This is a genomic window from Pseudomonas sp. BN417 (assembly GCF_029871205.1).
GTDB lineage: Bacteria > Pseudomonadota > Gammaproteobacteria > Pseudomonadales > Pseudomonadaceae > Metapseudomonas.
The window spans coordinates 102,342-156,007 of record NZ_SSOJ01000139.1; the positions used below are offsets into that span (position 1 = coordinate 102,342).

Annotated in this window: 56 protein-coding genes and 1 pseudogene (2 of these 57 cut by a window edge); 29 read left to right on the forward strand and 28 right to left on the reverse strand. The window is 66.1% G+C overall.

Translation table 11 applies throughout. From position 1 onward, the window contains the following. Both E8F11_RS18630 and E8F11_RS18635 read left to right on the forward strand, forming a co-directional pair. Positions 1 to 258: the end of an SDR family oxidoreductase gene (locus E8F11_RS18630; protein WP_280290323.1), read on the forward strand. 654 nt of this gene lie to the left of the window's left edge; the window shows 258 of its 912 coding nt (coding positions 655-912); its start codon lies off the left edge, out of view; it ends in the stop codon at positions 256 to 258. Between the two features lie 262 nt (positions 259 to 520). Then, positions 521 to 1,294 carry a crotonase/enoyl-CoA hydratase family protein gene (locus tag E8F11_RS18635; protein ID WP_280290324.1) on the forward strand — a complete coding sequence of 258 codons (774 nt, stop codon included), beginning with the start codon at positions 521 to 523 and terminating at the stop codon, positions 1,292 to 1,294. Positions 1,295 to 1,476: 182 nt separating this feature from the next. Here E8F11_RS18635 and E8F11_RS18640 read toward each other — a convergent pair whose 3' ends face one another. From E8F11_RS18640 to E8F11_RS18655, 4 genes are all read right to left on the reverse strand, one after another. Continuing rightward, positions 1,477 to 1,821 carry a cupin domain-containing protein gene (locus tag E8F11_RS18640; protein WP_280290325.1) on the reverse strand — a complete coding sequence of 115 codons (345 nt, stop codon included), beginning with the start codon at positions 1,819 to 1,821 and terminating at the stop codon, positions 1,477 to 1,479. A 102-nt stretch (positions 1,822 to 1,923) separates the two neighbouring features. After that, positions 1,924 to 3,330 carry an FAD-binding oxidoreductase gene (locus E8F11_RS18645; RefSeq protein ID WP_280290326.1) on the reverse strand — a complete coding sequence of 469 codons (1,407 nt, stop codon included), beginning with the start codon at positions 3,328 to 3,330 and terminating at the stop codon, positions 1,924 to 1,926. 187 nt (positions 3,331 to 3,517) lie between these two features. Next, positions 3,518 to 4,303 carry a nuclear transport factor 2 family protein gene (locus E8F11_RS18650; protein ID WP_280290327.1) on the reverse strand — a complete coding sequence of 262 codons (786 nt, stop codon included), beginning with the start codon at positions 4,301 to 4,303 and terminating at the stop codon, positions 3,518 to 3,520. 54 nt (positions 4,304 to 4,357) lie between these two features. Further along, positions 4,358 to 5,161 (reverse strand): transglutaminase family protein, encoded by an 804-nt coding sequence (locus tag E8F11_RS18655; RefSeq protein WP_280290328.1) that lies wholly within the window; start codon positions 5,159 to 5,161, stop codon positions 4,358 to 4,360. Between the two features lie 164 nt (positions 5,162 to 5,325). Between E8F11_RS18655 and E8F11_RS18660 the strand changes: the two genes are divergently transcribed. The 4 genes from E8F11_RS18660 to E8F11_RS18675 all read left to right on the forward strand — a co-directional run bounded on the left by E8F11_RS18660 (position 5,326) and on the right by E8F11_RS18675 (position 9,720). Next, positions 5,326 to 6,345 carry a Glu/Leu/Phe/Val dehydrogenase gene (locus tag E8F11_RS18660; RefSeq protein WP_280290329.1) on the forward strand — a complete coding sequence of 340 codons (1,020 nt, stop codon included), beginning with the start codon at positions 5,326 to 5,328 and terminating at the stop codon, positions 6,343 to 6,345. Between the two features lie 92 nt (positions 6,346 to 6,437). Beyond that, on the forward strand, positions 6,438 to 7,604 hold the full coding sequence (gene pdhA / locus E8F11_RS18665; RefSeq protein ID WP_280290330.1) for a pyruvate dehydrogenase (acetyl-transferring) E1 component subunit alpha: 1,167 nt from the start codon (positions 6,438 to 6,440) through the stop codon (positions 7,602 to 7,604). Continuing rightward, a complete protein-coding gene (locus E8F11_RS18670; protein WP_280290331.1) occupies positions 7,597 to 8,598 on the forward strand; it encodes an alpha-ketoacid dehydrogenase subunit beta in 1,002 nt (333 codons plus the stop codon). The genes pdhA and E8F11_RS18670 overlap by 8 nt, the downstream gene beginning before the upstream one ends. Positions 8,599 to 8,613: 15 nt before the next feature. After that, the gene (locus E8F11_RS18675) at positions 8,614 to 9,720 is read left to right on the forward strand and encodes a dihydrolipoamide acetyltransferase family protein (RefSeq protein ID WP_280290332.1); all 1,107 of its coding nucleotides are present in this window, start codon (positions 8,614 to 8,616) and stop codon (positions 9,718 to 9,720) included. Between the two features lie 42 nt (positions 9,721 to 9,762). Here E8F11_RS18675 and E8F11_RS18680 read toward each other — a convergent pair whose 3' ends face one another. Then, positions 9,763 to 10,446, reverse strand: a complete 684-nt coding sequence (locus tag E8F11_RS18680; RefSeq protein WP_280290333.1) for a DMT family transporter — start codon at positions 10,444 to 10,446, stop codon at positions 9,763 to 9,765. Between the two features lie 164 nt (positions 10,447 to 10,610). Here E8F11_RS18680 and E8F11_RS18685 point away from each other — a divergent pair, with 164 nt between their 5' ends. Next, positions 10,611 to 11,288, forward strand: coding sequence for a helix-turn-helix domain-containing protein (locus E8F11_RS18685; RefSeq protein WP_280290335.1), 678 nt, complete (start codon positions 10,611 to 10,613; stop codon positions 11,286 to 11,288). On the opposite strand, the gene E8F11_RS18690 is transcribed toward E8F11_RS18685, so the two are convergent. The 3 genes from E8F11_RS18690 to E8F11_RS18700 all read right to left on the reverse strand — a co-directional run bounded on the left by E8F11_RS18690 (position 11,271) and on the right by E8F11_RS18700 (position 12,794). Next, positions 11,271 to 12,167, reverse strand: a complete 897-nt coding sequence (locus E8F11_RS18690; RefSeq protein WP_280290336.1) for a sterol desaturase family protein — start codon at positions 12,165 to 12,167, stop codon at positions 11,271 to 11,273. The genes E8F11_RS18685 and E8F11_RS18690 overlap by 18 nt on opposite strands. A gap of 121 nt (positions 12,168 to 12,288) precedes the next feature. After that, on the reverse strand, positions 12,289 to 12,552 hold the full coding sequence (locus E8F11_RS18695) for a YebG family protein (protein WP_280290337.1): 264 nt from the start codon (positions 12,550 to 12,552) through the stop codon (positions 12,289 to 12,291). A gap of 110 nt (positions 12,553 to 12,662) precedes the next feature. Continuing rightward, a complete protein-coding gene (locus E8F11_RS18700; RefSeq protein WP_280290338.1) occupies positions 12,663 to 12,794 on the reverse strand; it encodes a hypothetical protein in 132 nt (43 codons plus the stop codon). A gap of 209 nt (positions 12,795 to 13,003) precedes the next feature. Between E8F11_RS18700 and E8F11_RS18705 the strand changes: the two genes are divergently transcribed. Further along, complete coding sequence (locus E8F11_RS18705; RefSeq protein ID WP_280290339.1) at positions 13,004 to 13,495, forward strand: phosphate-starvation-inducible PsiE family protein; 492 nt, start codon at positions 13,004 to 13,006, stop codon at positions 13,493 to 13,495. Positions 13,496 to 13,517: 22 nt separating this feature from the next. Here the strand turns inward: E8F11_RS18705 and E8F11_RS18710 are convergent, their stop codons facing one another. Then, positions 13,518 to 13,829, reverse strand: coding sequence for a DUF3509 domain-containing protein (locus E8F11_RS18710; protein WP_280290340.1), 312 nt, complete (start codon positions 13,827 to 13,829; stop codon positions 13,518 to 13,520). A gap of 284 nt (positions 13,830 to 14,113) precedes the next feature. On the opposite strand from E8F11_RS18710, the gene E8F11_RS18715 reads away from it, so the two are divergent. The 4 genes from E8F11_RS18715 to E8F11_RS18730 all read left to right on the forward strand — a co-directional run bounded on the left by E8F11_RS18715 (position 14,114) and on the right by E8F11_RS18730 (position 16,909). Continuing rightward, positions 14,114 to 14,410: a DUF3649 domain-containing protein gene (locus tag E8F11_RS18715; protein WP_280290341.1), complete on the forward strand. Its 297-nt coding sequence runs from the start codon at positions 14,114 to 14,116 to the stop codon at positions 14,408 to 14,410. Further along, positions 14,407 to 15,930 carry a PepSY-associated TM helix domain-containing protein gene (locus E8F11_RS18720; RefSeq protein WP_280290343.1) on the forward strand — a complete coding sequence of 508 codons (1,524 nt, stop codon included), beginning with the start codon at positions 14,407 to 14,409 and terminating at the stop codon, positions 15,928 to 15,930. Before E8F11_RS18715 ends, E8F11_RS18720 begins: the two co-directional genes overlap by 4 nt. After that, on the forward strand, positions 15,930 to 16,256 hold the full coding sequence (locus E8F11_RS18725; RefSeq protein WP_280290344.1) for a DUF3325 domain-containing protein: 327 nt from the start codon (positions 15,930 to 15,932) through the stop codon (positions 16,254 to 16,256). The genes E8F11_RS18720 and E8F11_RS18725 overlap by 1 nt, the downstream gene beginning before the upstream one ends. 143 nt (positions 16,257 to 16,399) lie before the next feature. Then, complete coding sequence (locus tag E8F11_RS18730) at positions 16,400 to 16,909, forward strand: DUF3016 domain-containing protein (protein WP_280290345.1); 510 nt, start codon at positions 16,400 to 16,402, stop codon at positions 16,907 to 16,909. 318 nt (positions 16,910 to 17,227) lie between these two features. On the opposite strand, the pseudogene E8F11_RS18735 reads toward E8F11_RS18730, so the two are convergent. After that, positions 17,228 to 17,596: pseudogene (locus E8F11_RS18735) on the reverse strand (sigma factor); the annotation flags it as partial. 167 nt (positions 17,597 to 17,763) lie between these two features. Here E8F11_RS18735 and E8F11_RS18740 point away from each other — a divergent pair. Together E8F11_RS18740 and E8F11_RS18745 are read left to right on the forward strand one after the other, a co-directional pair. Then, positions 17,764 to 18,171, forward strand: coding sequence for a PA2779 family protein (locus E8F11_RS18740; RefSeq protein ID WP_280290346.1), 408 nt, complete (start codon positions 17,764 to 17,766; stop codon positions 18,169 to 18,171). Beyond that, positions 18,171 to 19,121 carry a PA2778 family cysteine peptidase gene (locus E8F11_RS18745; protein WP_280290347.1) on the forward strand — a complete coding sequence of 317 codons (951 nt, stop codon included), beginning with the start codon at positions 18,171 to 18,173 and terminating at the stop codon, positions 19,119 to 19,121. Before E8F11_RS18740 ends, E8F11_RS18745 begins: the two co-directional genes overlap by 1 nt. Positions 19,122 to 19,346: 225 nt before the next feature. On the opposite strand, the gene E8F11_RS18750 is transcribed toward E8F11_RS18745, so the two are convergent. After that, on the reverse strand, positions 19,347 to 20,105 hold the full coding sequence (locus E8F11_RS18750) for an SDR family oxidoreductase (protein WP_280290348.1): 759 nt from the start codon (positions 20,103 to 20,105) through the stop codon (positions 19,347 to 19,349). A 104-nt stretch (positions 20,106 to 20,209) separates the two neighbouring features. On the opposite strand from E8F11_RS18750, the gene E8F11_RS18755 reads away from it, so the two are divergent. The 7 genes from E8F11_RS18755 (at position 20,210) to E8F11_RS18785 (ending at position 26,364) form a co-directional block, all read left to right on the forward strand. Further along, the gene (locus E8F11_RS18755) at positions 20,210 to 20,941 is read left to right on the forward strand and encodes a HugZ family protein (protein ID WP_280290349.1); all 732 of its coding nucleotides are present in this window, start codon (positions 20,210 to 20,212) and stop codon (positions 20,939 to 20,941) included. A 65-nt stretch (positions 20,942 to 21,006) separates the two neighbouring features. Next, on the forward strand, positions 21,007 to 21,459 hold the full coding sequence (locus E8F11_RS18760) for an FxsA family protein (RefSeq protein WP_280290350.1): 453 nt from the start codon (positions 21,007 to 21,009) through the stop codon (positions 21,457 to 21,459). Between the two features lie 195 nt (positions 21,460 to 21,654). Then, positions 21,655 to 21,948 carry a co-chaperone GroES gene (locus E8F11_RS18765; protein ID WP_028628402.1) on the forward strand — a complete coding sequence of 98 codons (294 nt, stop codon included), beginning with the start codon at positions 21,655 to 21,657 and terminating at the stop codon, positions 21,946 to 21,948. A gap of 48 nt (positions 21,949 to 21,996) precedes the next feature. After that, positions 21,997 to 23,637 carry a chaperonin GroEL gene (gene groL, locus E8F11_RS18770; protein WP_280290351.1) on the forward strand — a complete coding sequence of 547 codons (1,641 nt, stop codon included), beginning with the start codon at positions 21,997 to 21,999 and terminating at the stop codon, positions 23,635 to 23,637. 194 nt (positions 23,638 to 23,831) lie between these two features. Further along, entirely contained in the window at positions 23,832 to 24,515 is a 684-nt protein-coding gene (locus E8F11_RS18775; protein WP_280290352.1) for a response regulator transcription factor, read from the forward strand. Then, positions 24,505 to 25,794, forward strand: a complete 1,290-nt coding sequence (locus E8F11_RS18780) for a HAMP domain-containing sensor histidine kinase (RefSeq protein WP_280290353.1) — start codon at positions 24,505 to 24,507, stop codon at positions 25,792 to 25,794. Before E8F11_RS18775 ends, E8F11_RS18780 begins: the two co-directional genes overlap by 11 nt. Positions 25,795 to 26,139: 345 nt before the next feature. Next, on the forward strand, positions 26,140 to 26,364 hold the full coding sequence (locus E8F11_RS18785; RefSeq protein ID WP_280290354.1) for a hypothetical protein: 225 nt from the start codon (positions 26,140 to 26,142) through the stop codon (positions 26,362 to 26,364). A 225-nt stretch (positions 26,365 to 26,589) separates the two neighbouring features. Here E8F11_RS18785 and E8F11_RS18790 read toward each other — a convergent pair whose 3' ends face one another. The 7 genes from E8F11_RS18790 to E8F11_RS18820 all read right to left on the reverse strand — a co-directional run bounded on the left by E8F11_RS18790 (position 26,590) and on the right by E8F11_RS18820 (position 36,728). Continuing rightward, on the reverse strand, positions 26,590 to 29,643 hold the full coding sequence (locus E8F11_RS18790; protein WP_280290355.1) for a multidrug efflux RND transporter permease subunit: 3,054 nt from the start codon (positions 29,641 to 29,643) through the stop codon (positions 26,590 to 26,592). Positions 29,644 to 29,666: 23 nt separating this feature from the next. After that, complete coding sequence (locus E8F11_RS18795; protein WP_280290356.1) at positions 29,667 to 30,821, reverse strand: efflux RND transporter periplasmic adaptor subunit; 1,155 nt, start codon at positions 30,819 to 30,821, stop codon at positions 29,667 to 29,669. A gap of 242 nt (positions 30,822 to 31,063) precedes the next feature. After that, positions 31,064 to 31,354, reverse strand: coding sequence for a hypothetical protein (locus E8F11_RS30195; RefSeq protein ID WP_348529785.1), 291 nt, complete (start codon positions 31,352 to 31,354; stop codon positions 31,064 to 31,066). Between the two features lie 120 nt (positions 31,355 to 31,474). Beyond that, complete coding sequence (locus tag E8F11_RS18805; RefSeq protein WP_280290357.1) at positions 31,475 to 32,572, reverse strand: DUF1513 domain-containing protein; 1,098 nt, start codon at positions 32,570 to 32,572, stop codon at positions 31,475 to 31,477. Between the two features lies 1 nt (position 32,573). Then, positions 32,574 to 33,638, reverse strand: coding sequence for an imelysin family protein (locus E8F11_RS18810; RefSeq protein ID WP_280290358.1), 1,065 nt, complete (start codon positions 33,636 to 33,638; stop codon positions 32,574 to 32,576). A 10-nt stretch (positions 33,639 to 33,648) separates the two neighbouring features. Beyond that, a complete protein-coding gene (locus E8F11_RS18815; protein ID WP_280290359.1) occupies positions 33,649 to 35,076 on the reverse strand; it encodes a di-heme oxidoredictase family protein in 1,428 nt (475 codons plus the stop codon). 311 nt (positions 35,077 to 35,387) lie between these two features. Continuing rightward, positions 35,388 to 36,728 (reverse strand): imelysin family protein, encoded by a 1,341-nt coding sequence (locus tag E8F11_RS18820; RefSeq protein ID WP_280290360.1) that lies wholly within the window; start codon positions 36,726 to 36,728, stop codon positions 35,388 to 35,390. Between the two features lie 199 nt (positions 36,729 to 36,927). Between E8F11_RS18820 and E8F11_RS18825 the strand changes: the two genes are divergently transcribed. After that, complete coding sequence (locus tag E8F11_RS18825; RefSeq protein WP_280290361.1) at positions 36,928 to 37,500, forward strand: LemA family protein; 573 nt, start codon at positions 36,928 to 36,930, stop codon at positions 37,498 to 37,500. 3 nt (positions 37,501 to 37,503) lie between these two features. Further along, complete coding sequence (locus E8F11_RS18830) at positions 37,504 to 38,409, forward strand: GIDE domain-containing protein (RefSeq protein WP_280290362.1); 906 nt, start codon at positions 37,504 to 37,506, stop codon at positions 38,407 to 38,409. A gap of 128 nt (positions 38,410 to 38,537) precedes the next feature. Here the strand turns inward: E8F11_RS18830 and E8F11_RS18835 are convergent, their stop codons facing one another. From E8F11_RS18835 to E8F11_RS18850, 4 genes are all read right to left on the reverse strand, one after another. Further along, positions 38,538 to 40,604 carry a GGDEF domain-containing phosphodiesterase gene (locus E8F11_RS18835; RefSeq protein WP_280290363.1) on the reverse strand — a complete coding sequence of 689 codons (2,067 nt, stop codon included), beginning with the start codon at positions 40,602 to 40,604 and terminating at the stop codon, positions 38,538 to 38,540. 288 nt (positions 40,605 to 40,892) lie between these two features. After that, positions 40,893 to 41,474, reverse strand: a complete 582-nt coding sequence (gene sodB, locus E8F11_RS18840) for a superoxide dismutase [Fe] (protein ID WP_280290364.1) — start codon at positions 41,472 to 41,474, stop codon at positions 40,893 to 40,895. 203 nt (positions 41,475 to 41,677) lie between these two features. Continuing rightward, positions 41,678 to 42,280 (reverse strand): LysE/ArgO family amino acid transporter, encoded by a 603-nt coding sequence (locus tag E8F11_RS18845; RefSeq protein ID WP_280290365.1) that lies wholly within the window; start codon positions 42,278 to 42,280, stop codon positions 41,678 to 41,680. A 5-nt stretch (positions 42,281 to 42,285) separates the two neighbouring features. After that, a complete protein-coding gene (locus tag E8F11_RS18850) occupies positions 42,286 to 42,693 on the reverse strand; it encodes an ACT domain-containing protein (RefSeq protein WP_280290367.1) in 408 nt (135 codons plus the stop codon). A 100-nt stretch (positions 42,694 to 42,793) separates the two neighbouring features. Here E8F11_RS18850 and E8F11_RS18855 point away from each other — a divergent pair, with 100 nt between their 5' ends. Continuing rightward, positions 42,794 to 43,690, forward strand: coding sequence for a LysR family transcriptional regulator ArgP (locus E8F11_RS18855; RefSeq protein ID WP_280290368.1), 897 nt, complete (start codon positions 42,794 to 42,796; stop codon positions 43,688 to 43,690). A gap of 32 nt (positions 43,691 to 43,722) precedes the next feature. Here E8F11_RS18855 and E8F11_RS18860 read toward each other — a convergent pair whose 3' ends face one another. Next, complete coding sequence (locus tag E8F11_RS18860; RefSeq protein WP_280290451.1) at positions 43,723 to 44,766, reverse strand: saccharopine dehydrogenase NADP-binding domain-containing protein; 1,044 nt, start codon at positions 44,764 to 44,766, stop codon at positions 43,723 to 43,725. A 194-nt stretch (positions 44,767 to 44,960) separates the two neighbouring features. On the opposite strand from E8F11_RS18860, the gene E8F11_RS18865 reads away from it, so the two are divergent. After that, on the forward strand, positions 44,961 to 45,950 hold the full coding sequence (locus tag E8F11_RS18865; RefSeq protein WP_280290369.1) for an NAD-dependent epimerase/dehydratase family protein: 990 nt from the start codon (positions 44,961 to 44,963) through the stop codon (positions 45,948 to 45,950). Here the strand turns inward: E8F11_RS18865 and E8F11_RS18870 are convergent. Further along, positions 45,947 to 46,210, reverse strand: coding sequence for a hypothetical protein (locus E8F11_RS18870; RefSeq protein ID WP_280290370.1), 264 nt, complete (start codon positions 46,208 to 46,210; stop codon positions 45,947 to 45,949). The two genes, E8F11_RS18865 and E8F11_RS18870, sit on opposite strands and share 4 nt — an antisense overlap. Positions 46,211 to 46,515: 305 nt before the next feature. Here E8F11_RS18870 and E8F11_RS18875 point away from each other — a divergent pair, with 305 nt between their 5' ends. The 4 genes from E8F11_RS18875 to E8F11_RS18890 all read left to right on the forward strand — a co-directional run bounded on the left by E8F11_RS18875 (position 46,516) and on the right by E8F11_RS18890 (position 50,354). Then, positions 46,516 to 47,370, forward strand: coding sequence for an ATPase (locus tag E8F11_RS18875; RefSeq protein WP_280290371.1), 855 nt, complete (start codon positions 46,516 to 46,518; stop codon positions 47,368 to 47,370). A gap of 181 nt (positions 47,371 to 47,551) precedes the next feature. Then, positions 47,552 to 48,508 (forward strand): ornithine cyclodeaminase family protein, encoded by a 957-nt coding sequence (locus E8F11_RS18880; RefSeq protein WP_280290372.1) that lies wholly within the window; start codon positions 47,552 to 47,554, stop codon positions 48,506 to 48,508. An 8-nt stretch (positions 48,509 to 48,516) separates the two neighbouring features. Further along, entirely contained in the window at positions 48,517 to 49,641 is a 1,125-nt protein-coding gene (locus tag E8F11_RS18885; RefSeq protein WP_280290373.1) for an FAD-binding oxidoreductase, read from the forward strand. 80 nt (positions 49,642 to 49,721) lie between these two features. After that, positions 49,722 to 50,354 (forward strand): transcriptional regulator, encoded by a 633-nt coding sequence (locus E8F11_RS18890; protein WP_280290374.1) that lies wholly within the window; start codon positions 49,722 to 49,724, stop codon positions 50,352 to 50,354. Between the two features lie 21 nt (positions 50,355 to 50,375). Here the strand turns inward: E8F11_RS18890 and E8F11_RS18895 are convergent, their stop codons facing one another. The 4 genes from E8F11_RS18895 to E8F11_RS18910 form a co-directional block, all read right to left on the reverse strand. Next, a complete protein-coding gene (locus tag E8F11_RS18895; RefSeq protein WP_280290375.1) occupies positions 50,376 to 50,708 on the reverse strand; it encodes an amidase in 333 nt (110 codons plus the stop codon). Beyond that, positions 50,705 to 51,817: a serine hydrolase gene (locus E8F11_RS18900; RefSeq protein ID WP_280290376.1), complete on the reverse strand. Its 1,113-nt coding sequence runs from the start codon at positions 51,815 to 51,817 to the stop codon at positions 50,705 to 50,707. Before E8F11_RS18900 ends, E8F11_RS18895 begins: the two co-directional genes overlap by 4 nt. Before the next feature lie 108 nt (positions 51,818 to 51,925). Then, complete coding sequence (locus E8F11_RS18905; RefSeq protein ID WP_280290377.1) at positions 51,926 to 52,711, reverse strand: MBL fold metallo-hydrolase; 786 nt, start codon at positions 52,709 to 52,711, stop codon at positions 51,926 to 51,928. Between the two features lie 94 nt (positions 52,712 to 52,805). Further along, positions 52,806 to 53,666: the 3' portion of an acyl-CoA dehydrogenase family protein gene (locus tag E8F11_RS18910; protein WP_280290378.1), read on the reverse strand. 27 nt of this gene lie beyond the right edge of the window; only the last 861 of its 888 coding nucleotides appear in the window; its start codon lies off the right edge, out of view — the gene reads right to left on this strand; its stop codon occupies positions 52,806 to 52,808.

Genomic DNA, 53,666 nt, shown 5'->3' on the forward strand with positions numbered 1-53,666 from the left:
AGCCCGCTGGTGGTGTTCCTCGGCAGCGAGCAGTGCCAGGACAGCTCCGGCCTGTTCGAAGTGGGCGGCGGCTGGATCGGCAAGGTGCGCTGGGAGCGCAGCCTGGGCGCCGGTTTCGACCCCAAGGCCGGCTTCGATGCCGAAGACGTGGCCGCCCAGTGGCAGCGCATCTGCGATTTCGACAATGCCGCCCACCCGGCGGACAACGTCGAGGCGCTCAAGGAAATGATGGCCAACCTGCAGAAGTACGCCCTCTGATCGCGCCGTTCAGCGGGGCGGTTCGGCCAGCGGGCTGAACATTCCCGCGAGGACGCACTATGGTGAAGGCCGGCATGTTTGCCGGCCTTTTTCATTGCATCGCATTGGCTGCGGGCCGAGCGATCTGTGGGGGCGAATTCATTCGCTAAGGGCTGCGCAGCTGCCCCATCAACCCCCAAGGGGCAGCCCTTCGGCCTGCATAGCGATTGAAATCGCCCCCACAAAAGAAGTCGCCCCACATTCTGCCAATCCAGGAGCCCCCATGAATATCCGAATCGAGAAGAACGGCCCGGTCACCACCCTGATCATCGACCGTCCCGAGGTGCGCAATGCCGTCGACCGGCCCACAGCCGATGCCCTGGCAGGCGCCCTGCGGGCCTTCGAAATGGACGAAGAGGCGCGGGTGGCCGTGCTCACCGGTGCCGGCGGCACTTTCTGCGCCGGTGCCGACCTCGGCGCCGTGGCCGAGGATGGCGCGCGGCGCAATCGCCTGGATGCCGAGGGCGATGGCCCCATGGGGCCGAGCCGTATGCAGCTGGCGAAGCCGCTGATCGCCGCCGTCGAAGGTCATGCGGTGGCTGGCGGCCTGGAGCTGGCGCTGCTGGCGGATATCCGGGTGATCGCCGAAGACGCGGTGTTCGGCGTGTTCTGCCGGCGCTTTGGCGTGCCGCTGATCGACGGCGGTACCGTACGCCTGCCGCGTATCGTCGGCCAGGGCCGGGCGCTGGACCTGATCCTCACCGGACGCCCGGTCAAGGCCCAGGAGGCCCTGGCCATGGGCCTGGCCAACCGGGTGGTGGCCACGGGCACGGCCCGCGCCGCGGCCGAAGAACTGGCCCACGCCATCGCCGCCTTCCCCCAGCGCTGCATGCTGGCCGACCGCGCCAGCGCCTACGCCCAGTGGGAACTGTCGTTCGAGGCGGCCATCGCCCACGAATTCAAGGGCGGAATGAAGGTTATCCACAGCGGCGAGACCCTGGCCGGCGCACGCTCCTTCAAGGCGGGGCAGGGGCGGCACGGCCGTTTCGACGATTGATGCCGTAGGTTGCGGAATGCGATCAAACGCGGACGGAGTGGACGTAGGTTGTGGTAGAGCGAAGCGAAACCCAACGTTCGGATCCGAAACGTTGGGTCTCGTTCCTCGAACCTGCGCGGCCCGCACCAACCTACGGCAGAACTTCGTTCTGCGTGGCGAATGAATTCGCCACTGCCGGGCAATCAGCGACTAATGATCACGTAGGTCTTGCGCAGGGTTTCCTTCACATCCCACACACCCAGGCTGTTGGCCGGCAGCAGCAGGGCGTCGCCAGCGTTGATCTCGATCGGCTCGCCGCCATCCGGGGTGAAGGTGCAGCGGCCGTGGGTGAAGTGGCAGAACTCCTGCTCGAGGATCTGCCGGCGGAAGCGGCCGGGGCTGCATTCCCAGACGCCGGTTTCCACGTCGTCGGTGCGCTCCACCGAATGCACGCGGGTATGCGGCACCGGCTCGCCGATGGGTACCGCCACCGGGACAGGCGCGGACAGGGGATGTTCGTGGGTGTTCTTCAGCAGGGTGGCTTTCATGACTATGGCTCCCGAAGTGACTGGATTGTAGGAGCGAGCTTGCTCGCGAATCGGTGTGCAAGGCTTCGCGAGCAAGCTCGCTCCTACGCTGTTGTGTGGGGATCAGCGCATCAGGCCTTCCATAAGGTCGGCCAGTTTCAGTGCCATGGCGCGGCGCCAGGGCGCGCTGTGGGGATTGGCCAGGACCCGGTCTTCATGGACGAAGCTGCGGATAATGGCGTTGTAGCCAAGCCAGCGGCAGGGTTCCGGCTCCCAGGTGCTGAGGCGGTTCAGCGGGCCATCGCCGAGGACCCAGGGCTGGCGGGTGAGCGGGCTTTCCTTGCCGAGGATCAGGTCGGCCAGGGTACGCCCGCCCAGGTTGCTCGCGCCCACGCCTTCGCCGCCGTAGCCGCCGGAGAGGGCGATGCCGCTCTTGCGGTCCACCAGCATGTGCGGGCGGAAGCGCCGCGCCATGCCCAGGTTGCCGCCCCAGCTGTGGCTGATACGCACGTTGCGCAGTTGCGGGAATAGCTCGCCGAGCAGGTAGCGGCGCAGGGCGATTTCCTCTTCGCTGAGCTGGAAGTCTTCCCGCAGCTTGCCACCGAAGCGGTAGCCGCCGCGTGCACCGAAGGCCAGGCGGTTGTCGGCGGTGCGCTGGCCATAGGTGACCTGGCGGCTGCTTTCGCTGAAGGCCTGGCCGTGCTCCAGGCCAATCTCCGCCCACTGCGCCTCGCTCAGCGGTTCGGTGGCGATCAGCAGGCTCTGCACCGGCAACTGGTAGCGTCCCAGCGGCGGCAGGCTGGCGGCATAACCCTCGATGGCCGGCACCACCCAGTGGGCCTTGAGCTGGCCCTGGGCGGTGGTGACCAGGCCCGGCTGCCAATGGGTGGCGGGACTCTGTTCGAACAGCTGCACGCCCATGCGCTCCACCGTCCGCGCCAGGCCACGCACCAGCTTCGCCGGCTGGATGGTGGCGCAGTGCGGCGTATGGATGCCGCCCAGGGCGTTGGCCACGCGCAGTTGGCCGTTCAGTTCGGCAGGGGTGAGCCAGCGGTAGTCGGCGTCGGTCAGGCCTTCGGCATGCAGGCCGTCCAGCTGCTCGCGCAGGCGCTTTTCCTGCTCCGGGTAGCGCGCGGCGCAATAGAGGATGCCGGCCTTGCGGTAATGGCAATCGATACCTTCGCGATGCAGCACCTCGGCGACCTCGTCGGGGATGCCGTGCAGCAGGTCGAAGGAGGTTTTGCGTTGTTCGGCCGGTAGCGGCGCCAAGGCGCGATCCTCGCCCAGTAGGTTGCCCATCAGCCAGCCGCCATTGCGGCCGCTGGCGCCGAAGCCGGCGAACTGCGCCTCGACCATGGCGATCTTCAGCTCAGGGGCCTGGCGCTTGAGGTAGTAGGCCGTCCACAACCCGGTGTAGCCGGCGCCGATGATCGCCACATCCACCTCCAGCGAGCCGGACAGCGCCGGTCGCGGCGCGAGGTCGTCATCGAGCTGGTCCATCCACAGGCTGATCGAGCGCCAGTACTGCATAGGCAGGTTCCCGTTAACAGGTTGTCGTGGCTGGTAAGGCTAGAGGCTGCCATTGCGCTTGTCGTGTGCGCGGGCACGCTGGGAATGCGCCTGAAGCACAGCGGCTTGTCGGTAGGGTGCGCTGTGCGCACCAGCATCCCTGCGTGGGAGTTGAACGCCGCCCCGGTGCGCACGGCGCACCCTACGGTCACTGCTTCGGCAGTTGCTTGAGGTACGCCTTGGGCGACATCCCGGTGTGCTGGCGGAAGCAACGGTAGAAGGCGGACAGGGAGTTGAAGCCGGCGTTGAAGGCCAGCTCGTCGATCCGCACCGGCGGCACTGCAGTCTCGAGCTGCTGGAGCAGGTGCTGCAGGCGCGCCTGGTTGACGTACTGGTAGAAGCTTTGGCCGAGCATCTGGTTCAGCAGGTAGGAAATCTGGTTGCGGGTATAGCCGGTGGCGCTGGCCACCTGGTGCAGGTCCAGGGCGGGGTCGAGGTAGGGCTGGGAGCGCTGGAAGTACTCTTCCAGGTCCCGCGCCAGCGTACCCAGCTGGCGCGTGGAAAGACCCAGGCGGCTGGCTGCCGGGCGCTGGGAAGAGTCCTTGGTCCGGTTCACGGGCTGGACCAGCAGGGCGTATTCGTTGATCCGCCAGATCAGCCCGTCGCGCACGGTGATCGCCTCGCTGGCGCGAAAGGTGCCGCCGCCGCTGACGCGGATGGCGTACTGGATGAAGGCGGTGTCGCCATCGATGCGGATGCGGTCGCTGTGCTCGAGGAAGTCATCCGGCCCGCAGGGCATGGTGGCGCGGATGTAGTCGCCCAGCTCATCGAAGCGCATGCAGCGGTTCTGGAAAAAGTCGTTGTACTCCACCTCAGGGTGGTAGAGCGCCAGTACCGCCTCGATGTCGCGGGCCTTCCAGCTCAGGTGGTAGCGCATCACCACGTCGCGGGTGACGGCGGTGTGCGGGTCGGAGGCGTGGTCTGGTGAACTCATGGGGCGGTCACGGCGGCGAGAGGGCGACAGCATGCCCGACCGGCCCCGGCGTATTCAATGCAGCGCCTGGTTGCGTCCGAGCCGACTCAGGCGCTGGGCCAGTTGCAGGTGCTGTGCCGCATCGTCGCAGAGCAGCAGGGCGCGTTCCAGGTCAAAGCGCTCGGCCTGGGGGCAGTCCAGGCGCTGGTAGATGTCGGCACGGGCCAGGTGGTCCTGCATGGTTGGCGGGCCGAGCAGCAGGACCCGCTCGGCGTCCTTCAGGGCGGCCAAGGGTTCGCCGGCTTCCATGTGCAGCAGGCGCAGGTTACGCGACAGGCGCTGGATCATTTCCTGGGCGCTGGCTGTCCGCAGGTGGCTGGCCTGGAGTTCGGCCTGCGGGCCGTATACCCGTACCAGCAGGTCGCGACAGTCGCGGGTATAGAGACGTCGACCGCTGCAAGGGTCGAGCAGATGGTCGGCACCCGGCACGCGCAGCAGGAAATGGCCGGGGAAGCTGACCCCGGCCAGGGGAGTGCCGAGGCGAGCGGCCAGTTCCAGGGCGATCAGCGCCAGGGACAGCGGCTGGCCGCGTCGCCGCGCCAGTACCTCGGGCAGCAGGGCGGCGCGTGGGCGCAGGGGCGTGTCGTCGTCCTCATGGAAGTCCAGCTCGTTCAGGCGCCGCAGCAGGGGCTGCGCCAGTTCGGCCGGCGGCAGCTGCGGCAGGCCCGCGGCCACCTGCTGGAGCAGCCCGCCGAATTCCCGCAACACCTGGTCGGGCCGCAGCCGCGGGTCATGCTCGGCGGCTATCCACAGGGCCGCCTCCAGCATCGCCGGTGGGTCGCGTTCGAGGCAGGCGAGACAGCGTTGGCGCGCGTCCATGGGACATCTCCGAAGGGCTGATTCCTTGTAGCCAACTGATCGATTTTCGTCCAGTGCTGGCCGATTGCCCGGTTATCTCGGCGAGTCGGCTTATGTCCGGATGCCAGGGGGCGTACCGCCAAGCTCGTCCTATACTGGCCCTAACGTCAGGAAGGGAGCCCGCCATGTTCGCCATGATGGAAACCGCCCGGCTGGAGGCGCTGCACCTCGCCAACGACCCCGTCACCGGACTCAAGGCCATCATCGCCATTCACAACACCCGCCTCGGTCCGGCCCTGGGAGGATGCCGCTACCTCGCCTACCCCGATGATGAAAGCGCCATCCGCGACGCCATCCGCCTCGCCCAGGGTATGAGCTACAAGGCTGCCCTGGCCGGCCTCGACCAGGGCGGCGGCAAGGCAGTGATCATCCGCTCGGCCCATGTGAATGACCGCGCCGCATTGTTCGAAGCCTTCGGGCGCATGATCGAATCCCTCAACGGCCGCTACATCACCGCGGTGGATAGCGGCACCTCCAGCGCCGACATGGACTGCATCGCCCAGCAGACCCGCCATGTCACCAGCACCACGGCCGCCGGCGATCCCTCGCCGCACACTGCACTCGGCGTCTTCGCCGGCATCCGCGCCACCGCCCATGCGCGACTCGGCAGCGACGACCTGGAAGGTCTGCGCGTCGCCGTGCAGGGCCTCGGTCATGTGGGCTACGCCCTGGCCGAACAGCTCCATGCAGTGGGCGCGGAACTGCTGGTCAGCGACCTGGACGCCGGCCGCGTGCAACTGGCCATCGAGCAACTGGGTGCCCAGCCGGTGGCCGCCGATGCCTTCCTCACCACGCCGTGCGACATCCTCGCGCCCTGCGGCCTGGGCGGCGTGCTCAACGCCCAGACGGTCGGCCAACTGCGTTGTGCGGCGGTGGCCGGCGCGGCCAACAACCAGCTCGCCAGCACCGAGATCGCCGACGAGATGGAGGCGCGGGGCATCCTCTACGCGCCGGACTACGTGATCAATTCCGGCGGGCTCATCTACGTCGCCCTCAAGCACAAGGGCGAAGGGCTGCCGGCGATCACCGCGCACCTGTCGCGGATCAGCCAGCGCCTTACCGAGATCTATGCGCACGCCCAGGCCGACAAGCGTTCCCCTGCGCGGGTCGCCGACGCCCTGGCCGAGCGCCTGCTGTTCGGCTGAGCGGCCGCCAACCAGCGGCCCGGCCCGCAAGCTCCCGGGGCCACAAGCCCCGGGCTGTGCACAGGCACCCACAAGGTGTAAGGAGAGATGCCATGTCCAACAGGATCGAAGTGCCCTATACGCGCGTCCTCGACCCCGAGGGACGCCTGGTCGGCGAACTGCCGGCCTGGGCCGACGATTTCAACCTGCTCACCGACCTCTACCGACGCATGGTGCTGACCCGCCTCTTCGACCAGAAGGCGGTGGCCCTGCAGCGCACCGGGCGCATCGGCACCTACGCCCCGACCCTGGGCCAGGAAGCCATAGGCGTCGCCATCGGCAGCCTGATGCAGGCCGACGACGTACTGGTGCCCTATTACCGCGACACCGCCGTGCAATTGATGCGCGGTGTGCGCATGGAGGAAATCCTCCTCTACTGGGGCGGCGACGAGCGCGGCAGCGACTTCCTCGACCCGCGTTCGCGGGAAGACTTCCCCATCTGCGTACCCATCGCCACCCAGGCCCTGCACGCCTGCGGGGTCGCCACGGCGATCAAGATCCGCGGCCAGCACCGAGCGGTGGTGACCACCTGTGGCGACGGCGCCACCAGCAAGGGCGACTTCCTCGAAGCCCTCAACGTGGCCGGTGCCTGGCAGTTGCCTGTGGTGTTCGTGGTGAACAACAACCAGTGGGCCATCTCGGTGCCCCGACGCATCCAGAGCGGCGCCCCGACCTTGGCGCAGAAGGCGATTGGCGCCGGCTTCCATGGCGAGCAGGTGGACGGCAACGACGTGCTCGCCGTCTATGACCGCGTGCAATGGGCACTGGAGCGGGCCCGCCACGGCAAGGGCCCGGTGCTGCTCGAGTGCGTCAGCTACCGCCTGGGCGACCACACCACCGCCGATGACGCCACCCGCTACCGTAGCGCCGAGGAGGTCAAGGCGGCCTGGCTGGAGGAACCCGTCAAGCGCCTGCAGGCCTTCCTCGCCGGGCACAAGGTCTGGGACGAGGGCCGCGAACAGGCACTGGTCGCCGACTGCCAGCGCCAGGTGCAGGCGGCGGTGGACAACTTCGAAGCCGCCGGCACCCAGCCGGCGGAGTCCGTCCTCGACCACGTCTACGCGCGTTGGCCAGCGGCATTGGGGGATCAGCGCGAAATGCTGATGGAACGTGTCTCCCGTCGGCAGAAGCCCTCTCCCGACGCTGCGCGCCACCCTCTCCCGCATGCGGTAGAGGGGAAGCACATGGGCTCTTCGAGCAGCGGAGGTCGCCATGAGTAACCTCAACGCCACCACGGAAAAGCGCGCACTGCTGGAGGCCGTCAACCTGGCCCTGCACCGCGCCATGCAGGAAGACGAGAACGTCGTGGTCCTGGGCGAGGACGTGGGCGTCAACGGCGGCGTGTTCCGGGCCACCCTCGGCCTGCGCGAGCGCTTCGGCTTCAAGCGAGTGATCGACACGCCGCTGGCGGAAACCATGATCGCCGGACTGGCCGTGGGGATGGCCGTCCAGGGCCTCAAGCCGGTGATGGAAATCCAGTTCCTCGGCTTCATCTACGCGGCCATGGAACACCTGGTATCCCACGCCAGCCGCATCCGCTGCCGTACCCGTGGCCGGCTGAGCTGCCCCATGGTGCTGCGCAGCCCCATGGGCGCCGGCATTCGCGCGCCGGAGCATCACAGCGAAAGCACCGAGGCATTGTTCGCGCATATCCCCGGCCTGCGCGTGGTCATCCCGTCCTCCCCGGCGCGGGCCTACGGCCTGCTGCTCGCCGCCATCGACGACCCGGACCCGGTGATCTTTCTCGAACCCACCCGGCTCTACCGGATGAACCCGCAGCCGATCATCGACGATGGCAAGCGCCTGCCGCTCGACAGCTGCTTCACCCTCCGCGAGGGCTCGGATATCACCCTGGTCAGTTGGGGCGCCAGCATCCATGAAACCCTGCAGGCCGCAGCAAGGCTGGAGGAGCAGGGCGTCTCCGCCGAAGTCATCGATGTCGCCAGCATCAAGCCGCTGGACCTGGACACCCTGGAAGCCTCGGTGCGCAAGACCGGCCGCTGCGTGATCGTCCACGAGGCGCCGCGCAGTTGTGGGGTGGGTGCCGAGATCGCCGCCAGCCTCTACGAGCGTGCGCTGCTGGATCTGCAGGCGCCGATCCAGCGGGTCACCGCGCCGGACATCCCGCCACCGTTGTACCGCCTCGAGCAGCTCTACATCCCCGGCCCGGAAGACATTCTCGCGGCCTGCGAGCTGGTGCTGAACTACGCCTGAGACGAGGAACGCACAATGAAATACTTCAAACTGCCCGACCTGGGCGAGGGCCTGCAGGAAGCGGAAATCGTCCAGTGGCACGTGAAGGTGGGGGACAGCGTCAGGGCCGACCAGTTGCTGGTCTCGGTGGAAACCGCCAAGGCCCTGGTGGACATCCCGGCGCCCCACGACGGCGTGGTGGCCAGGACCTTCGGCAAGGAAGGCGACATCCTCCATGTGGGCGAACCCCTGCTCGGCTACGAAGGCGAAGACACCGACGCTGGCACCGTGGTCGGCCGCCTGGAAGGTGGTGGCAACGCCCAGGCTGACAGCTTCTTCGTCGGTGCTGCACCTTCCACCCGCGAACACTTGGCGCCTCGCGCCACCCCGGCGGTGCGCCAGTTGGCCCGGCAGATGGGCGTGGAGCTGGCGGCCCTGGCCGGCAGCGGCCCGGATGGCCTGGTGACCCGCGCCGATGTAGAGCAGGCCGCGCAGAGCGCGCGCGACAGCTTCGGTGGCGAGCGGTTGCGTGGCGTGCGCCGCAGCATGGCGATCAACATGGCGCGCTCCCATGCCGAAGTGGTGCCGGTGACCATAGTCGGGGATGCCGACCTGCACCGCTGGCCGGAAGCTCGCGATCCGCTGATCCGCCTGGGCAAGGCCATCGCCGCCGCCTGTGAGGTGGAACCCATACTCAACAGCTGGTTCGACGGCCGCGCCTTGTCGATCCGCCAGCACCAGAAGCTCGACCTCGGCATAGCCGTGGACACCCAGGACGGCCTCTTCGTACCGGTGCTGCGGGACGTGGGCGGGCGCAGCGCCGACGACCTCAAGGAAGGCGTGGCGCGCCTGCGTGCCGACGTCAAGGCACGCTCCATCCCGCCCCAGGAAATGATGGGCGCCACCATCACCCTGTCCAACTTCGGCACCCTTTTCGGGCGCTACGCGAACCCGGTGGTGGTGCCGCCCCAGGTGGCGATCATTGGTGCCGGTGGCATTCGCGAAGAGCCGGTGGCCTGGCAGGGCAAGGTGGAAATCCACCCGGTGCTGCCCTTGTCCCTGACCTTCGACCACCGCGCCGTCACCGGCGGCGAAGCTGCGCGCTTCCTCAAGGCGCTGGTGCAAGCGTTGGAGCTGCCATGACTCTCCCAAGCCCTGCTCTTCCTAGTCATCGCATCCTGCTTGTCAGGCGCTCCGCCCACCCCCACTGAACACCAGCACCAACCCCGCCAGTAGCCCGCCCATCCCGGCCAGGCCCAGCGGCGCCAGGGTGTTGCCGAGGAAGAGGTAATCCATCCCCGCCGTTACCACCGGCACCAGGTAGAACAGGCTGGTGACATTCACCAGGTTGCCCGCCTGCATCAGCTTGTAGAGCAGCAACTGCGCCACCACCGAAATCACCAGCGCCAGCCACAGCAGGGGAATGGCGAAGTCCAGCGTGGTCTCGAAGTGGAAGGGCTTGTAGGGCACCAGCAGCAGGCAGGCCAGCAGGCTGGCGCCGTACTGCAGGGGCAGGAGCTGCATGGGCGACTGCTTGAGGCTTTTCTGCAGGATGGCTCCCAGGGTCATGCTGCCCAGGGAAGCAAAGCCATACACCAGCCCGAGGACGGAAACCCTTGCCTGGTCGATGCTCTGCCACACCAGCAGTACCAGGCCGCCCAGAGCCAGGCCCAGGCCCAGCAGGCGCGCCAGGGGATAGCGCCGTTCCAGCAGCACTAGGGTGAGGATGGGCTGCACCCCGAGCAGTGCGGCGAGCACACCGGGGGTGATGCCGTTGTCCAGCGCCAGCAGGTAGCAGATGGTGTAGCCGCCAATCAGCAGCAGGCCGATGCCTGCCACCTTCAGCCGGCTGCCGCGCTCCGGCGTCAATTACCGTTCGGGGGCACGGCGAGGCTGGAGCAGATGTAGGTTGGACCACGCTTTACCGGTCCACCTTTCGAGGCTCGGCCGGACTCCGAATGGTGGAAAAGAAAAGCGATTTCCACCCTACGGCGGAGTGAGATCGCCCCCCATCTTCGGTATCGTGCATGACCATGACTGACTCCTGCTGGCAAGGGGCACTCTGGCTGGCCCGCGACTTCTGCCTGATCGTCGGGGCCAGTGGAGCTACCCGCCCCCACGCCCACTATGCCCACCAGGCCCTGCTGGCCCTGGATGAGCCCCTGCGCCTGCTGGTGGATGGGCAGCCGGTGAGTGGGCGTGTGGTGCTGGTCGAGTCGATGCGTACGCATGCGCTGGAAGACGCCAGCCAGCCCATGGTGGCGGTCTACGCCGAGCCGTTGGCATTCAGCCTCGATAGCCTGCGTGCTGCGCTTGATCAGGCCGGACCGGATCTTCAGGGGCTGGCCGACTGTCTGCGAGCCGCCCCCAGGCAGGCGCTGGACCCGCGCATAGCCAGGGCGCTCCAGGCCGTGGACCAGTTGCTGGCGGAAAAGGTCAGCGCCGCTACCCTGGCGCGAACGGCCTGCCTTTCCCTCAGCCAGCTCGAGCGGTTGTTCGGCGAACAGGTCGGCCTTTCAGTGCGGCGGCTTGTGCTCTGGCGCCGGCTGCGCCTCGCCGTGGCGTTGGCCATGGCCGGGGAGCCGCTGACCCACGCGGCCCATGCGGCGGGGTTCGCCGACGCCGCCCACTTTTCGCGGACGGTGCGCAGCACGTTTGGCGTGCGCGCCGACCGCACCTTCGGCAATCTGCAGCTAAGGCTGTTGGAGTAGCGATTCCGGTGCCGTCGGGCATGGCATCACCGGGCCTTGTGGCCGGAAGGGGGCGGCCAACTGGGCCAGGTAGCCGCCGGGGTAGTCGGGTCGGCTGCCGATGCCGAGGTCGTCGCTGCCCATGCGGTAATGCGGGTGGTAAAAGGACGTCCCGAGCAGCCTGTCCCAGAAACTGAAGAACAGGGCGAAGTTCACGTCCCCCGCCCGGCCGTACTTCATGTGATGGAAGCGGTGCACGGGAGCCCAGGCGAAGAGGTGGCGCAATCCACCGATGCGCATATCGACATTGCTGTGCTGGAGCAGGAGTTGGATGGCGATGGCGAAGGCCAGCAGGGAGGCGACCTGTTCCGATATGCCGAGAATCAGCAGCGGGGCTGTGCCTGCCAGGGCTTCAAGGGTCTGGTGGAGCGGATGTTTCATCAGGCCGTTGAAACCGTACATCCGCCGCACACTGTGATGCACCGCATGCAGGCGCCAGAGCAGTGGCAGGCGGTGACTGAGCCGGTGCATGAGCGTCAGTCCCAGATCCGCTACCGAAACCGCCATCAGCAACTGCAGCCACAGGGGCCAGTCATCCGGCCACATCCCCGGGATCGGGAGCAGCGCCGCCGTGAATGGAATGACCAGCAGGCCGAGGCTGCTCAGCCCTTCATTGACGGCTGCGTGGAGGGCGTCCCGCCGGCGGTCGCGATGGTCCCGGTTCCATGCCGGGCAATAGGGCAACCAGGCTTCGGCCAGGAAGGAGAGGGCGATCGCAAACGCGAGCAGCGCCAGCAGCCATCCGGGCTGCTGCGGATACCCACTGCTCAGCCATAGCGCGAGCGCGATGAAGCCGAAGAAAAAGGTCGGGGCATAGAGTCGGGATATGAGAATACGCATGGGGCACTCCTGATAGAGGGTGCCCCAGCATCGGTTCGTTGCCGCGTGCGGGCTTGAAGAAACGGCGCAAAGAATAGCCCGTGTGGCCCTGAGCTGCGTCTGAACAGGGCTTCGGGCCGTATTACTCGTCGCCGCCCGGCAGCTCCAACTCGGCCAGCGCATCCGGCTGGTTCTTGAAGGCGCGGGCGAAGGTGTCGCGGTGCTTGGCCATGAAGATGCCGATGTCTTCCACCTGCTGTTCGCTCAGGGACGGCACCGCCTTGTGCAGGACCTCGGCCAGGGACTCGGCCAGTTCGAGCATCTTGTCGTAACGATCGGCTTCGGCCTTATCCATGAACAGGCGCTCCGGATCGCGGCTGCTGCGGTACACCACTTCGACGGCCATTCATCACCCCTCACCTTTGGTCAATTGGTTTGAAAATACTGGATGCGCATACAGTATCTGGAATGATGGCAAATGAAAATATCCCGTAGGAAGTTTCCAACTGCCTACCTTCAGCGATCGTTGCGGATCGGACCGTATTCCGCTGGCACCCAAGCATAGCCCTTGCCTTCGCTGCGCACGTGGCCGAGGCCGGGGAAGGGCAGATGGGCCCCGGCGTGGCGAGCGTGCAGCGGGCGGCCCATGTCGAAGCTCCTTTTCGGGACGACCGGTGTTTATGCGGGTTGCACATCGGCCTTGTCCAGTACGCAGCTTTTCCTGCCTGACGCACCCACGGGAAAGGGCTGCGACAACCTGCCTCGTGGCGCCGAGACCGTTGCGGCCCCCATCCTGCATCACCCCAATGTCACCTTGTCCCGTCAAGATCGGGATCGTCGTACCGAGGAGCTTTATCGTGAAGATCAACTGGGCTGAAGAGTTGCGCGAAAACGTGCATGGCCTGGCCGAATCGCTGGGAAACCTGCTGGTGGAAAGTTTCCACTACCTGGCGCTGTTCGCCATCGGCGGGATCACCGCCTGGGCTGCGGTGGTGGCTTTTCTGGGGATGGTGGAGAAGGGGCACATCACGGTCGATGACATCCTCCTGCTGTTCATCTATCTCGAACTGGGTGCCATGGTCGGCATCTACTTCAAGACCAACCACATGCCGGTGCGCTTCCTGATCTACGTGGCGATCACGGCGCTGACGCGCCTGCTGATCTCCGACGTGTCGCACCATCACCGGCCGGACATGGGCGTGGTCTTCGTCTCCGGCGCGATCCTGCTGCTGGCCCTGGCGATACTCGTGGTGCGCTTCGCGTCCTCGCGTTTCCCTTCGGTGCAGAGCGAATCCTCGCCGCGCCGGCAGCGCTTGCGGCGTCAGGTCGAGGTCGAAGAGGAGGCCTGACCCGACGCACCGGATGCGGGCATCAACTGCCCGCTATCTGTGCGGCGTTGACGCGTCCGGTGCGCACCGGGGCGACATGGCCGCCGGTCATGGAGGTGAGCATCTCGCCCACCTTGTGCCCGTTCTCGATGGCGATCCCCAGGCGAATGCTCTCGATCACCCGCTGCAACCGCACCGGGTCATTGCGCTGGGCTGGGCTGATCATGCGCCGCACGGCCACGCCGTGCTCGTTGGTCAGGGTCAGCATGATGTTGCCGTCCAGCCGTTCCAGGCTGAGGTTGACCCGGTATTCGGCCTGGAAGGCGTCGGTCAGAATCTGGAAGGGGTTGTACATGGCCTGTCACCTGGTTGATCGAGCGATGAGTCGATGGACTGCCAGGAAGGCTGCAAAGTTCGAACCGCAATGACCGGCGGCGCGGCCGGAAATCGACAAGGTGTCGCATATGGCTGGGAGCAGGCCGCGTCAGCGCTATTGATACAAATTACCTGTTGCAATAAAAACGCGTATGTAAATAATTCTCAAGTTTGTTTCCGAACTATCTGGTCACTCTGGCCGTGGCGGGATCCAGTCCGGTCGGCACGCCCGCGGCCAGGGTCGCCCTCGACGAAGGTAGCAACGTGAGTAAAGCCAAGACCTCCACGCGCGGGGAGGTGACCGCGCGGGTGTTGGCGGCGATCCTCGGCGGATACGCGACGGCCTATGCGGCCACCGCATTCCTGTCCGTCTATCTGCCGCTGGTGCGCAGTGAAAGGGTGGTATTCGCCAGCCTGGCCTGCTTCGCCGTCTACACGATCGCCATCGTTTATGCCTTCGCAGCGCGCTCGGCCCTGTGCGCCTGGCTGGTGCTGGTGGGAGTGACCGTTCTGATGGCCCTCGCGGCCTACCTGCCAACCGACTTCGGAGTACGCCCATGAGCCTGCGGCAATCCATGGCAGGGCTGCATACCTGGGGCGGGCTGCTGCCGTCCTGGCTGCTCTTCGTCATCTTCTTCGCCGGCAGCATCGCCTGCTTCGACAAGGAACTGGAACGCTGGATGCGCCCGGCGCTGCATGAACCCTCCAGCCACACCCAGACCCTGGACCAGGTTCGCGAGGCCATGCTGGCCAAGGCGCCGGACGCGCATGCCATCTGGATTCGCCCGCCGAGCGAACGCGAGCCGTTCTACTTGGCAGGCTATGAACCGGCCGACGAGAGCGAGTTCGTGCGCTTCGCCCTGGACCCGGCCACCGGCGAGCCCATGCCGGAAACCGTCGGCGGGCTGTTCTTCTTCACCCTGCACTACGACCTCAACGCCGGCATGATCGGTATGTACATAGTGGCGATCGCCGCCATGTTCATGCTGGTGGCGCTGGTCAGCGGCATCATCATCCACCGCCGCCTCTTCAAGGACTTCTTCACCCTGCGCCCGGACGCCAACGGCCAGCGCGCCTGGCTGGACGCCCACAACCTGTTCGGCGTGGTGGGGCTGCCCTTCCACCTGGTCATCGCCTACACGGGCCTGGCCATCTTCGTGACCTTCTACATGCCCGCCGGCATCCAGCTGGCCTACAAGGGCGATGCCGAAGCCTTCTTCAACGACACCATGGGCGCCTACCACCGCGAGGGGGTGAAGCGCCCGGCGCCGGCGACTGCCTCGCTCGACAGCCTGCTGGCCGACGCCCACCGTCGCTGGGGAGGTTCGGAGACGGGCTGGATCAGCGTGCACCATCCGGGTGACGCCGCGGCTGTGGTGGACATCCGTCGCTACGACCGCTCGGGCATCGTCGACTTCCAGTGGACGATGTCATACGACGCCGCCAGTGGCGAGCTGCTCCATGAACAGAAGCCGTACAGCGCTGGCTACAACAGCTACGCCTGGCTGACCAACCTGCATATGGCGCAGTTCGGTGGACAGATCGTCCGCGCGCTCTACCTGCTGCTTGGCCTGATGGGCTGCGCCATGCTGGTGGCCGGTCTGCAGGTCTGGCTGCGCAAGCGCGAGGCGCGCAGTAGCCGTGGCATCGGCCTGGTCCGTGCACTCAACGGCGCGGTGATCGGTGGCCTGCCCATCGCCAGCCTGGGCCTGCTCTATGGCAACCGCCTGCTGTCGGCCGGTATGGCCGAGCGTGCCAGCGCGGAAAGCTGGGTCTTCGTCGGCGTCTGGCTGCTGGTGGCGGTCTGGGCCATCCTGCGCCGCAATAGTGGCAAGGTCGCTCGCGACGTGCTCGCCACCGTTGCCGTCCTGGCTGTCGGCCTGCCGCTGCTGAACGCTATGGTCACTCCCCAGGGCAGCCTGCTGGCGACCCTCGGCCGTGGCGATTGGGACATGGCCGGCATCGACTTGGTGCTGCTCGCCTCCGGAGCCCTATGCGGCTTGCTGGCCTGGCGCCGCTCCCTGCCGCAGGCGGAGAAGACCGTGCGGGTCCGCCGCCGCCTGTTGGAGGAGAGCGCCTGATGCTGGTCCTGAGTTTTGCCTTCTGCTACCTGGCCATGACTGGCCTGGCTCTGGCCATGTCGCGCCAGCACAAGCTGGTCCTGAATGGCGCTCCCAGTGAAAGCCGCAGCCGCCTGCTGCGGGGCGGTGCAGGGCTAGCCATGGTCCTTGCACTGGTTCTCATCATCGCTGAGCTGGGTGGGGAAATCGGCGGCGTGATCTGGCTGCTGCAACTGATGCTCGCCGGCCTCCTGCTGGTCGTCCTGCTGGCCTGGAAAACTCGCTGGGTCGTGCCGCTGGTGGCGCTGCTGCCGGTGGGCGGGGGCCTGCTGGCGCTGGTGGGATGAATCGACAAGGGCAGGTCGGAAGACCTGCCCTTCGAGCTTCTGCGGCAGTACATTGCCGTCCGACTGGAGCCGCTTCCCGTTCGCATCGCCGGGCGTACACTGGTGCTGGCGGTGAGCCAGTCGTCACCGTCAGGAGGTGTTCCATGCGATCCACGCTGCCCCTCGTCGTACTGGCCCTGGTGATCCTTTCCCCGACGGTGCTGGCATCCACCACCGAGGTCAGCTTCACCAATCCCGAGAAGTTCAGCGACGCGCGCCTGAACCGTGATTATGGGCGCGGGGCGGATGACTTCGTGCTCAAGGACCTCAAGGCCCATATCGAGAAACTGGGCAAGCGCTACCTGCAGCCCGGGCAGAGCCTCAAGGTGGACATCCTCGATATCGACCTGGCCGGCCGGTACGAACCCTGGCGGATCAACTTTCAGGACGTGCGCTTCATGCGCGAGGTGACCTGGCCGCGGATCAAGCTGCACTACAGCCTGGAACAGGACGGCAAGACCCTGGTCAGCCGTGATGTCACGGTGATCGACCAGTCCTACCTGCAACACGGCAACTACTACTTCAGCAACGACCGCCTGCGGTACGAGAAGACCATGCTGGACGACTGGTTCCGCTGGAACATCGGTCCGAAGGACAAGACGGTTTCCTATTGAGTGGAATTGCCGGGCAGGCCTGCGGCCTGCTTCGCGAATGAATTCGCCCCCACAGGAAAAGCACTGGACCTTAGGCGCGGGTCACCCGTCTCCCTTCAGGGGAAGGAGGCCAGTCTTATCCGGGACACTCGGCAGAAATCGCCCACCGGAGCCAGATGCAGGGTGCGCCATCTGCACCGACCCTGCACTGCGTCAAACTCCTGGTGCGCACGGCACACCCTAGGGGATCAGTTTCATCCTGCTGCTCCGCCGAGTCGCCACAGGCAAAGCCGGTGACTCATTACCACGTCCCAAAGACGTATATGGACTCCTCCCCAGCGGCAAGCCGTCCAGCAAGCGGTCCAACTCCACCAGGATTGCCAGGATGATGGCGCGTTCCTCCTCGCTCGGCGCCTCGGCTTCCGGTAGCGAGGCCAGGGCCTGGGGTAGGCGCGTTCGATATCCTGGCGGCGGTAGTGGTTGGCCAGCACACGCTTGGCCACCGTGCTGAGGAAGGCGCGGGGCTCGAGGATGGCTGGCTGATCGCGGGCCAGGAGCACATGGAGAAAGATGCTGGGCCAGGTCGGCAGCATTCTGCGGGCAGCCCAGGCGGCGTGGCCAACCGGTCAGCCAACTGTGGTGGTCGCTGTACAACGGGTGCAGGGATTCGGCCGGCGGGGGCGGAGATGCGTCGGCGCCGTGATTCAAGGGCTGGATCCGGAAACAAGTGGGAATGCTTCGCGCTCTATAGTTGCCGGCCGGATTTCAGCAATAATCTGAAATTCGCGATGAAGTCTGCATTCTTAGTGTAGGAAGGCAGGAACCGCGAAAACCGACGTGTGGTCAATTGGTAACAATCCTTGGAGAAACCCCCCATGCTTTCGCGTCCCTGCAACCGTCGTCTGGCTTCCGTCCTGATTGCCAGCCAGTTCGCCTTCCTCGCCCAGATGCCCCTGGCTCAGGCGGCCATGATCGGCACGCCTCAGGCCATGCAGGAGCAACAGCTGCCGCAGCACCAACCCGTCGACCGCGAACAGTTGCGCGCCATGCTCGACGACCAGCAGGTCCAGCAGAAACTCGAATCCCTCGGCGTACCGCGCGAGCAGGTGGAAGCCCGGATCGCCAGCCTGACGCCGGCGGAACTGCAGCAGTTCAACCAGCGCCTGGAGCAGGAACCGGTCGGTGGCTGGGTCGGCATCATCGTGCTGTTCCTGGTGATCTTCATCATCACCGACATGCTCTGCGCCACTGACATCTTCAGCTTCATCAAGTGCATCAACTGATGCGCCCCTGGCTGGCCGTGGTGATCCTGGCCCTGGCCGGTTGCGCGGGGCAGCAACCCATGCTGCCCCCCCAGAGCGACCGCCTGCCGCAGCGGGTGGAGCTCACGCAGACGCCTTTCTATCCGCAGGAAATCTACCAGTGCGGCCCGGCCGCGCTTGCCACCGTGCTGGTGCAGCGTGGGGTGAAAACCTCGCCCGAGGAACTGGCGCCGAAGGTCTACCTGCCGACCCGGCAGGGCAGCCTGAAGCTGGAGCTGGTGGCTGCCGCGCGCCAGCACGGCATGCTGGTCTACCCGCTGGAGCCGAACCTGGACGCGCTGCTGGCCCAGGTAGCGGCGGGCAACCCGGTGCTGGTGATGCAGAACCTTGGCCTGGACTGGCTGCCGCGCTGGCACTTCGCGGTGGTGGTGGGTTTCGACCGGTCCCGGGATGAACTGGTACTGCGTTCCGGCACCGAGAAGCGCTGGATAACCGACCTGCGCAGCTTCGACCGCACCTGGGAGCGGGCCGAACGCTGGGCCGTGGTGACCTTGCCGGCAGAGCATTTGCCGGCCGAGGCGCGCCTGGAACCCTGGATCAAGGCAGCCAGCGACCTGGAGGAAACCTCCCAGCGGCCGGTGGCCGAACGCGCCTACCGCACGGCCGCCGAGCACTGGCCGCAGGAAGCCCTGCCGCTCTTCGCCCTGGCCAACGCGCGCTATGCCGATGGCGACCGCGACGGCGCGGAGCAGGCCCTGCGGGAAAGCCTGAAGCGCAAGCCGGACTACGCCCTGGGCTGGTTCAACCTGTCCGAGGTGCTCAACGAGAAGGGCTGCGCCAGCCAGGCCAGCCAGGCCAGGGCCTGCGCCCGGCAACTGGCGCCCGATGACCCGCGCCTGGCGACTCCTTTGGTAGAAGCTGGCGGGAAGGGACAGTGCGTGGCGTTGCCGATGTGCAGTGCGGGGCGGTAGCACGCTATCGCGAATGAATTCGCTCCTGCAGCGCGGCGCTCGGGCCGTTGGGCTTCGCGTAGCTCAGCCCAACCTACGGGCTGGAGCCGGCCAGGTGTTTGGCAGGAAATCAGACGGGCAGACCTGCGGCCTGCTCAGCGAATGAATTCGACCCCACAGGAAAAGCAGACCTCCCGCCCACAAAAAAGCCCCGCGAATGCGGGGCTTTTTCATCAGGCCGAGGCCTTACAGGCGCAGGCCGCCGTCCAGTTCCAGGATGCGACCGGTGTAGTAGTCGTTCTCCAGGATGTAGGCCACCGAGTGGGCAATTTCCAGCGGCTTGCCCAGGCGCTTGAGCGGGATGCCGGAGGTCATCTTTTCCAGGGCTTCCGGCTTCATGCTGGCGACCATGTCGGTCTCGATGAAGCCCGGCGCCACGCCAGCGACGCGGATGCCGTAGCGCGCCAGCTCCTTGGCCCAGACCACGGTGTCGGCGGCGACGCCGGCCTTGGCCGCGGAGTAGTTGGCCTGGCCCATGTTGCCGGCACGGGAGATGGAGGAGATGTTGATGATCGCGCCCTGGTTATCCAGTTCGATCATCTTGGCCGCGACTTCGCGGGTGCAGAGGAAGACGCCGGTCAGGTTGACGTCGATCACCGACTGCCACTGGGCCAGGCTCATCTTGGTCATTTCGCCGTCCTTGACCTTGATGGTCAGGCCGTCGCGCAGGATGCCGGCGTTGTTCACCAGGCCGTTGATGGCGCCGAAGTCTTCGGCCACCTGGGCGACCATGTGGGTCACCTGCTCTTCGTTGGCCACGTTGCACAGGTAGGCGCGGGCGTCGCCGCCGGCAGCCTTGCAGGCGGCCACGGCCTCATCGAGTTTCTCCTGGTTGAGGTCCACCAGGGCCAGCTTCGCGCCCTTGGCCGCCAGGTACTCACCCATGGCGCGGCCGAGGCCCTGGCAACCACCGGTGATGATGATGACCTTGTCTTTCAGTTGCATGTGATTCCCCTCGAATAACTGTCGCATTGCCCCCGCTGGCGCCGTTAAACCGCTATTCTGGGCGCTCGTCCGTTTTCGACGGATTCTCTGCGAGGAGTCATAAGGTGAGCGTGAAAGCCGCAAAGCATGCACGAGAATTGCTGCTCAAGGAATACCGTGGGGTGCTGTCCACCCATTCCAAGGCCATGCCGGGCTTTCCTTTCGGATCAGTGGTGCCCTATTGCCTGGATGCCGAAGGCCGGCCGCTGATCCTGATCAGCCGCATCGCCCAGCACACCCATAACCTGCAGAAGGACGCGAAATGCTCGCTGCTGGTGGGCGAGCGCGGCGCCGAGGATGTCCAGGCGGCGGGGCGCCTGACCCTGCTGGCCGAAGCCCGGCATATAGAGGGCGAGGCCGAGGTCGAGGCCGCCGCCACCCGCTACTACCGCTATTTCCCCCAGGCGGTGGACTACCACCGTACCCACGACTTCGGCTTCTGGCGCCTGGAGCCGGTACGCGCGCGTTTCATCGGCGGCTTCGGCGCCATCCACTGGGTCGACCAGCTGGTGCTGGCCAATGCCTTCGCCGGTGAGGCGGAAATCGGCATGCTGGAACACATGAACAGCGACCACGCCAATGCCATCGCCCACTATGTGGCGTTGGCCGGGCTGCCCACGGAGCCGACGGCGGAGATGGTCGGGATCGACACTGAAGGCTTCCACCTACGTATTGGTCAGACGCTTCACTGGTTGCCCTTCCCAACATCCTGTAACAACCCAGGTGCGGTCCGTCAGGCCTTGGTACAGCTGGCTCGCGCCGAATCCTGGCCGACCGGCGGAGAGCCCGAGGCTTGAATTGGCGGAAGGCCGGCTTCATGTAGGGGGATATCGGAAGTCGTTCTTCCAGCAAGGAAACCCTGATGCGCGCTTTTCTCTTCCTGTTCCTGCTCTTCCCGCTGATCGAGCTGGCCGTCCTGATCCAGGTCGGCAGCGTGATCGGTGTCCTGCCGACCCTGCTGTTGGTCATCGGCACCGCCGTGCTCGGCAGCGTGCTGTTGCGGGTGGCCGGGGTCGCAACTGCGTGGCGCGCCCGTGAGCGCCTGGCTCGCGGCGAGGTGCCCGAGCAGGAAATGCTCGAGGGCCTGCTGATCGCCGTCGGTGGTGGCCTGCTGCTGCTGCCGGGCTTCATCAGCGATGTGTTCGGCCTGCTCTGCCTGATTCCTTTCACCCGTCGCCTGTTCATCCGCAAGCTGCTCCAGCGTGCCCAGGAACAGGCCATGCGTCAGCGCGCCTTCGCCGATGACCTGGCCGCCCGCAGCGGCCAGACCCGCCCCAACGTGATCGAAGGCGAGTACGAGCGCCGCGACCGATAAAGTGCATATTTTTTTGCGCGTGCCCTTGAAATGCCTCCGGGCGCCCCTATGTATCAGTCACCGCAAGGTTCCTGCCGGATGGCAGGTCTGATTCCAGCGGCGCGCCTGTAGCGCCGCAACCGGCTCCGCCGGAAATTACCAACCCGCCGGTGCCCGCACCGGTAGAAAGAAAAACAGTATTGGGAGAGATCGACAATGAAGCTTCGTCCTCTGCATGACCGCGTCGTCATCCGTCGCAGCGAAGAAGAGACCAAAACCGCTGGCGGCATCGTGCTGCCGGGCTCGGCTGCCGAGAAGCCGAACCGTGGCGAAGTCGTCGCTGTAGGCACCGGTCGCCTGCTGGACAACGGCGAAGTGCGTCCGCTGGCCGTCAAGGTCGGTGACCAGGTGGTGTTCGGCCCCTACTCGGGCAGCAACACCATCAAGGTTGATGGCGAAGAGCTGCTGGTGATGGGCGAGAGCGAAATCCTCGCCGTCGTAGAAGCCTGAGTTCCGCGAATCTCCGTCCAAACACAAAAGAATTGAGGATCAATCAACATGGCTGCTAAAGAAGTCAAATTCGGCGATTCCGCTCGCAAGAAAATGCTGGTCGGTGTGAACGTACTGGCCGACGCCGTCAAGGCCACCCTCGGCCCGAAAGGCCGTAACGTCGTTCTGGACAAGAGCTTCGGCGCTCCGACCATCACCAAGGATGGCGTTTCCGTTGCCAAGGAAATCGAGCTGAAAGACAAGTTCGAGAACATGGGCGCCCAGCTGGTGAAAGACGTTGCCTCCAAGGCCAACGACGCTGCCGGTGACGGCACCACCACCGCTACCGTCCTGGCCCAGGCCATCGTCAACGAAGGCCTGAAGGCCGTTGCCGCCGGCATGAACCCGATGGACCTCAAGCGCGGCATCGACAAGGCCACCGTCGCCATCGTTTCCCAGCTGAAAGAACTGGCCAAGCCTTGCGCCGACACCAAGGCCATCGCCCAGGTAGGCACCATCTCCGCCAACTCCGATGAGTCCATCGGCAACATCATTGCCGAAGCCATGGAAAAAGTCGGCAAGGAAGGCGTGATCACCGTTGAAGAAGGCTCGGGCCTGGAAAACGAACTGTCCGTCGTAGAAGGCATGCAGTTCGACCGCGGCTACCTGTCCCCCTACTTCATCAACAAGCCGGACACCATGGTCGCCGAGCTGGAAAGCCCGCTGATCCTGCTGGTCGACAAGAAGATCTCCAACATCCGCGAAATGCTGCCGGTGCTGGAATCGGTCGCCAAGGCCGGTCGTCCGCTGCTGATCGTCGCCGAGGACGTCGAGGGCGAAGCCCTGGCCACCCTGGTGGTGAACAACATGCGTGGCATCGTCAAGGTCGCGGCCGTCAAGGCTCCGGGCTTCGGCGACCGCCGCAAGGCCATGCTGCAGGACATCGCCATCCTGACTGGCGGCACCGTGATTTCCGAAGAAGTCGGCCTCTCCCTGGAAAGCGCCTCCCTGGAGCACCTGGGTAACGCCAAGCGCGTTGTGCTGAGCAAGGAAAACACCACCATCATCGACGGCGCTGGCGCCCAGGCTGACATCGAAGCCCGCGTTGCCCAGATCCGCAAGCAAGTCGAGGAAACCACCTCCGACTACGACCGCGAGAAGCTGCAAGAGCGCCTGGCCAAGCTGGCTGGCGGTGTTGCCGTGGTCAAGGTTGGTGCCGCGACCGAAGTCGAGATGAAAGAGAAGAAAGCCCGCGTTGAAGACGCCCTGCACGCTACCCGTGCAGCGGTGGAAGAAGGCGTGGTGCCCGGCGGTGGCGTTGCCCTGGTACGCGCTCTGCTGGCCATCGAAGGCCTGAAGGGCGACAACGAAGACCAGAATGTCGGTATCGCCCTGCTGCGTCGCGCTGTCGAAGCGCCGCTGCGCCAGATCGTCGCCAACGCCGGTGACGAGCCGAGCGTGGTGGTCGACAAGATCAAGCAAGGCTCCGGCAACTTCGGCTTCAACGCTGCTACCGGTGAGTACGGCGACATGATCGAGATGGGTATCCTCGATCCGGCCAAGGTCACCCGTTCCGCACTGCAAGCTGCTGCTTCCATCGGCGGCCTGATGGTCACCACCGAGGCCATGGTTGCCGAAGTGGCTGACGACAAGGCTGGCCCGGCTATGCCTGACATGGGCGGCATGGGCGGCATGGGCGGCATGATGTAAGCCACCCGGCCATCCGGTCTGAAGAAGCCCCGCCTTGTGCGGGGCTTTTTCTTGGTCGGAGAAATGTGCGGTCGGGAAGGGATCGGTATGATCGAGCGATACCGCGCCGATCGGAACTCCAGCTAGATTGCCGGTCAAAGGTGCGCTGGCTGGCAACTGGCCGCCAGCTGATTGATGAATAGGGAGTTGAGCCGATGCGGATCCTGCTAGTCGAAGACAACCAAGACATCCTGGCCAACATGATCGATTTCCTCGAACTCAAGGGCTACAGCGTCGACTGCGCGCGTGACGGCCTGTCCGGCCTGCACCTGGCCAGCAGCGAGCACTACGACCTAATCGTGCTGGACATCATGTTGCCGGGACTGGACGGCTACAACCTGTGCCGCCGCCTGCGCGAGGAAGCGCGACGCGACACTCCGGTGATCATGCTCACCGCCCGTGACGCCCTGGACGATCGTCTGCAGGGCTTCAAATCCGGCGCCGACGACTATCTGCTGAAACCCTTCGCCCTCTCCGAACTGGCCGCCCGCATCGAGGCGGTGCTGCGCCGCTCCCAGGGCGGCGGCAAGCGCAGCCTGCAGGTGGCCGACCTCAGTTACGACCTCGACACCCTGGAAGTCAGCCGCGCGGGCAAGCCGCTCAAGCTCAACCCGATCGGTCTCAAGCTGCTCGCCGTGCTGATGCAGAAGAGCCCCCACCTGGTGCGCCGCGAGGTACTGGAAGAGGCCCTCTGGGGCGACGACTGCCCCGACAGCGACAGCCTGCGCAGCCATATCCATCAGTTGCGCCAGGTGATCGACAAGCCATTCGGCAAGCCGTTGCTGCACACCCTGCATGGCCTGGGCTACCGCCTGGCGGAGTCCGTCGATGGAGTTTAAGCAGAGCCTGGCGCGGCGGATCCTGATCGCCTTCGTGCTGATGACCACCCTGGTGGGCGGTACCTTCGCGGTGGGCATCATCGAGGTCGTGCACCTGATCGAGGAGCAACTGATTTCCCATGACCTGAACAACGAGCTGAACCGCGTTCTCACCCAGAACATCGCCAGGGGCCGGCCGCCGAGCCTGGACAGCGATACGCGCTTCTACAGCAGTGCCGGGCCCGTGCCCTACGCCATCCCCGAGAATCTGGCCAACCTGGAACTGGGCTTCCACGAAGTCTTCGAGGGCGAGAACTCCTACCATGCGCTGGTCCGCGAGATCGAAGGCCGCCGCTACGTGATGCTGCAGGACCAGAGCGACTTCGAGGCCCGCGAGCAGGTGCTCTACCAGGTGGTAATGGTCGGCTTCGGCCTCAGCGTGCTGCTCGCCCTGCTGTTGGGCTGGGTACTGGCGCGCAAGGTGATAGAGCCGGTGGTGCGCCTGGCCCGTCAGGTGCGCCACCGCGACCAGTTGCTGGGCATGGCGCCGCCGCTGGCGCCGGACTATGCCGCCGATGAGGTGGGCCAGCTGGCCCGGGCCTTCGACGACACCCTGGGTCGCCTTCACGAGGTGCTCAATCGCGAGCGGCTGTTCACCAGCGATGTCAGCCATGAACTGCGTACCCCGCTCATGGTGTTGGCCAGCTCGTGCGAGCTGCTGGCGGACAACCCCAACCTCGACCCGCGCGGCCGCGCCCAGCTGCAGCGGATCACCCGTGCCACCGAGGAGATGCGCGACCTGGTGCAAACCTTCCTGATGCTCGCGCGCGCCCAACACGACGAAGCCCGCCTGGCGCCCCGGGCGAGCCTGCGCAGCGTGGCCGATGACCTGGCCAGCCAGTGGCGCGAACCCATCGAAAACAAGGGGCTGCGCTTCGAATACCAGCCCGGCGATCCGCATGAACAACACTTCAACGCATCCTTCCTGCGCTCGGTGCTGGGCAACCTGCTTCGCAACGCCCTGCACTACACCGACAGCGGCAGCATCCGCCTGGTGCTGGGGGAGTGCGGCTTCGTGGTGGAGGACAGCGGTGTCGGTATTCCGGAAGAGGAGCGCGAGGCCATGTTCCGTCCCTTCGTCCGTGGCGCGGCGCGACGTGGTGACGGCCTTGGTTTGGGGCTGTCCCTGGTGCAGCGGATCTGCGAAAACCAGGGCTGGACGGTCAGCCTGAGCGCGGTGGAGCCTACCGGCTGCCGCTTCCAGGTGGACCTCAAAGGGCATCGCGACGTTGCGTCTTGACGCTTTTTTCACCTGCGCTTGACCACTTCTTGACCAAGGGACGAGTAGGCTGGGGACTGTCATTCCGGCCCATCGCTGTCCTGAGCGCTGGCTTGGGGAAGCGCGCCGACGACCTCGTTCTGCAACATTTGCCGGCTACCCTCCACCGCCTGCATCCGGGCGGCGGGGGAGGGCGAGCGGTCCGAAATGGCCCCGCCGGAACGGGTGCCGACTGTCGATCAAACGAGCGATTCCGCGCGAGCTGTGGCAGTTTAGGCGCCATTCGTCACTGGATGAGGCGGAACGACAGATACTGATCTAGGGTTATGAAGCAGCGTTTGGCAGCGCTATCAAGGGGTTGCGATCATGAAGTTAGAAGTCACGCGAGCTTTGTTTCTCGTCGGCGCCTTGGGGATAGCATCTTTGGCGGTGGCTGCCTGGCACGAGCCTTCGCCCTCGGTGGTCAGTGCCAACGGGCTGGGCTATTGCCCCTTACCGCCCAACGCCCGGCTGAAAGAGCAGGTACGGCCTGACCAAAACCTGCTGCTGTTCATGTTCGGCCTGTCCCAGGGCTTGCGCGGCCAGGAGTGAGGCAGGATCGAAAGCAAACCCCGCGAAAGCGGGGTTTTTTGTTGGCTCGGAAATGCACGGACTTTTCGTAGGTTGGTGCTGAGCCTGCGAAGCCCAACATTGCCACGCACCGTTCCCGCGCGTTGGGCTTCGCGTAGCTCAGCCACAACCTACAAAAGCATCCGGCCGGCGTCGTCAGCAATAGAAAGCCCCGCGATTGCGGGGCTTTCTTTTTCACGCCTTGGCTCAGTGGCTGGCCGCCACCTGAGCCGCCGGATGCAGGTCCTTCTTAGCCAGCAGCGTATAGACGCAAGGCAGGACGAAGAGGGTGAAGAGCGTGCCGATGGACATGCCGGTGGCGATCACCAGGCCGATGTCGAAGCGGCTGACCGCGCCGGCGCCGGTGGCCAGGATCAGCGGCACCATGCCGAAGACCATGGCCGCGGTGGTCATCAGCACCGGGCGCAGGCGGATGGCTGCGGCTTCTTCCACCGCCTCGCGGGCGGAGAGGCCTTTGTCCCGGCGCAGCTGGTTGGCGAACTCGACGATCAGGATGCCGTGCTTGCTGATCAGGCCGATCAGGGTCACCAGGCCCACCTGGGTGTAGATGTTCATGCTCGACCAGCCGAGGAATAGTGGGATCAGCGCGCCGCAGATGGACAGTGGCACGGTCACGAGGATCACCAGCGGGTCGCGGAAGCTCTCGAACTGCGCCGCCAGCACCAGGAAGATGATCGCCAGCGCCAGGCCGAAGGTGACGTAGAGCGCGCTGCCCTCTTGCACGTACTGGCGCGAGGCGCCGGCGTGGTCGAAGGCGTAGCCGCGCGGGGCTTCCTCGCGGGCGATCTGGGTCACCGTGTCGATGGCCTCTCCCATGCTCACCATGGGAACGCCTTCGATGATCGCCGCATTGAGCTGCTGGAACTGCTTGAGGCGGGTCGGCCGGGCGCTGTCGTGCACGCTGATCAGGCTCGACAGGGGCACCATGGCGCCGCCTTCGCTCTTCACGTAGTAGTTGCTCAGCCAGCCAGGATTGTCGCGGTAGGCACGTTCCACCTGGGCGATCACCTTGTAGCTGCGACCGTCGATGGTGAATCGGTTGATCTCGCCTTCGCCCAGCAGGATGGCCAGGGTCGAGCCCAGGTCTTCCATGGATACGCCCATCTGCGCGGCCTTGGCGCGGTCGATATCCACCACCACTTCCGGCTTGTCGAAGGCCAGGTCGACATTGAGGAAAGCGAACTTGCCGGACTCCAGGGCGCGCTGCTTGATGCGCTCGGTCACCTGCAACAGCGACTCGTAGTCGTTGGGTGTGTTGACCACGAACTGGAAGGGCAGGCCTTCACCGGTACCGGGCAGCGACGGCAGGTTGAAGCCGAAGATCTGCAGGCCGGGGATCTCGTTGAGCTTGCCCTGGACCTCGTGGAGCAGCTCCATCTGGGTGCGCTCGCGCTCGTTCCAGGGTTTCAGCAGGAAGCCGCCGATGCCCGACTGCACGCCGTCGAAGCCGTTGATCTGGAACGACGAGAAGTACTCGGGGAAGGCCTTGAATATCTCGACGAACTGCTGGGTATAGGCGTTCAGGTAGTCCAGGTTGGTCGGCTGCGGGGCCTTGGACATGATGAAGACGATGCCCTGGTCCTCGTCCGGCGCCAACTCGCTCTTGGTGAACTTCAGCAGCACCGGGATCAGGCACAGCACGATCACGGCGAACACCACCACCACCGGGCGGGTGTTGAGGGTGCCGTGCAGGGCGTGTTGGTAGCGCTGCTTGAGGCGTTCGAAGATCAGGTCCAGCCGATGCGCCAGGCCTGTGGGATTCTCGTCGTGGCGCAGCAGCTTGGAGCACATCATCGGCGACAGGGTCAGGGCGACTACGCCGGAGATGATCACCGCGCCCGCCAGGGTCAGGGCGAACTCGCGGAACAGCGCGCCGGTCAGGCCTTCGAGGAAGCCGATGGGCGCATAGACCGCCGCCAGGGTGATGGTCATGGAGACCACCGGCACGGCGATCTCGCGGGCGCCTTCGATGGCCGCGTCGAAGGGCGTCTTGCCCTCTTCGATGTGCCGGTGGATGTTCTCCACGACCACGATGGCGTCGTCCACCACCAGGCCGATGGCGAGCACCATTGCCAGCAGCGTCAGCAGGTTGATGGAGTAGCCCATCAGCTGCATGAAGAAGAGCACGCCGATCATCGACAGCGGGATGGTGATCACCGGGATCAGTACAGAGCGGAAGGCGCCGAGGAAGAGGAACACGACGACGATCACGATCAGCACCGCTTCGCCCAGGGTCTTCACCACCTCGTCGATTGACGCCTGGATGAAGCGGGTGGCGTCATAGGCGATGGACACCTTGAGGTTCGGCGGCAGCTGGGATTCCAGCTCGGGCATGATGGCGCGCACGTGCTTGATCACGTCCAGCGGGTTGGCACTGGGGGTGCCCTTGATGCCGATGTAGACCGAGGGGATGCCATCGAAGGAGCTGATGGAGTCGTAGTTCTCCGCGCCCATTTCCACCCGCGCGATATCCCGCAGCAGCACACGGCTGTCGCCCACCGTCTTGACCGGGATGGCGCCGAAGGCCTCCGGTGACTTCAGGTCGGTGGCGGCGTTGATGCTGGTCACCACGTACTGGCCCTTCACTTCGCCGGCGGCGGAAAGGAAGTTGTACTTGCGCACGGCGTCGCTGACATCGGTGGCGGTGATGCCGTACGCGGCCATGCGCACCGGGTCCATCCAGAGGCGCATGGCGAAGACCTGGTTGCCGAGGATTTCCGCTTCGGCCATGCCCGGCAGGGTGGCCAGCTTGGGCTGGATCACGCGGGACAGGTAGTCGGTGATCTGAGGGTTGGACAACTCGTCGCTGTAGAAACTGATGTACATCAGCGCCGTCGAGTCGGCGGCCTCCTTGGACAGCACCGGGTCCTCGGCGTCCTGGGGCAGCTGGTTCTTCACTTCGTTGGCCTTGGCCAGCAGTTCGGTGAAGAGGCGGTCGGAATTGGCGCCGATGCGTGCGTAGATCTGGATGACCGACATGTTCTGCTGGCTCGACGACGTCATGTAGTCGATGCCTTCGGCACTGGCCAGGCTCTGCTGCAGCGGCTGGGTGATGTAGCCCTGGATGGTCTCGGCGTTGGCGCCCGGGTAGGCGGTGGTCACCGTGATCAGGGCGTTCTCCATCTGCGGGTACTGGCGGATCACCAGCTTGCTGAAGGCCTGCATGCCCAGCAGCACGATCAGCAGGCTGATCACTGTCGCCAGTACCGGGCGACGGATGAAAGGATCTGTGAAAGCCATGTTCCGTTCCTTCGCGCGAGCGCTTATTGCTGGGCGCGGGCTTGGTTGTCCGGCTTGGTGGCCAGGGACTGGTCGGGTACGACGGCGACGTGGGAGCCGTTATCCAGCTTGAGTTGGCCGGAGGTCACCACTCGTTCGCCGGGCTCGAGGCCCTTCTGCACCACTACCTTGCCGTCGCGGCGTTCTCCGGTCTCGACGAAGCGGCGCTCCACCACCAGCTGAGGCTGGCCATCCTGGCCTTTCTCGGGCTGGCCTTCGGCGTTCTTCTTCTCGGAGACCACGTACACCGAGTTGCCGTAGAGGGTGTAGGTGATGGCGCTCTCCGGCACCACCACTCGCTCCTGCTCGCCCGGCAGCAGTACGTCGAGGTTGGCGAACATGCCTGGCAGGAGCTTGCCGTCAGGGTTCTGCAGCATGGCGCGCACCTGCAGGTTGCGGGTGCTTTCCTCGACCTTGGGGTTCAGCGCAGCGACGTCGCCCTCGAAGAACTCGCCCGGGAAGGCGGCGACGCTGATGCGCACCTTCTGCCCGACGGCCAGCAGGGGAGCGGATTGCTCGGGCAGGAAGAAGTCGACGAACAGGGTGTTCAGGTCCTGCAGGGTGGCGATGGTGGTGCCGGAAGAGAGGAAGTCGCCCACGTCCACCTGGCGGATGCCGATGGTGCCGGAGAAGGGCGCGACGATGCGCTTCTTGTCCAGCAGGGCCTTGAGCTGGGCGACCTTGCCGGTGGCGGCCTGGAGTTCCGAGGCCAGGCGGTCGAATTCGCTCTTGGAGATGTTCTGCCGGCTCACCAGGCTGCGGCCGCGCTCGAACTCGACGCGCGCCAGGCTCAACTCGGCCTCGGCAGTGGCCAGGGTGGCGCGTTCCACGTCGCTGTCCATCTGGATCAGCGGCTGGCCCAGCTTGATCTTCTCGCCGGAAAGGAACAGCACGTCCTGGACGGTGCCGCTGGCTTCCACGGTCAGGTCGACGCCCTGGAAGGCCTTCAGTGTGCCGATGGCGGGCAGGCGGCTCTGCCAGGGCAGTTCGACGGCCTTCTCGGCGGAGACGCTGATGGGCGGCTGAGGCGCAGAGAACTGCTGGATCTGCTGGTAGATCGAGAAGCCTTTATAGGCGGCTAGGGCGAGCACCACGAGGATAACCACGCCCAGCATGATGAGCATGCGGCGGAGCAACATATTCCGGTTCCTTGGCAGGGATAGAGAGGCCTGGGAATAGGCGAGGGAAGCACCTTAGTACCAGACTTAGACCAAGTCAAAGGCAAGAAATTGCAGAACGTTGCTTCCGGGGATGTAGTCAGTTTTGGCTGGTGCTGATCACCGAAGATCAAGTCAGTTCGTGACGGTTCGCTATGTAGGATCCCGGCCTTTCCTGATCAATGGGCCAGGAGTGTGCGGCACTTCCTTGTGCCGTTTTTGCATCAGGCGTGGAGGCGCGCCGTCAGCTGCTTGAGGTCGCCGGACAGGCCGTGCAGGTGCTGGCTGGTGCCGTGGGTGCGCTGCACGTTTTGTTCGTTGGTGCTGGCGATGGCGGTGATCTCGGCGAGGTTGCGCGAGATGCCGCTGGAGAGAAAGTGGAAACAGCCGAGGGTGATCAGCAGGAGCAGCAATAGGCTGCCACCGAGGAGGGTGAGGATCTGGCCCCGCAGCGAGCATCGCAAAGAGATGGTGTTGCGACTCCAGGAGAAGGGAAGGAGATGCTGGCTCTCCACCAGGTGAAAGTTGCAGTTTCGTGATGGGCGGACTGCGCTGGTGGACAGAAAAGCGCTGTCCACCCTAGGGACGCGGGGGCCTCGGTGCCTTTGTAGAGTGGGCGTTGCTACTTCCCGGTATCAGGCCAGGTGCAGGTGGTTGTCCCAGAAGCTCGCCGGCAGCTGCAGCGGGGTGGCGGTGAACTGCTCTCCACGGCAATCGTAGAGGCGGCAGCGGCCCTGGCCTGAGGTGACCACGAAACCGTCCTTCACCGCACCGACGCCGGCACAGTCCGGCAGCGGCGCGTCCAGGCGCACGGCGCCGCTGTCCAGGTCCCAGATGAAGAAGCGATTACCGCGCGGCGCGGTCAGGGCCACCAGGCGCAGCTCGTCGTGGATGGCGACGCTGGCGGTGTACTGGGTCATTGCCAGGCGCTGCTCGTCTTCCATCGGGAACGGCTGGAAGGGTTTGCCCGGCCGCTTGATGGCGAGCAGGTCGGCGTGGTCGCTGGCCTCACCCATGTACTGCTGGCCGGCGACAATGGTGCCGTCGGCGCCCACCGCCAGGTGGCGGATGCTGTTCATCTGCTGCGGCAGGGTTTCCTTCGACAGCAGGCTGCCATCGCGGCGCATCAGCACCAGGCTCGGCTCCATGGCGTCGAGGTTCATTTCCACCCGGCTTTCCGCTTCGGTGCGGATACCGCCGTTGGCCACCACCAGGGTTTCGCCGTCGGGCATCCACGAGACCTGGTGCGGACCCAGGCCGTGGGTGGAAATCTCCCCGGCATGGCTCAGCAGGCCGTTCTCGTAGCGGTAGCGACCGAGCACGCCACGGCCGGGGTCGGTAGTGTCGTTCTCGGTGGCGTAGAGCCACTCCCCCTCGCGGTGGAACACGCCGTGGCCATAGAAGTGACGGCCGGGCTGCGACGTGAGCGTCTGCAGCAGGCGGCCATCACGCAGGTCCACCAGGTAGCTTTCGGTGCCCGGACGGCGGGCGACGAAGAGCGCCACCGGTTCGCCGGGGTGCTCGACTATGTCATGGCAGCGCTGGGCGACCCGGGTGGCGAACACCTGGCTGCCGTCCAGGCGATAGCCCACGGCATGGTGATGGCCGTCGGCATCGTCGCGAGCGGAAAGCAACAGGGGCGAGCTGTCGCCCCTGCGGCTGAGGGTCCAGCCGCCCAGGCCGACGGCGCCGAGCAGCAGGCTGGCGAGGGTGAGGACCTGGCGACGGAGCATCTCAGTCACCGTCGTTGGCGTTGAAGCCGAGCTGCACGCCGAGGGCCTTGGCCAGCTCGCCGGAATGCAGGCGTTGGACGCGATCCAGGCTGTCGTAGAAGTCGTTCAGCTGTTGCTGGCCTTCTTCGCTGGCCAGCAGCTTGCCCAGAGGCTGCCCGAGGGCGTCGAGCTTGCCGCGGGATTCGGCGTAGGCCGCGTCGATCTTCTCGGCCAGGGCTTTCTGGTCATCGCCCAGCAGGCTGCGGATACCGTGCTGGTCGACGCCTTTCCACAGGCTTTCGGCACTGGCCAGGCTGGCGCCCAGGCTGTCCAGGGACGAGTCGCTGCGCCAGCCGTCCGCCTGCATCGGCTGCGGCAGGCTCTTGGTCTGGCGGCCCATGGGGGTGCCGAGCTTTTTCTTCAGGGTGTCGAGGGCGGTGACCTGGACCCGCAGCAGTTCGGAGATGGCCTCGTGGGAGTCGGCATAGCGCTGGTTGGGGAACTTGCTCAGTTGGTCGAGCATGCCGTCCTTGCTGTTCCAGCGCGCGAGGATTTCCTCGGCCAGGCCCTTCTGGCGCTCGCCGATGGCCTCCAACAGCGGGCAGTAGCGGGCCTTCTGGGCGCTGTCGGCCATGTCCAGGTTGCTGTCGAAGAGGATGTATTCGTAGGCGGAGAGACCCTGCACGACCACGCTGGCCTTGGCCAGGGCGGCGGCGTCGACCTGGGGCTGGGCCTTGATCAGCTGCTCCACTTGGCGCCCGACCAGGTTCTTCTTGTCCGGCCAGAACTGCACCTGCCAGGCGCGGTTGCCTTCGGCCAGAGGGCCGACCATCAGCGGCTGCAACTCGGCCCAGGCTTTCTGCGCGTTGATGAAATCGGCGCGCGCCTTGGCCAGGTCTTCCTTGCCGGAGCAGAAGGCGAGCGCGCTGCTGGCCAACTGGCGGTCCGCTTCGACCCAGCGGCTGTAGGTCGGCAGTATCACCTGCTTGGCCAGGGCGGCGGCGGTCTGCGCCTGCGGGTCCTGCGGGGCGCAGGCGCCCAGGGCCAGGGCGGCGAGGCTGGTGAACAGCAGTTTCGGGCGGAACATGCGGAGCTCCTTACAAGGAATTCAGGAAGGCCAGCAGCGCGGCACGCTGCTGGGCGTCGTATTTCAGGACCTTCAGCTTCGCCGCCTCCGCTTCGCCGCCGTGCCAGAGGATGGCTTCCAGCAGGTCGCGCGCGCGGCCGTCGTGGAGGAACTGGGTATGACCGTTCACCGCCTGGGTCAGGCCGATGCCCCAGAGCGGCGGGGTACGCCAGTCGCGGCCGCCGGCCTGGAACTCGGCGCGGCCGTCGGCAAGACCCTCGCCCATGTCATGGAGCAGCAGGTCGCTGTAGGGGCGGATCACCTGATTGGCCAATTCGGGTTCTGCGGCATCCATCGCGGTGGTGAAACTGGGGGTATGGCAAGACTGGCAGCCGGCCTGGTGGAACAGGCCCTTGCCTTCCAGCACCTGCGGGTCTTCCACCTGGCGCCGGGCTGGCACGGCCAGGTTGCGGGTGTAGAAGAGCACCAGGGACAGGATGTTGTCGCTGACTTCCGGTTCGCCGCCATGCACCGCGGCCTTGCAGACGGTCTGCGTCGCCGTGCAATCGTCCCGGGTCAGGTGCGTGGTGGTCAGGCCCATATCACCAGAGAAGGCGTGAAAATTCTGTTGATTCAGGTTCGGCTGGCCAGCCTTCCAACCGAAGCGGCCAAGCACCGTCTTGCCGGCGACATCGTCCCAGACCCAGTTGGCACGGCCACGGATGCCGTCGCCATTGGCGTCGTCCGGGTCGGCATTGGCCAGCAGGGCGGCCTCGGGAATGGCTTCCAGCAGGCCGAGGCCGATCATGGGCGGGGCGATGCGGGCGGAGAACAGGGTGTCCGGGTGCATCTGGCCATAGCCGAGCTGGCTGATTTCCAGGCGCGGCTTGCGCAGCTCGACCCTGGTGCCATCGGCGAAAGTCACCGGCACCGACTGGTAACTGACTCGTACCTTGCCTTCGGGCGCGACGCCGGGGATGGAAACGTCCTGCAGCTGGCCGCCGTAGACCGGCTCCGGCACCACGCCCAGGCGCTCCAGCAGGCGCGCATGCACGGCCGAGGCGTCGGCGGGGATCGACAGGCGCACCAGCATGGACACGGCATTGTTCGCCCCAGGTGCCGGCGGATGGCCGCGGCCATCCTTCACGTGGCAGTTCTGGCAGGCGTTGGTGTTGAACAGCGGGCCCAGGCCATCGCGTGCGGTGGTGGTGGCGGGGGCGATCACCCAGGGGTTGCGGAAGAAGCTGTTGCCGACGCTGAAATCCAGCCGGCGCATTGGCGTGAGGTTGGCCGAGGGCATGGAAAAGGCGTTCTGGTCGAACTGGCGTACGGTCGCCGCGCCGCCGGACAGGTGCTCGCCGGGTTCGGCCTGGGTGAACCGCGGCGCGTCGTCACAGGCGCTGAGGCCGAGGGCCAGCAGCAGGGGCGACAGGCGGCGAATGGCCGGTGGAGCGTGCATTGGCGGGTTCCGGACGGCTGGAAACAGGCGGGCAAGCTTATCAGGACGGGGCCGTTTGAATAAGAGGGATTTGCGTTTGGCTTGTGTTCGGGGCCAGGATCGTGAGGCAGATCCGAGCGGTTTCTGTGGGGGCGAATTCATTCGCTATGCAGGCCGCCGGCCTGCCCAGATGCCCTATTGGGGCCGCTGCGCGCCCCTTCGCGAATGAATTCGCCCCCAAAGGAAGAGCAACCCCTCCAGGGGACAACCATCGGACACAAAAAAGCGGATGCGGCACTAGGCCGCATCCGCTTCGTTCGACGCCGTGTCGATCAGAACTGGTGATCGGCGGTGTCCGGCTTCAGGTCGGTGATGCCGAGCTTGCCGGCAGCCTGCTCGATGGCACCGGTCTGCTTGACCAGGGAGGCGATGGCATCACGCACCAGTTGCTGGCCGGCGGTGTTGTCGGCGGCGATCAGCTGGTCGAAATGCACGTCCTTGTTGGCGCTGTCCACCAGGGCCTGCAGCTTGCCTTCGGTGGCTTCCAGATCGGCCTTCAGGGTGGTGTCGGTCTGGGCGTCGGCCTTGGCCACCAGGGAGGACAGGCTCGGGCCGGTCAGGGTGGTGCCGTCGACCTTCTTGTACTCGCCCAGGTAGACGTTGCGGATGCCCTTGCCGTTGTAGAAGTGCGAGTTGTGGGTGTTGTCGCTGAAGCAGTCGTGCTCGTCTTCGGTGGAGTTGGCTTCCAGGGCGACCTTCATGCGCTCGCCGGCCAGCTCGCCGAGGGACAGGCTGCCCATGCCGAAGAGCATCTTGCGCAGGCCGGCGTCGGCCGGTTCGGCTTCCAGCTTGGCGCGGTAGTTGTCGGCAACGCCGGCTTTCCACTGGCCAACCATGTATTCCAGGTCGCTCACCAGCAGGTCGGTGGCGGCCTTCAGGTAGGCGCGGCGGCGCTCGGTGTGACCGCCGGTGGCGCCTTCGCCGACCACGTAGTCGGTGGCGGGACGGTTGCCGGCGCCCGGGCCGGTGCCGTTCAGGTCCTGGCCCCAGAGGAGGAATTCGATGGCGTGGTAGCCGGTGGCGACGTTGGCTTCGGAACCGCCGAGCTCGTTCAGGCTGGCCAGTTTCTCACCGGTGATCTCGGTGACGTCGATCTTGTCTTCGCCGACCTGGATGCTGGTGTTGGCAATGATGTTGGCAGTGGCGCCGGGGTTGCCCAGGGCATGCTGGTAGTCGCCGGCGACGTAGTCGATCAGGCCTTCGTCCAGCGGCCAGGCGTTCAACTGGCCTTCCCAGTCGTCGACCACCGGGTTGCCGAAGCGGAACACTTCGGTCTGCATGTAGGGCGCACGCGCGGCCAGCCAGGCTTCGCGGGCGGCTTTCAGGGTGTCGGCATCGGGCTTGGCGAGGAAGGCGTCAACGGCCTTCTGCAGGTTCACGCCGGTGCTGTGGGCATCGGTGAAGACCGCCAGGGCGAGGTCGGCGTAATGGGCGACGACCTTCTTGGCCTCGGCCTCGTCGACCTTGGCGGTTGCAGCCGGGGCCGCGGCAGTGCTGGTGGCGGCCGGGGCGACGGCTTGCGGTGCGGCGGCTTCTTTCTTGTCGTCACCGCATCCGGCGAGGGAAATGGCGACGGCGAGCAGGCTGGCGGTGGCCAGGGGCATACGAATCATGGGCGAGGTCCTTTGCTTCTGGGTGATGGCAATGCGAAGTTGCGCAACGAAAACCGCGACATAATGCGAAAGATTTTCATTTTTGGAAAGGCCGTTCTCGGGCGTTTTGCAACCCTGTGTGCGAGGTCTCCGCGTCTTCCGCCAAACACCATTAGAATCGGCCAAACCCCATGCCCCGCAGTCTGAAGGAGAAGCCTGCATGAGCCTGACCAGCGTTGCCCTGATCGTGATCCTGCTGCTCGTCGCCGCCTATGCGGTGATCCTCTATAACGCCCTGGTGCGCCTCAAGCACGGGGTCGGCAAGGCCTGGTCGAACATCGAGGTGCTGCTCAAGCAGCGGCATGACGAGCTGCCCAAGCTGGTGGAGACCTGCAAGCAGTACATGCAACACGAGCGCACCACCCTGGAACGGGTGATCGCCGCGCGCAACGCCGTGGCCAGTGCCCGTGAGAAGGGTGACATCAGTGCCCTCGGCCAGGCCGAGAGCGGCCTGCGTGCCGGCCTCGGGCAGCTCTTCGCCCTGGCGGAGAACTACCCGCAGCTCAAGGCCAATGAAAGCTTCCAGTTCCTCCAGCAGCGCATCAGCGGCCTGGAGAACGGCATTGCCGATCGCCGCGAGCTGTACAACGAGGCGGTGAACCTGAACAACGTGCGCATCGAACAGTTCCCGGACGTCATCATCGCTGGCCTGTTCGGCTTCAAGGCCGCGGAGCTGCTGGAGTTCAGCGAGGCCGAGAAGGCCGACGTCGATCTCAAGTCCCTGTTCGGCTGAGCCATGGCCGTGGATATCGCCGGGCTGGCGGTCAGCCTGGGGTTCAGCCTCGGCGCCTTCGCCGGCGGCGGCTGGTGGTGCCTGCGCCGCCTGGCCCAGGCGCGGCTGCTGCTGGATACCCCGACATCGAAGATCCGCTCGGCGGCCCAGGGCTATGTCGAGCTCTACGGCATGCTCCACCGGCATGGCGACGCACCCCTGGCCGCGCCGCTGACGGGTAAGCCCTGCCTCTGGTGGCGCTACCGCATCGAGGAGTACAGCGAGAACGGCAAGAGCAAGAGCTGGCGGGTGGTGGACAGCGGTGTCAGCGATGCCTGGCTGCGCCTGGCCGACGCCACCGGCGATTGCCTGATCGATCCGCGCGGCGCCGAGGTGCGTCCGGCCACCCGCGAAGTCTGGAAGGGCAGTCAGCGTCACCCGCGCGGCGGCCAGGTACACGGCGGGATCGGTGCCTGGCTGTCCGGCGGCGAGTACCGCTACACCGAGGAGCGCCTGCACGCCGGCGAGCCGCTTTATGCCATTGGCGATTTCCGCACCAGCGGCGGCGGCCGCCAGGGCCTGGACCTGGCATCGGCCCAAGGGGCGGTGATCCGCGAGTGGAAGGGCGATTTCGCCGGCCTGCTGCGGCGCTTCGATAGCGACGGCAATGGCCAGCTGGACGAAGGTGAATGGGGCCGGGTGCGTCTGGCCGCCCAACTGGAAGCCGAGGACCGCCACCGACACACCAGCGCGGCGCCAGCGTTGAACCATATGCGCCGTCCTCCCGAATCCCAGCCCTTCCTGCTCTCCAGCCATGGCGAGGATGTGCTGGCCCGGCAGTTCCGCTGGCAGGCGCTGATCGGCGCCGTGCTCTGCGTGGGCGGAGCGGTGGCCACCGTCTACCTGCTCAGGGTGACCGGGCTCTTGTAGGGTGGATCACGCTTCATCGATCCACCGCCGAGGTGGGGCTGGGGCGGGGATGGTGGATAGGAAAAGCGCTATCCACCCTACGGGGCCGCTGCGCGGCCCTTCGCGAATGAATTCGCTCCTACAGGGGGTCAGAGTGTGGCGGGGTTTGACGCTGCGTTGGTGAGGCGCCGGGACTGCTTGAGGTAGAGGGTGAGTTCGCGGGCGGAGAGGGGCTTGCTGTAGAGGTAGCCCTGACCCTCGTTGCAGCCCTGGGCGATGATGTAGGCCTCCTGCTCGGCGGTTTCCACGCCTTCGGCTATTACCTGCATGCCCAGGTTGCGCGCCAGTTGGATGATGGCGCGGACTATGGTGGCGTCGTCCTCGTCTTCCAGCACGTCCTGGACGAAGCTCTTGTCGATCTTGATCTTGTCCAGCGGCAGGCTCTTCAGGTAGCTCAGGGACGAGTAGCCGGTCCCGAAGTCGTCGATCGCGATCAGCGCGCCGGAGCGGCGCAGGCTCAGCAGGTGCTGGGCGGCGGTGGAGATGTCTTCCATCAGGCCGGTTTCGGTGACCTCCATCTCCAGGCTGCGCTGGGGCAGGCGGTAAACCTGCAGCAGGTTGTTCACCACCCGAGGCAGCTCGGCGTGATGCAGTTGCACGGTGGAGAGGTTGATGGCCATGCGCAGCTCGCTGAATCCCTGGTCGTGCCATTCGCGCAGCTGGCGGCAGGCCTGGTCGAGGACCCATTCGCCGATGGGGATGATGGAGCCGTTCTGCTCGGCCAAGGGGATGAACAGGTCTGGCGGGACGAAGCCATGCTGCGGGTGCTGCCAGCGCAGCAACGCCTCGACGCCCACCACGCGGTGGTCGCGATAGTCGACCTGCGGCTGGTAGACCAGATGCATCTCGCCACGGTTGAGGGCTTCGCGCAGGTCCTTTTCCAGTTCGCGGCGGCGGCGCATCTCGCTGTCGACGCTGGCGATGTAGAACTGGTAGCGATTGCGCGAGCGGCTCTTGGCCAGGGTCATGGTCTGCTCGGCTTTCTGCAGCAACTTCTCGGTGCTGTCGCCGTCCTCGGGGAAGAGGGTGATGCCGATGGTGGCGCGCAGGCGCACTTCCTGCTGTTCCAGGGAGAAGGGCACTTCCAGGTCGTCCAGGACGCTCTGGGCCAGTTCGGCGGCCTCGTAGGGCTGCTCGATATCGGCCTGGACCAGGGCGAACTGGTCGCCGCCCAGGCGCGCCAGGGCACCCAGGCGGCCGCTGTGGCTGCGCAGGCGGTCGGCCAGGGCGATCAGCAGCTGGTCGCCGGTCTGGTAGCTGAACTGTTCGTTGACGCCCTTGAAGTCGTCCAGGCCGACGCAGAGCACCGCCACGCGGCGCTGCAGGCGACCGGCGTCTTCGAGGATCTGGTCGAGCTGCTGTTGCAGTTGCTGGCGATTGGGCAGGCCGGTGAGGAAGTCGTACTGGGCCATGCGCAGCAGGCTGTTCTCGGCTTCGCGGCGCAGGTGGGTGTTACGTTCGATGGACGCCAGCAGATCGTTGGCGGTGGTTATCCACAGGCCCAGCTCGTTCTTCTCGTTGCCCTTGAGCATGGGCAGCTTGTGTTCGCTGGGACGGTCGGGATTGATGCTGGTCAGGTGCTCGATGATCTTCGACAGCGGCTTGGTCAACAGCCAGTGGTAGACGAGATAGAGCACCAGGCCCATGGCCAGGGCGCGCAGCACGCCGGAGATGAAGATGATCACCGAGCTGGTGACGAAGTCCTCGCCATAGGGCGCGGTGTCGAGGGTGATGCTGAGGTCGCCGTAGTACTCGCTGTAGGGGCTGCGGCCGACCAGTTGGGTGGTGAAAGTCTGCTCTTTGCCGAGGATGGGGTCTGTCAGCCAACGCGTGGGGAGCTCCATCAGCGGCCGGTCCTTCTCCGCCAGCATGGGCTCGTTGGGATGGCCAATGGAGGCCTGGCGCACCGATTCGTGCTGGAACAGGCCTTCGATCACCTGCATGCCCATCTCGCGGTCCAGGCTGTAGACGGCCTGGGTGGATGGGTCGCGGAACATGCCGAGAATCCGGTTGGCGTCATTGGATACCGCCTGACGGGTCTTGTAGATGTCGAACACGATCTGCGCACAGCTCAGCACCACCCCGACCACCAGAGCGGACAGCAGCACCACGCGCAGCAGCTTCAGTGACAAGCTGTGTTTGAGATCCAGCTTCAAATGGCGATTCCTTGTTCGATGCCGCCAGGCGTCAGACGGGTGTGAGTATTGGCAAACAGGCCTTGGCCGTCAAAGGGCCAGTATGTGAATGCCACTATTCATGGCGCCGGGCCGTTGACGGCACCCACGCGGTCACTACTCCCCTCATGTCTATGTCGGTGCGAACTTTGCCGGGCTTGAGGGGATGTACGACATTTTTTCGCTTGTACCGCAACAGGACGACGAACGCCGCCCAGAAATGAAGAAACCCGGCTATTGCCGGGTTTCCTTGAAGCGCTGGAGCGGGTCTCAGGCTGCGTAGTTCTTGGCTACGAAGTCCCAGTTGACCAGGTTCCAGAAGGCCTCTACGTACTTCGGACGCAGGTTGCGGTAGTCGATGTAATAGGCGTGTTCCCAGACGTCGCAGGTCAGCAGCGGGGTATCGCCGCTGGTCAGCGGGCAGCCGGCGCCGATGGTGCTGGCCAGGGCCAGGGAGCCGTCAGCCTTCTTCACCAGCCAGGCCCAGCCGGAGCCGAAGGTGCCGATGGCGGTCTTGGTGAACTCTTCCTTGAACTTGTCGAAGGAGCCGAAGGCAGCGTTGATGGCGTCAGCCAGGGCGCCGGTGGGCTGGCCACCGCCGTTGGGCTTCAGGCCATTCCAGTAGAAGGTGTGGTTCCAGATCTGGGCTGCGTTGTTGAAGATGCCGCCGGAGGAGGTCTTGATGATCTCTTCCAGGGTTTTACCTTCGAATTCGGTACCCGGAACCAGGTTGTTCAGGTTCACCACATAGGCGTTGTGGTGCTTGCCGTAGTGGTATTCCAGGGTCTCGGCGGACAGGTGCGGCTCGAGAGCGTTTTTCTCGTAAGGCAGCGGCGGCAATTCGAAAGCCATGTCTATCTCCTTCATCAGGTCGGGATTTTTGCGCCAGGCGCGGGGCCGTTCACGGGCGGCCGAATGTGCGGCTTCGAGTTTGTACTCTTTTTGGCCGCGAGCTCCGGATCATAGCACCGGGCAGGGGGCTTAACCACGCAGCAACTGTGTGGAAATGCCTGCGCCAGGGGCCCTGGCGCATCTCCATAGTGGACCTGGGGGAGTCAGATTCCGTTCACCAATTGCGCCGCCATGCCGAACATCATCAGCGCTACCGCCAGGTCGAGCAGGCGCCAGGTAGCCGGTCGGGCCAGCCAGGGGGCGAGCCAGGCGGCACCCAGGGCGAGGGCGAAGAACCACACCAGCGAAGCGCTGGCCGCGCCCAGGGCATAGGCGCCGGGCACCGTCTGCTGGGCGCCGAGGGAGCCGATCAGCAATACCGTGTCGAGGTAGACATGGGGATTGAGCAGGGTCACTGCCAGGGCCGCCAGCAGCACCGTCCGGCGCGAGCGCGGCCCGGTCTCGGCGGACTGGTCCAGGGTGCTCGGGCTCAGGGCGCGGCGCAGGGCCTGGATGCCGTACCAGAGCAGGAAGGCCACGCCGCCCCAGCGGGCGATGCCCAGCAACGTCGGGTTCTGCGCCAGCAGGGTAGCCAGGCCGAAGACCCCGGCGCTGACCAGAAGCGCGTCGCACAGCACGCAGAGCGCGGCCACCGGCAGGTGGTGTTCGCGGCGCAGGCTCTGGGCGAGGACGAAGGCGTTCTGTGCGCCGATGGCGATGATCAGGCCGGCGGCCATCAGCAGTCCGTTCAGGTAGCTCTGCCACATGGCCTTCACTCCGTCTGGGCGTTGGCCGCGAGGGCACGCAGGGTGGACAGGGCACGCTCGGCATCCTTGCTGGCGACGAACAGGTGGTCGTGGAAATAGCCGGCGACCACATTGCAGCTGAGGCCCGCCTGCGCCAGGGCGCCGGCGAAGGTGGCGGTAAGGCCCACGGCGCTGAGGGATGAATGCACCTCCAGGGTGATCCAGGCGGCGCTGTAGTCGTAGGAAAGACCGAGGCGATCGGCCTCGCCGCGTTCCAGTATCACCGTCAGCCCCTCGCGCTCACGGAAGCTGCCCAGCGGCGTGCTGCCGTCGAGCCGGGCTGCATCGTCCAGGGTGCAGAACACGTACTCGCCGGGATTGAGCTGCGGCGACATGTTGCGGATCAGGGTGGAAAGGGTGGTTTCGCCGGCCATGGTGCTTCCTTCGGGACGATCGGGTGGGATGTGGCGAGTCTGGGGCGCGACGTTGTATAAGGAAAACGAATCATGCTGATCTCTCATTAGGAAAACTGATTTGTTCGACTACAAGTTGCTGTCCGCCCTGGCGGCGGTGGTGGAGCAGGGTGGTTTCGAGCGTGCGGCGCAGGTTCTCGGCCTATCGCAGTCGGCGGTGTCACAGCGCATCAAGCTGCTGGAAGCGCGGGTCGGCCAGCCGGTGCTGGTGCGCGCCACGCCGCCGGCGCCCACCGAGGTCGGCACCCGCCTGCTCAACCATGTACAGCAGGTGCGCCTGCTGGAGCGGGACCTGCAGCGCCAGGTACCGGCCCTGGAAGAGGGCGGCATGCCGGAGCGCCTGCGCATCGCGCTCAACGCCGACAGCCTGGCCACCTGGTGGGCCGCCGCTGTGGGGGATTTCTGCGCCGAGCAGCAGGTGCAGATGGAGTTGGTGGTGGAGGACCAGGAAGTGGGCCTCAAGCGCATGCGGGCTGGCGAAGTGGCGGCCTGCGTCTGCGGCGCCGAGCGCCCGGTGGCCGGCGCCCGCAGCCTGCCCCTGGGCGCCATGCGCTACCGCGCCCTGGCCAGCCCGGCTTTTATCGAGCGGTACTTTCCGCGGGGAGTGACGGCAGCGGCCCTGGCCCGTTCGCCGGCGATCGTCTTCGGCCCGGATGACCTCTTGCAGCATCGTTACCTGGCGGAGTTGGGTGTGGAGGGTGGCTTCATCCATCACCTCTGCCCCTCGTCGGAAGGCTTCGTGCGCCTGACCGAAGGCGGCCTGGGCTGGGGCCTGGTGCCCGAGCAGCAGGTCGGTGCCCAGTTGGCGCGGGGTGAACTCCAGGAGCTGATCCCCGACCATCCCATCGATGTGCCGCTCTACTGGCACCACTGGCGTCACGGGGGTGAACTGCTGGGCCTGCTCACCGACCAGCTGGCTCGGGCCGCCGGCCGCTGGCTGGTGCCGTTGCCGCGCTGAAACGGGCCTGGACCGGGGGGCGCCGGCGCACCCTACTGGCTGATGCGAATCGACCCCGAGCCGGGCAACTGCTCCACGCAACGCTCGCCCAGCAGACGCGACGGCGTGAAGTAGCCACCTTCACCCTGGTAGTCGAGCAGATGGCGCACCGTGAGCAGCACGCCGTGCACGGTCACCTGATAGCCATTGGCGGTCTCCAGGTGCGCGGTGCGCCGATCGCCGGCGGCGTTGCGCGCCTCGCCCCAGACCCAGGTGGGTCGGCGGGCGCGCATCGTCTCGTCAGGCCCGCTGAGGTGCCTGGCGGCCAGTCCCTTCAGCTGGTCCTGCGCCCAGGTGGCGGCCAGCAGAGCGCGCAGCGGATCGGCCAGGCGCATGCCCAATGCCAGGAGCGCGGGGGCTGGCAGGTAGACCTCGATATTGGGTATGCCGGTGGAATAGTAGGCGGTGGCCACATCCCCCCAGGGGATGGTCATGGCGGATTTCAGGCCGCGGCCGAAGTCGATCTCGCGGCGCCTGTGGCCCAGGGGCACCGGGCGCAGGCGGCCGTTCTCACGCACCTGTCCGCCCATGGCCAGGGCTTCGATGCTGGTCTTGGCGGTGCCCGGCGAGAGCCCGCTGTCGGAGTCGAACCCCAGCGCCAGGTGGGTGGCGTCGGGCAGGGCCGCCTTGAGGCAGGCGGCCACGCAATCGGTCGGGATGACGTCGAAACCCGCGCCGGGGCAGATCACGATGCCGGCACGTCGGGCTGCCGCGTCCTGGGCATGGGCGAGGGCGAACACCGTGATCTCGCCGGTGATGTCCAGGTAGTGGGTGCCGCTCGCGAGGCAAGCCTGGATCATCGGCGTGCTGGTGGCGGAGAAGGGGCCGGCGCAGTGGGCGACCACATCGATGCCGTCGAGGCGTTCGGCGGCGTGCGTGGGGTCGTGCAGGTCGAAGATCCGCGTCGGCAGGCCGAGGCGGCTGCCCAGGGCTTCGACCTTGGCCGGGTCGCGCCCGGCGAGGACCGGCAGCATTCCTTGCCGCAGGGCTTCCTCGGCCACCAGCTGTCCGGTGTAGCCATAGGCACCATAGATCATCCAGGTGTTCTTGCTCACTGCGTCTTCCTTCGGATGTGCATGAGCTGACAAAGGTAGCCCATGCTCTCCGGCCGGGCGGGAACGATGGTGGGGGATAGCGTTCAGAGTCGTTCTAATGGCTCGCGATGCCACCCCGGGAAGGCAGAGGTGCTGCTAGAGTCGCGGGCATCACGAGGCGTACCGAGGGGCTATTGATGAAGATTCTGGTGACGGGGGCGAGTGGGTTCATCGGTGGGCGTTTCGCCCGCTTCGCCCTGGAGCAGGGGCTGGCCGTGCGCGTCAACGGCCGCCGTCCCGAGGGGGTGGAGCATCTGGTGAAGCGTGGCGCCGAGTTCGTCCAGGGCGACCTGTCCGATCCCGAGCTGACGCAGCGCCTCTGCCAGGATGTCGATGCCGTGGTGCATTGCGCCGGGGCCGTGGGCGTGTGGGGCAAGTACGAGCACTTCCACCAGGCCAACGTGCAGGTCACCGAGAATGTGGTCGAAGCCTGCCTGAAACAGCGGGTGCGGCGCCTGCTGCACTTGTCGTCGCCTTCCATCTATTTCGACGGCGATTCCCATGTCGGCCTGACTGAGGAACAGGTGCCCAAGCGCTTTTCCGATCACTACGGCGCGACCAAGTACCTGGCCGAGCAGAAGGTCTTCGCGGCGGCGGAGTTCGGCCTCGAAGTCATGGCCTTTCGCCCGCGCTTCGTCACCGGCGCCGGCGATACCAGCATCTTCCCGCGGCTGATCGCCATGCAGCGCAAGGGCCGCCTGAAGATCATCGGCAACGGCCTGAACAAGGTCGACTTCACCAGCGTGCAGAACCTCAACGCCGCCCTGTTCAGCGGGCTGCTGGCCGCCGGCCCGGCGCTGGGGCAGGTCTACAACATCAGCAATGGCCAGCCGGTGCCGATCTGGGACGTGATCAACTACGTGTTTCGCAAGCTCGGCGAGCCTTCGGTGACGCGCCACGTCCCCTATGGGCTGGCCTATACCGCCGCGTTGCTGAACGAATCGGCCTGCAAACTGCTGCCCGGACGGCCGGAGCCTTCGCTCTACCGCCTGGCCGTGGCGGTGATGGCCAAGGACTTCTCCCTGGATATCAGCCGCGCGCGACAGTACCTGGACTACGACCCGCAGGTGAGCGTCTGGACGGCGCTGGATGAATTCTGCGCCTGGTGGGGGGCGCAGCAGCCCTAACCGCGAAGGGGCCCCGCGTATTGGGTGTACTTGCGCACCAGCTCCTCCTCGCTGAGCACCGGCGGTTGCAGGCGCACGCCGGTCAGGGCGCTGAGGTGCTCGCCCAGCTCGCGGGTCGCATCGCGCTGCGACTCGGCGCAGGCGTTGAGCATGGACAGGATGGCGTCTGGCTGGCTGAGGCGGATATCCACAGCCTGTTCGTCACGTAGCTGGCGCCGCAGGGTCTGCATGCAGTCCAGCACAGCCTTGGTCAGTTCCACTCCTTCTTCCCCCATGGTCGCAGAGCGCCTCGATTCCTTCTTCCTGAAGGGCCCGGGGCCTGTCGGAGCCATTCGCTCCGCCTTGCGTCTTCCTGGCATGGCCCCGTGCCGGGGCTGGCATCTGGCTAGCAAGCCCCGTACCAAGCCCGGAGGCCCGGAACTGCTGGGCTCCGGCGTGGTCAATCGTGGCACGCTGCTCCCGTGCGGTGCAGTCCGCACCGCCTTGGCGCGACGCTGAAGACCACGGTGCGAACCGGTATACTGCTGGCCATCAGCGGTTCTGTTTTCTCTCCAAAGGTTCCCCAATGCGCAACGATGCTCTCGACGAAGTGGATGACGTTCCCAGCTTGACCACCGATTCCCGCGATCGCGACGAGTTCGGCCATCACCCGGCTCCCGAGCCCGTGTTGCGGCACAACGGCAACGGCCATGCCACGGTCGCCCCCAAAGTCCGCAGTGTCAGCACCGGTCCGCTCTGGGCCCTGGTGGTGGCGCTGCTGGTCGCCCTTTGTGGCCTGGGCTGGTGGAGCTTCCAGCAGATCAGCCTGATGGAGCAGCAACTGGTGGCGACCCAGGAAAGCTTCGCCCGAATCAGCGAAGAGGCCGCCGGCCGCATCCAGGATATCAGCGGCAAGGTAGTGGCCACCGAATCCAGCGTTACCAGCGGCAGCGAGTCCATGAAGCTGCAGATCAAGCAGCTGCAGGCCAGGGTGGCCGAGCTGGGCAAACAACAGCAGAACGCCAGCGCGCAACTGGGTAGCCAGGGCAAGCGCGTCGAGCAGTTGGCCACCGACCTCAAGGCGCAGCAGGGCGCTGCCAGCCAGCTGGGCGGCAAGCTCGACGGACTGGGCGGCAAGATCGATGGCCTGGCCAACGAACAGGCCAGGCTGAAGGCCGCGCAGGGCGATATGGCCCAGCTCGATGGCCGCCTGAAGGGCCTGGGCAGCGATATCGAGGCGTTGAAGAAGCAGGGCAACCCGAACCAGGCGATCCGGAGCCTGGAGCAGGACCTGCTGGTGCTGCGCAGCGAACTGGACAATCGCCCGGCGGCCAGTAGCAATACCGCCGAGTTCGATGCCTTCCGCGCCCAGATGACCCGCAATATCAGCACCCTGCAGAGCCAGGTGCAGAACCTCCAGCAGCAGATCGACATGCGCTGACGCTGCGAGGCAGGACGAGAAGCCCCCGCGCCGTGATGGCCCGGGGGCTTTTTCGTTATGGGCCAGCCCGCCTTACACCCAGGCGCCATTCCCGTATATGCGGACGTCCGGCCCTTGCAGGCTTGTACTGTAAAGTCCAAGATGGACTGATTGTTTATTTCCAGTCCCTGGGAGCGTCTCCATGTCCAGCACACCGCCTCTCATCATCCAGCACGCCGAAGCCCGCCGCCTGCTCCAGCAGGTGGACGTGCACCAGGCCATGCGCCGCATGTTCCTTGACCTCGCCGCCGGCGAAGCCCTGCAGCCGGCCCAGCAACTGGTGGAGTTTCCCCACGCCGCCGGCGACTTCATCAACTACCTCGGCGTGCTGGCCAAGGAGCGCGTCTACGGGGTCAAGACCTCGCCCTACATCAAGACGGCCGATGGCGCGCTGGTCACGGCCTGGACCCTGCTGATGTCCATGGAAACCGGCCAGCCGCTGCTGCTCTGCGATGCCGGCGAATTGACCACCGCCCGCACCGCCGCCACCACGGCGGTGGCGGTGGACGCCCTGGCGCCGGGGCAGGCACGGACCCTCGCCGTGATCGGCAGTGGCCCGGTGGCCCGCGCCCACCTGCACTATGTGAAAGGCCTGCGCGACTGGCAGCGCATCGCCGTCTTCTCGCCAGCCCTCGCTGCGGATGCCGGGACCCAGGAGCTGTTGCGCGCCCAGGACCCGCGCGTCGAGATCGGCGCCAGCCTGGAGGCAACGGTGAACGATGCAGACGTGGTGATGCTCTGCACTTCTTCCGCCGGCCCGGTGCTGGACCCGCGCAGCCTGGCCAGGCCGGCCCTGGTCACCTCCATCAGCACCAACGCCCCGCGCGCCCATGAAGTGCCGCCCGAGGCCTTGGGCGAGATGGATGTCTATTGCGACTACCGCGCCACTACGCCGGGCTCCGCCGGCGAGATGGTGCTGGCCGCCGAACGCCACGGCTGGAGCCGAGAGGCCATACTCGGCGACCTGCCAGGCCTGGTAAGCGGCAGCGCCCCGCGCCCGGATTACCGCCGCCCGGTATTCTTCCGTTCCATCGGTCTCGGCCTGGAAGACATGGCCCTGGCCAACGCCCTCTATCATCTGCAGCGCCAAGGACAGTGAGGCATTCCATGAACCAGGCTGACTTCATCATCATCGGTGCCGGGATCGCCGGCGCCTCCACCGGTTACTGGCTGTCGCGCCACGGGCGGGTGCTGGTACTGGAGCGCGAGGAGCACGCCGGCTACCACTCCACCGGACGCTCCGCTGCGCTCTATACCGTGGCCTACGGTACGCCCCAGGTACGCGCCCTGACCGCCGCCAGCCGCGCTTTCTTCGACGCGCCGCCGGAGGGTTTCAGCGAACACCCGCTGCTCACCCCGCGCGGCGAGATGGTGGTGGACTTCACCGGCGACCCCGAAGAGCTGCAACGCCAGTTCGACAGCGCCCTCGAAAACGTGGCCAACGTGCAGATGCTCAGTGCCGATGAAGCCTGCGCGCTGGTGCCGGTACTGCGCCGCGACAAGGTCCAGGGCGCGATGCTCGATCCCAGCGCCGCCGACATCGACACCGACGCCCTGCACCAGGGTTACCTGCGCGGCATTCGCCGCAACGGCGGGCAGATTCAGCTCAGCTGTGAAGTGACCGGCATCCAGCGCCAGGGCGAGCAATGGCAGATCAGCACCAGCCAGGGCGTTTTCCAGGCGCCGGTGCTGGTCAATTCCGCCGGCGCCTGGTGCGATCAGCTCGCCAGCCTGGCTGGTGTTCGCCCCCTGGGCCTGCAGCCCAAGCGCCGCGCCGCCTTTATCTTCGCCCCGCCAGAAGGCGTGGATGCCCACCAGTGGCCGGCGCTGGTGAGCCTGGACGAATCCTTCTACTTCAAGCCCGACGCCGGCATGCTGCTGGGGTCGCCGGCCAACGCCGATCCGGTGGAGCCCCATGACGTGCAGCCCGAAGAGCTGGACATCGCGCTGGGCATCTACCAGATCGAAGAGCACACCAGCATGAGCATCCGCCGCCCCGCGCGGGTCTGGGCCGGGCTGCGCTCCTTCTTCCCCGATGGCGACCTGGTCTCCGGCTACGACCCGCGCACGCCGGGCTTCTACTGGGTCGCGGGGCAGGGCGGCTATGGCATTCAGACCTCCGCCGCCATGGGCGAAGCCAGCGCCTGCCTGATCCTGCACCAGCCGCTGCCTGAGCATCTCACCCGCTTCGGCCTGAGCGAAGCCATGCTGTCGCCCGATCGGCTGGGGTGACGAAGCTGGCGCATTGCGCCACACTCGCTGCGCCGGGCTCCGTGCCCGGCGTCGATCCTTCCGCTCCAGGAGCCGCTCCCATGACGCCCCGCCCAGACCCCGCCCTGGACAATTACCGGGCCATCGCCGATGCCATCGCCAACCTGTTCTTCCCCCATGCCGAGGTGGTGTTGCATGACCTGCGCACGCAGAAGATCGACTACATCGCCAACAACATCTCCAAGCGCTGCATCGGCGACGACGCGGCCCTGGAAGACCTGCTCGGCGAAGAGGTGGGCGAGCGGAACATCGGCCCCTACGAGAAGCTCAACTGGGACGGCCAGAAGATCCGCTCGATGAGCACCGTGCTGCGCGACGCCCAGGGCGCCCCTCTCGCCATGCTCTGCGTCAACCTGAATATCTCCATGTTCGAAGCGGCCAAGGCCGCGCTGGACCTCTTCCTGTCCTCCAGCAAGCTCATCCCCCAGCCCGACTCCCTGTTCCGCGACGACTGGCAGGAGCGCATCAACACCTTCCTGCACAACTGGCTGCGCCAGCGTCAGCTCGGCCTCAACCTGCTGACCCGCGAACACAAGCGCGAACTGGTCCTGGCCCTGCACGCCGAAGGCGCCTTCAAGGGCAAGAGCGCCGCCAACTACGTGGCCAACGTCCTCAACATGGGCCGCGCCACCGTCTACAAGCACCTCAAGGAACTCAAGGAAGAGTCGGTCTGACGAGGCTCTGCACAGAACCTCTCAGGGGGTGTCGTCGGCCTCGGGCATCAATCGGCAACCCTGGTGCGGGCTGACCCATGCGGCGGTGTTGCTGCGGCCGAGGCCGCTGGCGGTCACGCGCTTGCGTTCGGCGTCGTCGAGCAAATCGCTGGTGGGCACGTACTGCTTCACGTAGCTCTGGCAATAGTCGGCCTCATTGCCCATTACATATCGGCAGGAGCAGTACTCCTTGGCGGTGTAGGCGCTGATGATGCCGGGGAAGGCGGTCAGGTGGGCGCGGTTCTGCCAGACGAGGCCGGCAAGCAGGATCAGGGCCAGTACCAGCAGGCTGAGAACGGGGCGGCGGGCGATCATGGCTGCACCTCCGGGGCGAACGCGGCCAGGGCCAGCCTGAGGAAGTCGTTGTGGCGGTAGCCGCCGTCACGGTCATCGGCGTAGCGCACGATCACCAGCTTCTCGCTGGGCAGCACATAGAGCGCCTGGCCCCAGTGCCCAAGCGCGGCGAAGGTGTCTTCCGGCGCATCTGGCCAGGGCTTGGCGGCGCCCTGCACCTGAGCGTTCAGCCACCAGTGGCCGCCGGGTACGGCGTCGCCCGGCTTCGCCGGATCGGGCTGGTAGTCGGCGAAGGGTGTGCGGTTGAAGGCCACCCAGTCCCTCGGCAGCAGCTGGCGATCACCCCAGCGGCCGCCGCGCTGCATCAGCAGGCCGACTCGGGCCAGGTCACGGGCGGTCAGATAGCTGTAGGAGGAGCCCACGTAGGTGCCGGCCGCATCGGCTTCCCACACCGCCGAGTGGATGCCCAGGGGCTCGAACAATGCGGTCCAGGGATAGTCCGCGTAGGCCTGCTCGCCCACCATGCCGCGGAGGGCGGCGGAGAGCACATTGGTGTCGCCGCTCGAGTAGCGGAAGCGCTTGCCGGGCACCGCGTCCAGCGGGTGCTCGGCGGCGAAGCCGGCCATGTCGCCGCGGCCGCGGGTGTAGAGCATGGCTACTACCGAGGATTTCAGCGGCGCGTACTCATAGTCCTCCTGCCAGGCCAGGCCCGAGGCCCAGTGCAGCAGATGGTCCAGCTGGACGTTGGGATGGCCGGCGAAGGCCGGGTAGTAGCGTGCCACCGGCTCGTCCAGCTTGAATCGGCCCTCGCCATAGGCGACGCCGAGGACGCTGGCGAGCAGGCTCTTGCTCACCGACCAGGTCAGGTGCGGCGTCTCGGTGCGGGTTGGGCCGGCGTAGTGTTCGTAGATGAGTTCGCCGTCGCGGATCACCACCACCGCATCGCTGCGCACGCCCTTGCGCCCGGCGTCGTCGCGCGGGGGAAAGGCATAGGCCTCGAAGGCCTGCACGGCGGCGCCGCTGGGCGTGGGGCCCTGCTGCCAGTCCGCGGCGGGCCAGGTTTCGGCCTGGGCCAGGCCGGCGCAGAAGGCAAGTGCCAGACTCAGTCGGCGCAGCAGCGGGGAGGGCATCGGCGGGCCTCATCTGGTTATGAAAAGGCGCAACCTAGCACGGGCTTCATGACGGTAAAAAGCGCCGAACGCGCCGGCTAATACGGCTATTCGGCGCGCTTGGCCGGTTCAGCGCGGCAGCCGGTAGTCGTCCGGGCCCATCAGGTCGATGCCGCACTCCAGGTTCTCGATCCAGTAAAGGAAGGCGCTGATCATTTCCTTGCCCACGAAGGGCCGGCCGTGCTGTGGCACGATCATCTCCACATCCATGCCGCGCACCATCTGGGCCCAGAGCCGGCAGATCTTGTTGCTGGCCATGTAGCGACGGTGGAAGCCCTCCATGTTCGGCACATGGTTGACGAAGTCGCGCACCGGGGTGGCGTCGTCCACCAGCGAGGCACCCATGTCGCCGGAGAAGAGGATGCGGCTGACCGGGTCATAGAGCTGGAAATTGCCCACCGAGTGGAGGAAGTGTGCTGGCACCGCCTTGAGCTGGCAGCGACCGAGGGTGATGGAGTCGCCGCGGTCCGGCAGGGCGATGATGCGGTCGTAGGTGGAAATGCCGTGGCTGATGGCCAGGTAGTTGGCGGTCAGGTGCGGCAGGAAACGCGCCCAGAGCTTGGAGCAGATCACCCGCGCGCGGGTGTGCAGCAGCCACTTGTCCAGGGAGGCGATGATGTCCGGGTCCTGGTGGGAGGCGAAGATATAGGTCAGGTCCTGCACCGGCATGTGCTTGGACAGTTCCAGTGACAGCGGGGTGTAGGTCAGGTCGCCGCCGGGGTCCAGCAGCAGGTACTGCTCATGGTCGGTGATCAGGAACTGGTTGGACTGCACGCCGTCGCCGCTGACCAGATCGTCGAACATCAGGCATTGATGGGTGCCGTTATCGAACAGCACGATGGGCTCGCGACGCATGGAAACCTCGAGTTGAAATGCGACGCGCAGATGTAAGGCATTTCCGACAGAGGCGTGCTGACCTGGGTCAAGAGGGCATGGTGTGACGGGGGAGTCAGGCCATTCCCAGAGTGGCCAGGGCCTTCTCCAGCCGCTTGGCCCGTGGCCCGCTGGCGATATCCAGCACGCCCTGGTCACGCTTCCACAGCTCGGCCCATTCCGCCGGGCCGGCGGCGAAGGCGGCGTCCAGCTCGGGCTTCAAGGCCTTGAACTCGACGAAAAGCGCCGCCAGCAACAGGTGCATGGTCGATGCGGTGGCGCACTGGCGGGAAACTTCCGCGGCGCCGGTGAGCAGGGCCAGCAGACGCAACTGCAGCGCCTGCGGCCAGGCGCAATCGCGGCCCACGCCGTAGAGCCAGGCGCAGAGCGCGCTCAGCACATGGAGGTCCTCGATGCTGCGGAAGGGCTTCACATAGGCATCCCAGCCATCGCCGGCCAGGCGTTCGCAATGGGCGCCGTCCAGGTGCAGGCGCGCGTGGGGCACGTCGGGCATCAGCGGTAGCGGCTTGAGGGTTTCGATGCGCACGCCGGGGGCGCCGTTGCGCACCACGGTCAGGGCCAGGCGCGGCGGTTGCCCTTCGACGTCCTCGCGGGCCGCCACCAGCAGCCAGTCGGCGGCATCGGCGGCGGTGACGAAATCCTTACGGCCGCTGAGGCTGAGGCCGCTGAGGCGGGTTTGCATGTCCGCCGGGCGTACGCTGCGGTTTTCGGTCACGCACAGTGCGCCGAGGCTCAGCGGCGCCGAAGGCCAGAGCAGACGCAGGGCGCCCTGGTAGCCGGCGAGGAAGGCCAGGCCGGGGGTGGGCGCGAGCTTGCCGCCGAGCACCGCCAGTTCGAAAGGCGTGACCTCGCCAAGGCGTTCCAGCAAGGCGCCGTACCAGTCGTCCAAGGGTTGGCCGGAAGGCAGGCGGGCGGT

Excerpts from the sequence above, each read along its gene's own strand:
- E8F11_RS18635 (WP_280290324.1), top strand. The coding sequence starts at position 521 with ATGAATATCCGAATCGAGAAGAACGGCCCGGTCACCACCCTGATCATC.
- E8F11_RS18640 (WP_280290325.1), bottom strand. The coding sequence starts at position 1,821 with ATGAAAGCCACCCTGCTGAAGAACACCCACGAACATCCCCTGTCCGCG.
- E8F11_RS18645 (WP_280290326.1), bottom strand. The coding sequence starts at position 3,330 with ATGCAGTACTGGCGCTCGATCAGCCTGTGGATGGACCAGCTCGATGAC.
- E8F11_RS18650 (WP_280290327.1), bottom strand. The coding sequence starts at position 4,303 with ATGAGTTCACCAGACCACGCCTCCGACCCGCACACCGCCGTCACCCGC.
- E8F11_RS18655 (WP_280290328.1), bottom strand. The coding sequence starts at position 5,161 with ATGGACGCGCGCCAACGCTGTCTCGCCTGCCTCGAACGCGACCCACCG.
- E8F11_RS18660 (WP_280290329.1), top strand. The coding sequence starts at position 5,326 with ATGTTCGCCATGATGGAAACCGCCCGGCTGGAGGCGCTGCACCTCGCC.
- pdhA (WP_280290330.1), top strand. The coding sequence starts at position 6,438 with ATGTCCAACAGGATCGAAGTGCCCTATACGCGCGTCCTCGACCCCGAG.
- E8F11_RS18670 (WP_280290331.1), top strand. The coding sequence starts at position 7,597 with ATGAGTAACCTCAACGCCACCACGGAAAAGCGCGCACTGCTGGAGGCC.
- E8F11_RS18675 (WP_280290332.1), top strand. The coding sequence starts at position 8,614 with ATGAAATACTTCAAACTGCCCGACCTGGGCGAGGGCCTGCAGGAAGCG.
- E8F11_RS18685 (WP_280290335.1), top strand. The coding sequence starts at position 10,611 with ATGACTGACTCCTGCTGGCAAGGGGCACTCTGGCTGGCCCGCGACTTC.
- E8F11_RS18690 (WP_280290336.1), bottom strand. The coding sequence starts at position 12,167 with ATGCGTATTCTCATATCCCGACTCTATGCCCCGACCTTTTTCTTCGGC.
- E8F11_RS18695 (WP_280290337.1), bottom strand. The coding sequence starts at position 12,552 with ATGGCCGTCGAAGTGGTGTACCGCAGCAGCCGCGATCCGGAGCGCCTG.
- E8F11_RS18700 (WP_280290338.1), bottom strand. The coding sequence starts at position 12,794 with ATGGGCCGCCCGCTGCACGCTCGCCACGCCGGGGCCCATCTGCCCTTC.
- E8F11_RS18710 (WP_280290340.1), bottom strand. The coding sequence starts at position 13,829 with ATGTACAACCCCTTCCAGATTCTGACCGACGCCTTCCAGGCCGAATAC.
- E8F11_RS18720 (WP_280290343.1), top strand. The coding sequence starts at position 14,407 with ATGAGCCTGCGGCAATCCATGGCAGGGCTGCATACCTGGGGCGGGCTG.
- E8F11_RS18725 (WP_280290344.1), top strand. The coding sequence starts at position 15,930 with ATGCTGGTCCTGAGTTTTGCCTTCTGCTACCTGGCCATGACTGGCCTG.
- E8F11_RS18730 (WP_280290345.1), top strand. The coding sequence starts at position 16,400 with ATGCGATCCACGCTGCCCCTCGTCGTACTGGCCCTGGTGATCCTTTCC.
- E8F11_RS18740 (WP_280290346.1), top strand. The coding sequence starts at position 17,764 with ATGCTTTCGCGTCCCTGCAACCGTCGTCTGGCTTCCGTCCTGATTGCC.
- E8F11_RS18745 (WP_280290347.1), top strand. The coding sequence starts at position 18,171 with ATGCGCCCCTGGCTGGCCGTGGTGATCCTGGCCCTGGCCGGTTGCGCG.
- E8F11_RS18750 (WP_280290348.1), bottom strand. The coding sequence starts at position 20,105 with ATGCAACTGAAAGACAAGGTCATCATCATCACCGGTGGTTGCCAGGGC.
- E8F11_RS18760 (WP_280290350.1), top strand. The coding sequence starts at position 21,007 with ATGCGCGCTTTTCTCTTCCTGTTCCTGCTCTTCCCGCTGATCGAGCTG.
- E8F11_RS18765 (WP_028628402.1), top strand. The coding sequence starts at position 21,655 with ATGAAGCTTCGTCCTCTGCATGACCGCGTCGTCATCCGTCGCAGCGAA.
- groL (WP_280290351.1), top strand. The coding sequence starts at position 21,997 with ATGGCTGCTAAAGAAGTCAAATTCGGCGATTCCGCTCGCAAGAAAATG.
- E8F11_RS18775 (WP_280290352.1), top strand. The coding sequence starts at position 23,832 with ATGCGGATCCTGCTAGTCGAAGACAACCAAGACATCCTGGCCAACATG.
- E8F11_RS18780 (WP_280290353.1), top strand. The coding sequence starts at position 24,505 with ATGGAGTTTAAGCAGAGCCTGGCGCGGCGGATCCTGATCGCCTTCGTG.
- E8F11_RS18785 (WP_280290354.1), top strand. The coding sequence starts at position 26,140 with ATGAAGTTAGAAGTCACGCGAGCTTTGTTTCTCGTCGGCGCCTTGGGG.
- E8F11_RS18790 (WP_280290355.1), bottom strand. The coding sequence starts at position 29,643 with ATGGCTTTCACAGATCCTTTCATCCGTCGCCCGGTACTGGCGACAGTG.
- E8F11_RS18795 (WP_280290356.1), bottom strand. The coding sequence starts at position 30,821 with ATGTTGCTCCGCCGCATGCTCATCATGCTGGGCGTGGTTATCCTCGTG.
- E8F11_RS18805 (WP_280290357.1), bottom strand. The coding sequence starts at position 32,572 with ATGCTCCGTCGCCAGGTCCTCACCCTCGCCAGCCTGCTGCTCGGCGCC.
- E8F11_RS18810 (WP_280290358.1), bottom strand. The coding sequence starts at position 33,638 with ATGTTCCGCCCGAAACTGCTGTTCACCAGCCTCGCCGCCCTGGCCCTG.
- E8F11_RS18815 (WP_280290359.1), bottom strand. The coding sequence starts at position 35,076 with ATGCACGCTCCACCGGCCATTCGCCGCCTGTCGCCCCTGCTGCTGGCC.
- E8F11_RS18820 (WP_280290360.1), bottom strand. The coding sequence starts at position 36,728 with ATGATTCGTATGCCCCTGGCCACCGCCAGCCTGCTCGCCGTCGCCATT.
- E8F11_RS18825 (WP_280290361.1), top strand. The coding sequence starts at position 36,928 with ATGAGCCTGACCAGCGTTGCCCTGATCGTGATCCTGCTGCTCGTCGCC.
- E8F11_RS18830 (WP_280290362.1), top strand. The coding sequence starts at position 37,504 with ATGGCCGTGGATATCGCCGGGCTGGCGGTCAGCCTGGGGTTCAGCCTC.
- sodB (WP_280290364.1), bottom strand. The coding sequence starts at position 41,474 with ATGGCTTTCGAATTGCCGCCGCTGCCTTACGAGAAAAACGCTCTCGAG.
- E8F11_RS18845 (WP_280290365.1), bottom strand. The coding sequence starts at position 42,280 with ATGTGGCAGAGCTACCTGAACGGACTGCTGATGGCCGCCGGCCTGATC.
- E8F11_RS18850 (WP_280290367.1), bottom strand. The coding sequence starts at position 42,693 with ATGGCCGGCGAAACCACCCTTTCCACCCTGATCCGCAACATGTCGCCG.
- E8F11_RS18860 (WP_280290451.1), bottom strand. The coding sequence starts at position 44,766 with ATGATCTATGGTGCCTATGGCTACACCGGACAGCTGGTGGCCGAGGAA.
- E8F11_RS18865 (WP_280290369.1), top strand. The coding sequence starts at position 44,961 with ATGAAGATTCTGGTGACGGGGGCGAGTGGGTTCATCGGTGGGCGTTTC.
- E8F11_RS18875 (WP_280290371.1), top strand. The coding sequence starts at position 46,516 with ATGCGCAACGATGCTCTCGACGAAGTGGATGACGTTCCCAGCTTGACC.
- E8F11_RS18880 (WP_280290372.1), top strand. The coding sequence starts at position 47,552 with ATGTCCAGCACACCGCCTCTCATCATCCAGCACGCCGAAGCCCGCCGC.
- E8F11_RS18885 (WP_280290373.1), top strand. The coding sequence starts at position 48,517 with ATGAACCAGGCTGACTTCATCATCATCGGTGCCGGGATCGCCGGCGCC.
- E8F11_RS18890 (WP_280290374.1), top strand. The coding sequence starts at position 49,722 with ATGACGCCCCGCCCAGACCCCGCCCTGGACAATTACCGGGCCATCGCC.
- E8F11_RS18895 (WP_280290375.1), bottom strand. The coding sequence starts at position 50,708 with ATGATCGCCCGCCGCCCCGTTCTCAGCCTGCTGGTACTGGCCCTGATC.
- E8F11_RS18900 (WP_280290376.1), bottom strand. The coding sequence starts at position 51,817 with ATGCCCTCCCCGCTGCTGCGCCGACTGAGTCTGGCACTTGCCTTCTGC.
- E8F11_RS18905 (WP_280290377.1), bottom strand. The coding sequence starts at position 52,711 with ATGCGTCGCGAGCCCATCGTGCTGTTCGATAACGGCACCCATCAATGC.